Annotated in this window: 54 protein-coding genes (2 of these 54 running past the window's edge); 35 read left to right on the top strand and 19 right to left on the bottom strand. The window is 65.5% G+C overall.

Annotated features, from left to right (window positions below; all coding sequences use genetic code 11):
- The 4 genes from tilS to thiD form a co-directional block, all read left to right on the top strand.
- Positions 1-29, top strand: partial view of a tRNA lysidine(34) synthetase TilS gene (gene tilS / locus EDC31_RS01615; RefSeq protein ID WP_081797371.1) — the final stretch only. It extends 1,120 nt beyond the left edge of the window; 29 of the gene's 1,149 nt are visible here — the last part of the coding sequence; its start codon lies beyond the left edge, outside the window; it ends in the stop codon at positions 27-29.
- 131 nt (positions 30-160) lie between these two features.
- Complete coding sequence (ftsH, locus tag EDC31_RS01610; protein ID WP_042055462.1) at positions 161-2,080, top strand: ATP-dependent zinc metalloprotease FtsH; 1,920 nt, start codon at positions 161-163, stop codon at positions 2,078-2,080.
- Between the two features lie 99 nt (positions 2,081-2,179).
- On the top strand, positions 2,180-3,541 hold the full coding sequence (gene glmM, locus EDC31_RS01605; protein ID WP_042055460.1) for a phosphoglucosamine mutase: 1,362 nt from the start codon (positions 2,180-2,182) through the stop codon (positions 3,539-3,541).
- Positions 3,542-3,544: 3 nt separating this feature from the next.
- Positions 3,545-4,381, top strand: a complete 837-nt coding sequence (gene thiD, locus EDC31_RS01600; RefSeq protein WP_042055458.1) for a bifunctional hydroxymethylpyrimidine kinase/phosphomethylpyrimidine kinase — start codon at positions 3,545-3,547, stop codon at positions 4,379-4,381.
- Here the strand turns inward: thiD and EDC31_RS01595 are convergent.
- Complete coding sequence (locus EDC31_RS01595) at positions 4,373-5,095, bottom strand: response regulator transcription factor (protein WP_042055455.1); 723 nt, start codon at positions 5,093-5,095, stop codon at positions 4,373-4,375. The genes thiD and EDC31_RS01595 overlap by 9 nt on opposite strands.
- Before the next feature lie 182 nt (positions 5,096-5,277).
- Between EDC31_RS01595 and fliI the strand changes: the two genes are divergently transcribed.
- Positions 5,278-6,612 carry a flagellar protein export ATPase FliI gene (gene fliI / locus EDC31_RS01590; protein WP_042055453.1) on the top strand — a complete coding sequence of 445 codons (1,335 nt, stop codon included), beginning with the start codon at positions 5,278-5,280 and terminating at the stop codon, positions 6,610-6,612.
- On the top strand, positions 6,609-7,028 hold the full coding sequence (locus EDC31_RS01585; RefSeq protein ID WP_042055451.1) for a flagellar FliJ family protein: 420 nt from the start codon (positions 6,609-6,611) through the stop codon (positions 7,026-7,028). The genes fliI and EDC31_RS01585 overlap by 4 nt, the downstream gene beginning before the upstream one ends.
- 15 nt (positions 7,029-7,043) lie before the next feature.
- Here EDC31_RS01585 and EDC31_RS01580 read toward each other — a convergent pair whose 3' ends face one another.
- The 3 genes from EDC31_RS01580 to EDC31_RS01570 are packed head-to-tail and all read right to left on the bottom strand — an operon-like array spanning position 7,044 to position 9,290.
- On the bottom strand, positions 7,044-7,469 hold the full coding sequence (locus tag EDC31_RS01580) for a hypothetical protein (protein WP_042055449.1): 426 nt from the start codon (positions 7,467-7,469) through the stop codon (positions 7,044-7,046).
- A 6-nt stretch (positions 7,470-7,475) separates the two neighbouring features.
- Positions 7,476-7,997 carry a hypothetical protein gene (locus tag EDC31_RS01575; RefSeq protein WP_042055446.1) on the bottom strand — a complete coding sequence of 174 codons (522 nt, stop codon included), beginning with the start codon at positions 7,995-7,997 and terminating at the stop codon, positions 7,476-7,478.
- Positions 7,998-8,018: 21 nt separating this feature from the next.
- Entirely contained in the window at positions 8,019-9,290 is a 1,272-nt protein-coding gene (locus EDC31_RS01570; protein ID WP_042055443.1) for an aminopeptidase, read from the bottom strand.
- Positions 9,291-9,377: 87 nt separating this feature from the next.
- Between EDC31_RS01570 and EDC31_RS01565 the strand changes: the two genes are divergently transcribed.
- Complete coding sequence (locus EDC31_RS01565; protein ID WP_042055440.1) at positions 9,378-10,178, top strand: glycosyltransferase family protein; 801 nt, start codon at positions 9,378-9,380, stop codon at positions 10,176-10,178.
- A gap of 51 nt (positions 10,179-10,229) precedes the next feature.
- On the opposite strand, the gene EDC31_RS18025 is transcribed toward EDC31_RS01565, so the two are convergent.
- From EDC31_RS18025 to EDC31_RS01550, 3 genes are all read right to left on the bottom strand, one after another.
- Positions 10,230-10,517, bottom strand: coding sequence for a hypothetical protein (locus tag EDC31_RS18025; protein WP_042055438.1), 288 nt, complete (start codon positions 10,515-10,517; stop codon positions 10,230-10,232).
- 81 nt (positions 10,518-10,598) lie between these two features.
- Entirely contained in the window at positions 10,599-11,660 is a 1,062-nt protein-coding gene (locus EDC31_RS01555) for a pyridoxal phosphate-dependent aminotransferase (protein ID WP_042055436.1), read from the bottom strand.
- Positions 11,657-12,175 (bottom strand): ankyrin repeat domain-containing protein, encoded by a 519-nt coding sequence (locus tag EDC31_RS01550; RefSeq protein WP_042055433.1) that lies wholly within the window; start codon positions 12,173-12,175, stop codon positions 11,657-11,659. The genes EDC31_RS01555 and EDC31_RS01550 overlap by 4 nt, the downstream gene beginning before the upstream one ends.
- A 713-nt stretch (positions 12,176-12,888) precedes the next feature.
- On the opposite strand from EDC31_RS01550, the gene tkt reads away from it, so the two are divergent.
- The 8 genes from tkt (at position 12,889) to EDC31_RS01510 (ending at position 23,564) form a co-directional block, all read left to right on the top strand.
- Complete coding sequence (gene tkt, locus EDC31_RS01545) at positions 12,889-15,006, top strand: transketolase (protein ID WP_042055430.1); 2,118 nt, start codon at positions 12,889-12,891, stop codon at positions 15,004-15,006.
- A 138-nt stretch (positions 15,007-15,144) separates the two neighbouring features.
- Positions 15,145-18,003 (top strand): bifunctional transaldolase/phosoglucose isomerase, encoded by a 2,859-nt coding sequence (locus EDC31_RS01540; RefSeq protein WP_042055428.1) that lies wholly within the window; start codon positions 15,145-15,147, stop codon positions 18,001-18,003.
- Between the two features lie 114 nt (positions 18,004-18,117).
- On the top strand, positions 18,118-19,113 hold the full coding sequence (gnd, locus tag EDC31_RS01535; RefSeq protein WP_042055423.1) for a phosphogluconate dehydrogenase (NAD(+)-dependent, decarboxylating): 996 nt from the start codon (positions 18,118-18,120) through the stop codon (positions 19,111-19,113).
- Positions 19,114-19,197: 84 nt separating this feature from the next.
- Positions 19,198-20,748, top strand: a complete 1,551-nt coding sequence (zwf, locus tag EDC31_RS01530) for a glucose-6-phosphate dehydrogenase (protein ID WP_042055421.1) — start codon at positions 19,198-19,200, stop codon at positions 20,746-20,748.
- On the top strand, positions 20,745-21,584 hold the full coding sequence (locus EDC31_RS01525; protein ID WP_042055419.1) for a Cof-type HAD-IIB family hydrolase: 840 nt from the start codon (positions 20,745-20,747) through the stop codon (positions 21,582-21,584). The genes zwf and EDC31_RS01525 overlap by 4 nt, the downstream gene beginning before the upstream one ends.
- A 10-nt stretch (positions 21,585-21,594) precedes the next feature.
- Positions 21,595-22,368 (top strand): 6-phosphogluconolactonase, encoded by a 774-nt coding sequence (gene pgl, locus EDC31_RS01520; protein WP_239641515.1) that lies wholly within the window; start codon positions 21,595-21,597, stop codon positions 22,366-22,368.
- Positions 22,358-23,056 (top strand): ribose-5-phosphate isomerase RpiA, encoded by a 699-nt coding sequence (gene rpiA, locus EDC31_RS01515; RefSeq protein WP_042055416.1) that lies wholly within the window; start codon positions 22,358-22,360, stop codon positions 23,054-23,056. The genes pgl and rpiA overlap by 11 nt, the downstream gene beginning before the upstream one ends.
- Positions 23,057-23,063: 7 nt before the next feature.
- Positions 23,064-23,564, top strand: a complete 501-nt coding sequence (locus tag EDC31_RS01510; RefSeq protein ID WP_042055414.1) for a gluconokinase — start codon at positions 23,064-23,066, stop codon at positions 23,562-23,564.
- 142 nt (positions 23,565-23,706) lie between these two features.
- Here EDC31_RS01510 and EDC31_RS01505 read toward each other — a convergent pair whose 3' ends face one another.
- On the bottom strand, positions 23,707-24,312 hold the full coding sequence (locus tag EDC31_RS01505) for a nucleoside 2-deoxyribosyltransferase (protein WP_042055408.1): 606 nt from the start codon (positions 24,310-24,312) through the stop codon (positions 23,707-23,709).
- Between the two features lie 161 nt (positions 24,313-24,473).
- Here EDC31_RS01505 and guaB point away from each other — a divergent pair, with 161 nt between their 5' ends.
- The 3 genes from guaB (at position 24,474) to EDC31_RS01490 (ending at position 29,245) form a co-directional block, all read left to right on the top strand.
- Positions 24,474-25,967, top strand: a complete 1,494-nt coding sequence (guaB, locus tag EDC31_RS01500; RefSeq protein WP_042055574.1) for an IMP dehydrogenase — start codon at positions 24,474-24,476, stop codon at positions 25,965-25,967.
- Between the two features lie 69 nt (positions 25,968-26,036).
- On the top strand, positions 26,037-27,332 hold the full coding sequence (locus tag EDC31_RS01495) for an RsmB/NOP family class I SAM-dependent RNA methyltransferase (protein WP_042055406.1): 1,296 nt from the start codon (positions 26,037-26,039) through the stop codon (positions 27,330-27,332).
- 98 nt (positions 27,333-27,430) lie between these two features.
- A complete protein-coding gene (locus EDC31_RS01490) occupies positions 27,431-29,245 on the top strand; it encodes a cation:proton antiporter (RefSeq protein ID WP_042055404.1) in 1,815 nt (604 codons plus the stop codon).
- On the opposite strand, the gene EDC31_RS01485 is transcribed toward EDC31_RS01490, so the two are convergent.
- On the bottom strand, positions 29,242-29,748 hold the full coding sequence (locus EDC31_RS01485) for a L,D-transpeptidase family protein (protein WP_081797369.1): 507 nt from the start codon (positions 29,746-29,748) through the stop codon (positions 29,242-29,244). The two genes, EDC31_RS01490 and EDC31_RS01485, sit on opposite strands and share 4 nt — an antisense overlap.
- A gap of 142 nt (positions 29,749-29,890) precedes the next feature.
- On the opposite strand from EDC31_RS01485, the gene EDC31_RS01480 reads away from it, so the two are divergent.
- The gene (locus EDC31_RS01480; protein ID WP_042055400.1) at positions 29,891-30,616 is read left to right on the top strand and encodes a response regulator transcription factor; all 726 of its coding nucleotides are present in this window, start codon (positions 29,891-29,893) and stop codon (positions 30,614-30,616) included.
- An 81-nt stretch (positions 30,617-30,697) separates the two neighbouring features.
- Here EDC31_RS01480 and EDC31_RS01475 read toward each other — a convergent pair whose 3' ends face one another.
- On the bottom strand, positions 30,698-31,492 hold the full coding sequence (locus tag EDC31_RS01475) for an exodeoxyribonuclease III (protein WP_042055398.1): 795 nt from the start codon (positions 31,490-31,492) through the stop codon (positions 30,698-30,700).
- 84 nt (positions 31,493-31,576) lie between these two features.
- Here EDC31_RS01475 and EDC31_RS01470 point away from each other — a divergent pair, with 84 nt between their 5' ends.
- The 4 genes from EDC31_RS01470 (at position 31,577) to EDC31_RS01455 (ending at position 36,151) form a co-directional block, all read left to right on the top strand.
- Positions 31,577-32,584 (top strand): dipeptidase, encoded by a 1,008-nt coding sequence (locus EDC31_RS01470; protein WP_042055395.1) that lies wholly within the window; start codon positions 31,577-31,579, stop codon positions 32,582-32,584.
- A gap of 303 nt (positions 32,585-32,887) precedes the next feature.
- Positions 32,888-34,792: an excinuclease ABC subunit UvrC gene (gene uvrC, locus EDC31_RS01465; protein WP_042055392.1), complete on the top strand. Its 1,905-nt coding sequence runs from the start codon at positions 32,888-32,890 to the stop codon at positions 34,790-34,792.
- Positions 34,793-34,862: 70 nt separating this feature from the next.
- Positions 34,863-35,480 (top strand): CDP-diacylglycerol--glycerol-3-phosphate 3-phosphatidyltransferase, encoded by a 618-nt coding sequence (gene pgsA / locus EDC31_RS01460; protein ID WP_042055391.1) that lies wholly within the window; start codon positions 34,863-34,865, stop codon positions 35,478-35,480.
- 98 nt (positions 35,481-35,578) lie between these two features.
- Complete coding sequence (locus EDC31_RS01455) at positions 35,579-36,151, top strand: hypothetical protein (protein ID WP_042055390.1); 573 nt, start codon at positions 35,579-35,581, stop codon at positions 36,149-36,151.
- 18 nt (positions 36,152-36,169) lie between these two features.
- Here EDC31_RS01455 and lexA read toward each other — a convergent pair whose 3' ends face one another.
- A complete protein-coding gene (gene lexA, locus EDC31_RS01450; protein ID WP_042055389.1) occupies positions 36,170-36,853 on the bottom strand; it encodes a transcriptional repressor LexA in 684 nt (227 codons plus the stop codon).
- 262 nt (positions 36,854-37,115) lie between these two features.
- Here lexA and rpmG point away from each other — a divergent pair, with 262 nt between their 5' ends.
- Positions 37,116-37,283, top strand: coding sequence for a 50S ribosomal protein L33 (gene rpmG, locus EDC31_RS01445; protein ID WP_042055387.1), 168 nt, complete (start codon positions 37,116-37,118; stop codon positions 37,281-37,283).
- A gap of 58 nt (positions 37,284-37,341) precedes the next feature.
- On the opposite strand, the gene EDC31_RS01440 is transcribed toward rpmG, so the two are convergent.
- The gene (locus tag EDC31_RS01440) at positions 37,342-37,671 is read right to left on the bottom strand and encodes an FtsB family cell division protein (protein WP_042055571.1); all 330 of its coding nucleotides are present in this window, start codon (positions 37,669-37,671) and stop codon (positions 37,342-37,344) included.
- 215 nt (positions 37,672-37,886) lie between these two features.
- Here EDC31_RS01440 and EDC31_RS01435 point away from each other — a divergent pair, with 215 nt between their 5' ends.
- Positions 37,887-38,735 carry a dimethylarginine dimethylaminohydrolase family protein gene (locus tag EDC31_RS01435; RefSeq protein WP_042055569.1) on the top strand — a complete coding sequence of 283 codons (849 nt, stop codon included), beginning with the start codon at positions 37,887-37,889 and terminating at the stop codon, positions 38,733-38,735.
- An 18-nt stretch (positions 38,736-38,753) separates the two neighbouring features.
- On the opposite strand, the gene eno is transcribed toward EDC31_RS01435, so the two are convergent.
- Positions 38,754-40,034 carry a phosphopyruvate hydratase gene (eno, locus tag EDC31_RS01430; protein WP_042055384.1) on the bottom strand — a complete coding sequence of 427 codons (1,281 nt, stop codon included), beginning with the start codon at positions 40,032-40,034 and terminating at the stop codon, positions 38,754-38,756.
- A 175-nt stretch (positions 40,035-40,209) separates the two neighbouring features.
- Between eno and EDC31_RS01425 the strand changes: the two genes are divergently transcribed.
- Positions 40,210-40,698: a DUF3429 domain-containing protein gene (locus EDC31_RS01425; protein ID WP_042055567.1), complete on the top strand. Its 489-nt coding sequence runs from the start codon at positions 40,210-40,212 to the stop codon at positions 40,696-40,698.
- Positions 40,699-40,716: 18 nt separating this feature from the next.
- On the opposite strand, the gene kdsA is transcribed toward EDC31_RS01425, so the two are convergent.
- The 4 genes from kdsA to tpiA all read right to left on the bottom strand — a co-directional run bounded on the left by kdsA (position 40,717) and on the right by tpiA (position 44,462).
- Entirely contained in the window at positions 40,717-41,550 is an 834-nt protein-coding gene (gene kdsA / locus EDC31_RS01420; RefSeq protein ID WP_042055382.1) for a 3-deoxy-8-phosphooctulonate synthase, read from the bottom strand.
- Entirely contained in the window at positions 41,547-43,178 is a 1,632-nt protein-coding gene (locus tag EDC31_RS01415; protein WP_042055379.1) for a CTP synthase, read from the bottom strand. Before EDC31_RS01415 ends, kdsA begins: the two co-directional genes overlap by 4 nt.
- A gap of 101 nt (positions 43,179-43,279) precedes the next feature.
- Positions 43,280-43,621, bottom strand: coding sequence for a preprotein translocase subunit SecG (gene secG, locus EDC31_RS01410; protein ID WP_042055378.1), 342 nt, complete (start codon positions 43,619-43,621; stop codon positions 43,280-43,282).
- 64 nt (positions 43,622-43,685) lie between these two features.
- A complete protein-coding gene (gene tpiA, locus EDC31_RS01405; protein ID WP_042055376.1) occupies positions 43,686-44,462 on the bottom strand; it encodes a triose-phosphate isomerase in 777 nt (258 codons plus the stop codon).
- Positions 44,463-44,696: 234 nt separating this feature from the next.
- On the opposite strand from tpiA, the gene EDC31_RS01400 reads away from it, so the two are divergent.
- From EDC31_RS01400 to EDC31_RS01360, 9 genes are all read left to right on the top strand, one after another.
- Positions 44,697-46,622 (top strand): peptidylprolyl isomerase, encoded by a 1,926-nt coding sequence (locus EDC31_RS01400; RefSeq protein ID WP_042055374.1) that lies wholly within the window; start codon positions 44,697-44,699, stop codon positions 46,620-46,622.
- Entirely contained in the window at positions 46,622-48,094 is a 1,473-nt protein-coding gene (gene trpE, locus EDC31_RS01395; protein WP_042055371.1) for an anthranilate synthase component I, read from the top strand. The genes EDC31_RS01400 and trpE overlap by 1 nt, the downstream gene beginning before the upstream one ends.
- 58 nt (positions 48,095-48,152) lie before the next feature.
- On the top strand, positions 48,153-48,749 hold the full coding sequence (locus tag EDC31_RS01390; protein ID WP_042055565.1) for an anthranilate synthase component II: 597 nt from the start codon (positions 48,153-48,155) through the stop codon (positions 48,747-48,749).
- Between the two features lie 42 nt (positions 48,750-48,791).
- On the top strand, positions 48,792-49,895 hold the full coding sequence (gene trpD, locus EDC31_RS01385) for an anthranilate phosphoribosyltransferase (protein ID WP_408735049.1): 1,104 nt from the start codon (positions 48,792-48,794) through the stop codon (positions 49,893-49,895).
- A 23-nt stretch (positions 49,896-49,918) separates the two neighbouring features.
- The gene (gene trpC, locus EDC31_RS01380; protein WP_042055559.1) at positions 49,919-50,773 is read left to right on the top strand and encodes an indole-3-glycerol phosphate synthase TrpC; all 855 of its coding nucleotides are present in this window, start codon (positions 49,919-49,921) and stop codon (positions 50,771-50,773) included.
- A gap of 154 nt (positions 50,774-50,927) precedes the next feature.
- Positions 50,928-51,902, top strand: a complete 975-nt coding sequence (gene lipA, locus EDC31_RS01375; protein WP_081797366.1) for a lipoyl synthase — start codon at positions 50,928-50,930, stop codon at positions 51,900-51,902.
- Complete coding sequence (locus tag EDC31_RS01370; protein ID WP_042055370.1) at positions 51,902-52,387, top strand: type II toxin-antitoxin system RatA family toxin; 486 nt, start codon at positions 51,902-51,904, stop codon at positions 52,385-52,387. The genes lipA and EDC31_RS01370 overlap by 1 nt, the downstream gene beginning before the upstream one ends.
- A 130-nt stretch (positions 52,388-52,517) precedes the next feature.
- Positions 52,518-52,817 (top strand): hypothetical protein, encoded by a 300-nt coding sequence (locus EDC31_RS01365; RefSeq protein WP_042055368.1) that lies wholly within the window; start codon positions 52,518-52,520, stop codon positions 52,815-52,817.
- A gap of 189 nt (positions 52,818-53,006) precedes the next feature.
- A complete protein-coding gene (locus tag EDC31_RS01360) occupies positions 53,007-53,660 on the top strand; it encodes an epoxyqueuosine reductase QueH (protein WP_042055365.1) in 654 nt (217 codons plus the stop codon).
- Positions 53,661-53,899: 239 nt separating this feature from the next.
- On the opposite strand, the gene EDC31_RS01355 is transcribed toward EDC31_RS01360, so the two are convergent.
- Positions 53,900-54,385, bottom strand: a complete 486-nt coding sequence (locus EDC31_RS01355; RefSeq protein ID WP_042055360.1) for a CinA family protein — start codon at positions 54,383-54,385, stop codon at positions 53,900-53,902.
- A protein-coding gene (locus EDC31_RS01350) for a lytic transglycosylase domain-containing protein (protein WP_052511528.1) crosses the window boundary here: on the bottom strand, positions 54,378-55,514 show its 3' portion. 804 nt of this gene lie beyond the right edge of the window; only the last 1,137 of its 1,941 coding nucleotides appear in the window; its start codon lies off the right edge, out of view — the gene reads right to left on this strand; the stop codon is at positions 54,378-54,380. Before EDC31_RS01350 ends, EDC31_RS01355 begins: the two co-directional genes overlap by 8 nt.

Here is a 55,514-nt window from a genome sequence, read left to right as displayed (position 1 = left end):
CAGCGGCGCTGGACGGAGCTTTTTGGTGAAAGAGTGGAGTCGCGACATGAAATCGCGCGCAAGAGGGTGGGATCACGCGCCATTATGCTTATGTTAAGGAGTGTCGCGTTATCGTCCGGGGAAAGCCGGTCAGACCGCACGAGCAAAGATAGAGACTGTGATGAATAATTTTGGCCGTAATCTCGCGCTGTGGGTCGTCATCATCGTGCTGCTGATGCTGCTGTTCACGGCGTTTCAGCCAGGCGCCGGGCAGCATGCGTCCCAGCAACTCGCCTATTCCGACTTCGTCACCGATGTCGATAACGGGCGTGTCCGCTCGGTGGTGGTGCAGGATCAGAATCTTTCCGGGACGCTGACGGACGGTACCTCCTTCGAAACATATGCGCCGCAGGACCCCACGCTGATTTCGCGTTTGACCGATCACCATGTCGAGGTCGTCGCCAAGCCGCTGGAGGCGGAGGGCAGTCCATTCCTTCGTTACGTGCTGAATTATCTCCCCGTGCTGATGTTGCTGGGGATCGGCATTCTGTTTTTCCGTCAAATGCAGTCGGGAAGCGGGCGCGCGATGGGGTTCGGCAAGTCGCGGGCGCGGCTGCTGACAGAGAAGCAGGGTCGCGTCACCTTCGAGGATGTCGCGGGGATTGACGAGGCGAAGGCCGAATTGCAGGAAATCGTCGATTTTCTGAAAGATCCGCAGAAATTCACCCGGCTCGGCGGCAAGATTCCCAAGGGCGCGTTGCTCGTCGGACCGCCCGGCACAGGCAAGACCTTGCTTGCACGGGCGATCGCGGGTGAGGCCAACGTGCCCTTCTTCACGATTTCCGGTTCGGATTTTGTGGAGATGTTCGTCGGCGTGGGCGCGTCCCGCGTGCGGGACATGTTCGAACAGGGCAAGAAAGCCGCGCCATGCATCATCTTCATCGACGAGATCGACGCTGTGGGCCGTCATCGTGGCGCCGGGCTCGGCGGCGGAAACGACGAGCGTGAGCAGACGCTGAATCAGATGCTGGTCGAAATGGACGGGTTCGAGAGTAATGAGGGTGTCATCCTCATTGCGGCGACCAATCGACCTGACGTGCTGGACCCCGCGTTGCTGCGTCCGGGACGGTTCGATCGGCAGGTCGTGGTGCCGAATCCGGATGTGCTCGGGCGTGAGCGTATTCTCCGTGTGCATATGCGGAAGGTGCCGCTGGCCAGTGACGTCGATCCGAAGGTGATCGCGCGCGGCACGCCGGGCTTCTCCGGCGCGGACCTGGCTAATCTTGTGAACGAGGCGGCGCTTCTGGCCGCGCGGCTGGGCAAGCGCACCGTCGCCATGCAGGAGTTCGAGAACGCCAAGGACAAGGTTCTGATGGGAGCCGAGCGACGCTCTCTCGTCATGAGTGACGAGGAGAAGCGCATGACGGCCTATCACGAAGGCGGCCATGCGTTGTGCGCCATATTAACGCCGGGTTGCGATCCAGTTCACAAGGCGACGATCATTCCGCGTGGTCGCGCGCTGGGGCTGGTGATGAGTTTGCCGGAGGGCGATCGTTATTCGAAAAGCAAGGCCAAATGCATGGCCGAGCTTGTGCTCGCCATGGGAGGCCGGGCGGCGGAGGAGTTGATCTTCGGTGCCGACAATGTTTGCACGGGCGCATCCGGCGACATCAAGATGGCGACCGATCAGGCGCGGCGCATGATTACCGAATGGGGCATGAGCGAGACTCTGGGCATGATCGCCTATGGCGATAATGGGCAGGAGGTCTTCCTCGGTCATTCGGTGACGCAGAACAAGAACGTCTCCGAGCAGACGGCGCGTGAAATTGACCGTGAAATCAAGCAACTGATTGATGGGGCTTATAATACGGCACATTCGTTGCTGCTGGCGCACATTGATGACCTGCATCGTCTGGCCAAGGCTTTGCTGGAATTCGAGACGCTGACGGGCGAAGAGATCGGCAAGGTCATTCGTGGCGAGGTGATCGAGCGTGTGGTGGTGGACGATCCCGCACCGGAAAACCGCCGTGCTTCCGTCCCGACGACACGCCCCGGCGCCGCGGGAACCGGCGGCCTCGACGCCGCTCCGCAACTGGGTTGATCGGAATGGCTGCGGGAGATTTTCCCGCAGTCTGGTATTGACAGGAAGTGGGGCGGCGGCGACTGAACTGTCGCTTTTCGAGGGCGGAGTGTTTGTAGAATGAACGGGAGCAAACCCAGAAAGCTGTTCGGCACGGACGGTATCAGAGGGACGTCGAATCAGGCGCCGATGACTGTCGATGTCGCGCAACGTCTGGGGCAGGCTGTCGGCGTGCGGTTCCGGAAGGAAGGACATCGGCAACGGGTTATTCTTGGCAAGGATACGCGGCTTTCCGGCTATATGATCGAATCCGCGCTGATTTCCGGTTTTCTTTCGGCAGGCATGGATGTGACGCAGGTTGGGCCATTGCCGACCCCAGCGATTGCCATGTTGACCCGCTCGCTTCGCGCCGATCTTGGCGTAGTGATTTCGGCCTCGCATAATCCGTTTGAAGATAACGGCATCAAGATCTTCGGCCCGACCGGATTCAAGCTCTCCGACACGACGGAAAGTGAGATCGAGGCCTATATGCGCGAGGATCTCTCCGATCGCTTGGCCGCGCCATCGGAGGTGGGGCGTGCGTCCCGTCTGAATGATGCCGCAGGGCGTTACGTCGAGAATGCCAAGGCGTCGTTTCCGCGTGGGTTGCGCCTCGATGGCATAAAGATCGTGATCGACTGCGCCAACGGGTCCGCCTATCGCGTGGCGCCTACCGCGTTGTGGGAACTTGGGGCGGATGTGGTGAAGATCGGCTGCGAGCCGAATGGTATCAACATCAATCTCGACTGCGGTTCGACGGCTCCCGAGCGCCTATGTGCGGCGGTGGTGCAGCATGGTGCGCAGTTGGGCATTGCGCTGGACGGCGATGCGGATCGCGTCATCATCAGTGACGAACACGGTCGAATCATCGACGGGGACCAGATCCTTGCGTTGATCGGGAAGTCGTGGATTGCACGAGGGCAGTTGCGGACCAACGCCGTTGTTGCGACCGTTATGTCCAATCTCGGGTTGGAGCATTTTCTCGCCGAACATGGTGTGACATTGCTGCGCACGGCGGTGGGCGATCGTTATGTCGTCGAGAAGATGCGTGAAGTCGGGGCCAATCTCGGGGGCGAGCAGTCCGGCCACGTCGTGTTGTCCGATTACGCCACGACGGGAGACGGACTTGTCGCCGCGTTGCAGGTTCTTGCCGTTTTGGTGGAATCGGACCGGCCAGCCAGCGAGATTTGCCGGGTTTTCAACCCGTATCCGCAGATGTTGCGGAATATTCGCTACAGTGGAGCGAGTCCGCTCGGCACGTCCATGCTGGAAGAGGCACGACGGGAGATCGAGGCGCTGCTCGACGGGCATGGGCGTCTCGTGCTGCGGGCGAGTGGGACGGAGCCCTTGATTCGTGTGATGGTCGAAGCGGATGATCCCGCTCTCGTGGAGCAGAGCGTCTCCTATATGTGCGATGCGATTCGGGCGCTGACACCGGCCTGAACGATGAAGCCGGGTCGTGTTCTGATCGTTGCGGGCAGTGATTCCGGTGGAGGGGCCGGGATACAGGCTGATCTGAAGACAGTCGTGGCTTTTGGCGGCTTTGGCATGACGGCGATCACTGCCCTGACCGCGCAGAACACCCTGGGTGTTTCAGGTATCGTTCCGGTACCACCGGATTTTGTCGCCTTGCAGATGCAGTGCGTGCTGGACGATCTCGGTGCGGATGTGATCAAGATTGGCATGTTGCCAGATACGGCGGTCATGGGAGCGGTTGCGGAGATTATAACCGCTCACTCCGAGATTCCCTATGTCCTTGATCCGGTTATGGTGGCCAGCAGCGGCGCCAGCCTGATGAATCCCTCAGCCAGAGCACTTCTTCTGAATGCGCTTGTTCCCGGTGCCGCGCTGGTGACGCCGAATATTCCCGAGGCGGAGGCGTTGACCGGACTTACGATTCGCGATCCGGGCGGCATGAAGAAGGCTGCTGAGACTCTCCTTGAAGTCGGCGCACATGCGGTTTTGATCAAGGGCGGTCATCTCGACGGCCAGCTGCTGACTGATGTCCTGCTGACGCGCGAGGCGTGTTTTGCCTTCGAGAGCGAAAGGATCATTTCACGGGCGACCCATGGGACAGGGTGTACCCTGTCGAGCGGTATCGCGACGGCTTTGGCGGGAGGGTATACGCTGGTCGAGGCCGTGTCCCTTGCGCGGCGCTTTGTCCGCGGCGCTATCATGGCGGCTTCACCGCTCGGAGGCGGGGTGGCCGGCCCCATGGCGCATGAGGCGATCGTCATTGGTCCGCGTGACTGGATTGATCCGGCTGATTTTCCTTCAGGCTGAGAGAGATGACATCGCCTGATGAGGCGTGGCCTTTGTCATGACAGGCTCCTCGCGCAGGATGTAGCCTCGTCCCCATACGGTTGTGACCAGTGAGCCCGCTCCTTTCTGTTGCAGTTTGCGCCGGAGCTTGCAGATGAAGACGTCGATGATCTTCATTTCCGGCTCGTCGATGCCGCCATACAGATGGTTGAGAAAAGCGTCCTTCGTCAGAACCGAGCCGCGCCGAAGCGCGAGCAACTCCAGAATTGCGTATTCCTTGCCGGTGAGATGAACCGGATCGCCATTCACGAGGGCCTGTTTCGCATTGAGGTCGATCATTAACGGCCCCACCACGATCTGGGCTGCGCTCAGGCCGTGTGAGCGGCGCAGAATGGCCTGAAGTCGCGCGATGAGTTCTGCCGTGTCGAAGGGGCGTGTGAGGTAGTCATCCGCGCCCAGGGCGAAGGCCTTGATCTTGGCCTGGGGTCGGGAGAGGTTTGTCAGCACGAGGATCGGCGTCGAAATGCGCGCCAGACGTGCATCGCGGATGACGGTGTACCCCTCGATATCGTCGAGCGTAAGTTCGATGATCACGGCATCGTACTGATAATGCCTCATGATCTCCAGGGCCTCGCGGCCGGAAGCGGTGTGATCCACGGCGAGGCCGTTGGTCCGGAGGATCTGGATCAGGCTGGCGGAAGCGGTGTGATCGCTGTCGACGAGAAGGATACGCATGAATGCAACCTCTGATCTTGTTGACCAATGGTTACTACTCTTGGTTGTATAAGACAACCTAAAAAATCATCACTGCGAGATTATTTTTTTCCCTGCGGGTTCCGTTAGGCTTCTGGCAAGATTCATGGATTAGGCTGCATCCCATGGAACAGATGCGAAGCCTTCAGGATATTCAGGAGAGAATGACCCGCTTTCTCTCTATTTTTCAGGATTTTTCGCTCTATGAAGCGCGCGGCAAGGTGCGGGACGTGACGGGGTTGGCCGTGTCTGTCACCGGCGTGACCCCGCTGCTCAGCATTGGTGACAGGTTGACTCTTCATTGTCGCGATGAGGGAAAAGTGCTCGCGGAGGTTGTGGGATTTCGCGGACCTGAAACCCTCTTGATGACGTTCGGGCCGCTCGACGGCATAGGGCCGGGCAGTGCGGCGACGTATGATTTTCTGCCCGTCGGCCTGCCGGTCGACGATGGCTGGCTGGGGCGGGTCGTGGACCCGCTCGGGCGTCCGATGGACGGCAGGGAGCGTCTCGGCCTTGGACGAAGGCGACGTCCGGTACGGTGCGCTCCTCCCAATGCGACGGAGCGGGCGCGTCTTGGTCCGCGTCTCTCGCTCGGAGTGCGGGTGCTCGACGCGTTCACGACATGTCGGGAAGGGCAGCGCCTCGGGTTGTTCGCAGGGTCCGGCGTCGGTAAATCGACGCTGCTCTCCATGCTCGCGCGGCAGGCGTCCTGTGACGTCGCGGTTATCGCGCTGGTCGGCGAGCGGGGTCGCGAGGTGCGGGAGTTCATCGAGGACGATCTGGGAGAAGAGGGGCTCCGTCGCAGCGTCGTGGTGGTCGCAACGTCGGACACCCCGCCGCTCATGCGGCGGGAAGCGCCTTATGCCGCGATGGCGATCGCGGAATATTTTCGCGACCAGGGCAAATCCGTTCTTCTGCTGATGGACAGCGTCACCCGGTTCTGCCTTGCCCTGCGCGAAATCGGCCTCTCCATGGGAGAGCCGCCGGCGACGAGAGGCTATCCGCCGTCGGTCTTCGCCACGCTCCCCATGCTTCTTGAACGGGCAGGTCCTGGGGTTCCGGACGAGGGAGGAAAGGCCGGATCGATTACTGGATTGTTTACCGTTCTGGTCGAGGGGGACGATCAGAACGAGCCGGTCGCCGATGCGGTGCGCGGTATCCTTGACGGTCACGTCGTTCTGGATCGGCGGATCGCCGAGCAGGGTCGCTATCCTGCGGTCGACGTTCTGCGGTCGTTGTCCCGCAGCGTGCCCGGATGCAATACGCCCGAAGAAAATGCGCTGACCCGGCGCGCGAGGGGGATATTGGCGACGTATCAGGATATGGCGGACATGATTCGGCTCGGCGCCTATAAAATGGGCGGCGACCCTCTGGTTGACGAGGCGATCGAGAAAATGCCGCGTCTGGAGCGCTTCCTGAGTCAGGATCGTCACGACGTTTCGACATTGGCGGGCGCGTTTTCCGATCTGGCCTCGATCTTCGGGACGCCGGTTCCATGAAGCGAACGCCACTCGCCACATTGTTGCGTCTGCGGCAGCAGGATATGGCGGAGGCCCGAAAACGTCTCGCGCAGGCGGCCGCTCATGAGCGGGAGGCCGATGCGGCTGTCACGCAGGCCACGGCGGCGATGCAGCACGAGTATGATTATGCGCTGAAATGTGACGATGACGGCGCGGTGGAGGCGTTCGGCCGGTGGTTGCCGATCGGCCGCAAGGCGATCCTGGCCGCTCGCGATGTCGCCCGGCAGACCGCGCTGGACAGGACAGTGGCGCAGGTTGCGTTCATGGAGGCGCAGGCGGCGCTCGAGGTCGTGGAAACGCTGATGGCGCAGCAGCGGGAGGAGGCGCGCCGGGAAGAGGAACGCCGCGAGCAACAAAGACTGGACGATCTCTGGCGCAAGGGCGGAAAGGCTTGACCGTTCCGCCTGCGGTCAGTCGTCGCGGAAGGGGGTCTCCATCAGGTCGCGGATGTGGTCCTTCGTACCGATCAGGCTGCAGATGACCGGATGAGTGGTGTCACGAAGAAAAGCGATGTGCAGCGTGCCGTTATCCTCGAACAGGTCGCTCGGGCAGGAGAAACTGGCTGGCGCGGCCTGGCCGGCGCGGTGTTCCGCCGCATAGCTCTGCGCGGCGTGGGCGAGCAGACGGTGGACGGCTTTGCCGAGATGGGTGAGCAGGTCATGCGGATCGTCGCCGCCGTATCGCGCGCAGAGCATTCGCCATCCGGCGGCGGTCACGAAGGCCGGAATGCCGTCGGGCGGTGTGTCATGCTCGGCCCGGAGCAACGCACCCTCCTGGGCGAGGGCGACGATGTCGATCACGGGCAATGCGTCGGGATCGAGGCGGATATCTGTCATGACGCGTTACTGAGCCGTCTGTTCGCCGTTCCCGGGCGGCGTGCCCATGGCCTGCATGAGCGCGGTCACGTCCTGCGGATGGGATTTGAAGAGTGCGATATTGGCTGGATTGGGCGCGGGAAAGCCAGCGGGAAGCTTCTGTCCGTTGGTGGCGGCCAGAGTCATGCCGAAGGCCGTAATCCCCATGACGAAGGTCTCCGTGGTGAAGCCATGCATGGCGAGGATGTTTTGCAGGCCGGGGATCGAATCCATCGCGGTGATGGTCTGATTCAGGCTCATTCCGGTCGAGTCGGGAGGCTGGATGCCGGAGGCCTGGAGCGCTTGCAGCGTCGCGCGGGCGCGGGGAAAAAAATCGTCGGGCAGACGGTAGGCCATGCCTTGGGCGAGATCGGCGCGCATCTGCTCGGAAAGCTGCGGCGGTTGCTCCTGGGCCTGATTCGGGGCCTGATCCGGGATTTGGGCACGGGCGGAAACCGGCAGGATGGCGGCCAGCACGGCGAGACCGGCGGCGGGAAGAAGGCGGGGCATGTTGTCTCTCCTGCGCACGGATCAGCGGACCCACTCGCCGCCGCGCATCAGCGGGGTGGCGTTGCCGTTCATGTCGAGACCGTCCAGGTCGATCTCCGCCGAGCCGATCATCCAGTCGATATGGATGAGGCTTTCATTGGCGCCGCGCGCTCCGAGGGTGGCGGCGTCCTGGCCGTCCGTATCGAGCAGGCACTTTGTATAGGCCTGACCCAGTGCGATGTGGCTGGCGGCGTTCTCGTCGAAGAGCGTGTTGCGGAAGAGGATGCCGGTCCGGGAGATCGGCGAGGAATGGGGGACGAGCGCGACCTCGCCGAGGCGCGACGCGCCGTCATCCGTTTCGAGGATCCGCCGGAAGACATCCTCGCCGCGGGTGGCATGGGCTTCGACGATCCGTCCTTCGCTGAAGCGGACGCGGATTCCGTCGATCAGCGTGCCCTGATGGAAGAGCGGCTTGGTGCTGCACACATGGCCCTCGACGCGGCGGCAATGAGGAGTCGTGAACACCTCTTCCGTCGGGATATTGGGATTGCACTCGATGCCGTTCGTCGTGTGTTCCGAGCCGCCCGCCCAGGCATGGCCGTCCGCGAGCCCGACGGTGAGGTCGGTGCCGGGGCCGGTGAAGTGCAAGGCGTGGAAGCGCGCGTCATTGAGATAGGCGGCGCGGGCGTGCAGATCGCGATTATGGTCGCGCCAGGCGCTGATGGGATCGGCGGCGGTGACGCGGGAGGCGGCGAAGATGGCGTCCCAGAGCGTGGCCAGCGCGGCGGCGGGCGCGAGATCGGGGAAGACCTGGCTCGCCCAGGCCCGGCCGGCATAGGCGATGATGTTCCAGTTGGTGGCGAAGGCGGTGATGACCTCCATTGCCGGACGATTCGCCGCCGAGGCCGCGCGGCTGGCGCGGGCCACGCGGGCGGGGTCCTGGCTGCTCAGCAGGGTCGGATCGCCGCCGGTGATGGCCATGCGGGCCGCGCCGTTGCGATAGGCGTCGGCCATGCCATCCGCGAGCCAGCCGGAGGCGGCGTCGAAGGCGCTGTCCGGCGCGTGTTCGAAACGGGCGAGGGTGGCGACGTCGTCGGTATAAAGAGCCGTTACGAGGCTTGCCCCCTTGCGGTAGGCATGCTCCGTGACGCGCCGGACGAGCGGCACGGAGTCGAGCGGGGCGGTGATGATGAGTTGCTGGTTCTGCTGGAGGTTCAGCCCGACATGGACGGCCACTTCCGCAAGGCGGTCGAGGAGCACGGGGTCCGGGGTATCGTTGGGCTCGGACATGGGGGCGAAACTCTCTTCTGTCATGACGTCGTTCTCTTCTCATCACATGGAACGGGATGAGGGCGAGAGCAAGGCGTTTCGGCGGGGTGCGGGCGGTGCTATGGGAAGGAGATGCAGCCGGGCCTATTCACTTTCGGGGCGGAAGCGACCGCCACGCCGTATGACGTGGCGGTGGTGATGCCGAGCCTGTTGCGGCCGAGCCTGTTCCAGGCGCTCGTCTCGATCTTTCGTCAGGAAGGGGTCGGCCGGGTGCAGATTCTGATCGGTGTCGATCAGGCGCCCGCTGACGAGGGCGCGGCGCTCCGGACGGTCGCGGCGGCGTGCCGGATGTCTCCACCGGAATGGACGGTGCAGCTTCTGTGGCCGGGATATTCCACTTCCACGCGGCATGGCGGCGTGACGGCGGCTCGGGACGGCGGGGCGCTGCGGGCGATATTGAGCTTCATGGCGCATGCGCCGCTCGTGGCGTATCTAGACGATGACAACTGGTGGCGTCCCGATCATCTCGCCGGACTGGTGACGGCGATCGAGGGGCGGGAATGGGCGTGGGCGTGGCGGTGGTTCGTGCATCCGCGTACCCATCGGCCGGTCTGCGTCGATCGGTGGGAATCGGTCGGGCCGGGGCAGGGGGTGTTCGCCGACAGCCAGGGCGGTTTCGTCGATCCGAACTGTCTGATGATCGACAAGACGCGCGTGCCGGACGTCCTGGCGCGTTGGACGACGCCGATGCCCGGCGACCCGACCTTCATGACGGCGGATCGCATGGTCTTCGATTTCCTGCAGCATCGGCCCGGCGGGTGCAGCGGCCGGGACAGCGTGTTCTACGTGCTGCGTGAGAGCGACGGGCTCCACCCGCTCCGCCTGCGGATGATGGGCGAGGACTGGGGCCGGGCGGAGGCGCTGGCGGGGTAGGTATTCGGCCCCGCGGTCCGACGGGCGATACCGGAGTGCTGCCCGGTGACGTTATTCCGACCGGAAGGCCGGGCGACGCGGCCGGCGGGGTGTGGTCGGGGAAGAGGGCGCGGCTTGCGCGTTCCGCTCGGCGGCGCGTTCGGTTTTCTGGCGTTCGGCGGCGCGGAGTTCGCTCTCCAGTTCGCGGATGCGGCGCTGGACGCTTTCGCGCAGGGCCGGGGAGGTCTGGGGCTTCATCGCCGCCAGCGTTTCCTTGAGGTCACGCAACTGCTTCTCCTTTTCCGCATGATTGCGGCGGATCGGCTGATTGTCGGAAAACTGTCCGGTATAGGCGCGCATGATGTCCTTGAAAGATCTCTATTGTTGTGTCGTCGCGGCACGGCCTGAATCCCGCCGGGCGGCTTGCCGCCGGTCCGGCGGTCAGTTGACGCGGATGTCGTCGAGCGCCGCGAGAAGGCGGTCGCTGTCGCGATCCGTGCCGATGGTGAGGCGAAGCCAGTCCGCGATGCGGGGCATGCCCAGACGGCGCACGATGATATCCCGCTCGCGCAGGCGCAGCTGGAGGCTGGCTGCCGAATGCGTCGCATGACGCATGAGGATGAAATTGGCACAGGACGGCAGAACTTGGAAGCCGCGTTGCGCGAGCGCCCGGACGAGCGCCTCGCGCGTGGCGATCACGCGGCCGGTGGTTTCGGCGAGCCATGCCGAATCGGCGATGGCGGCGGCCGCGCCGATCTGCGCGAGACGGTCGAGCGGATAGGAGTTGAAGCTGTCCTTCACGCGGGTCAGCCCCTCGATCAGATCGGGATGGCCGATGGCGTAGCCGACGCGCAATCCGGCCAGCGCGCGGGATTTGGAGAGGGTCTGCACGACGAGGACGTTGTCATGGTCGCGGGTGAGGCGGATGGCGGAGTCGGCGCCGAAATCGACATAGGCCTCGTCCACGATCAGCGTCGAATCGGGCCGGGCGCGGGCGAGCCATGCCAGTTCCGCGACGGGCAGGGCGATTCCGGTATTGGCGTTGGGATTGGCAATGGCGATGCCGCCGCACGGGCGGTCGTACGCCCGTACGTCGATGCGGAAATCCTCACCGAGCGGGATCGTCTCGAAGGGCTGGTCGAAAAGGCCGCAATAGACGGGATAGAATCCATAGGTCACGTCGGCGAACAGGGCGGGGGCGTCGTCGCGGAACAGGCCGCGGAAGGCGTGGGCCAGCACCTCGTCCGATCCGTTGCCGACGAAGACGCGATCCGGCGTGACGTCATAGGCATGACCGATGGTCTCGCGCAGCGCGAGGGAGGTCGGGTCCGGATAGAGGCGCAACGTGTCGGTGCAACTCTCGCGCAGGGCCGCGAGCGCGCGCGGGCTGGGGCCGTAGGGAAGCTCGTTGGTGTTGAGCTTCAGCAGATCGCGGGCCTTGGGCTGCTCGCCTGGGACATAGGGTTCGAGCCCGGCGACGCGACGGTTCCAGAGACGGCTCATGGCGCGGTTCCCGATGCGGGGAAAAGATCGGCCCGGTCCTGGCTTTCCGCGATGCTGCGGGGCGACTGCCTCTCGGAATCCGGCCGGTCGGGGTTCGCGCCCGCCTCGACCAGCAGCTTCGCCATGTCGTAACGGCCGAACATGACGGCGAACATCAGGGGGGTGCGACCGGCATGGTTCGGGCGATCGATCTCCGCGCCGAAAGAGAGCAGCAGGCGCGCCATCTCCTCATTGCCCTTGAATGCGACGCCGGAAAGGGCGGTCGCGCCCTTGGCGTCGCCGAGATCGGGGTCGGCGCCGCGTTCGAGCAGCAGGCGGGCGGCTTCGGCCTCTCCATTATATGTGGCGACGATGAGCGGCGTGTAACCACGGCTGTCGGTGGCGTTGATGTCCATGCCCGCGTCGAGAAACTGGGCGAGCATATCGAGATCGCCATGGCGCGCGGCGTCCAGGAAGAGCGCGGTGATCTGTTCCAGCGTGAACTGGCCGGCGGGGGGGGAGGGCTGATCGGTCATGACATGTCTCCTCAGCCAGTTTCTCTGGCGCGATCTCGAAATCTGGCGCTGTCTCGCACTGTCCCGAGGCAGCGGCCGCCATTTTTCGAGGTGTCTTAACCCTTCGCGTGTCAGGACGATACCTGTCTTGTGACCTGTATCGTGCGGATGAGGTGCGACTCGCCGTCTCCGGACGCGCCGAAGCGGCCCTGCGGCGCGTTACGGTTTTTTTATCGTCCGGCTGGGGCGGTTTTCGGGAGGACGCGTCGAAACCGGAGCGGCGCGGAGGCGTTTGCCGTCAAGCCGCGCTGAGGGAGGGAACTCGGAGCGTGGATGGGCGCGTGGCGCGCCCCGGAACGGGTTCCCGGTCGATATGGATGTGATGCGGAAAGCGGCCATCCATACAAAAATATAAACGATTTCTCGTCGTTTTTGAGTTTACGGTCGTGGTTCCTGGCGGCGCTCCCCGGACGGGCGGGCGGCGCGGTCTCGCACACGTGAGAAATTCGACGCTTCCATAATGCGGGTAAAGCATTATCATCAGACTGGATATGTCCTTATATCAAAAATGTTAAGTAAATTTTGAGTTTATCGCTTGTCCCAATCATTTCATTCGCTGCTCCGCGGAAATTGCGGGAATCTGGCGGGCGACGGTGACGGACGGGTGCACCAGAATGACGAGCGTATCCGTGCCGCCCCTTAATGCGGCAGCTTTTTCGGAGGCCAGTAATCTCATGCGTTCCATCAACAGTTTTGCCGTTCATGGCGCCGATGTCGGCGGCTCATCCGGCGCGGCGACCGATATCGGACAGCTTGCCATCAACACGATCCGCACCCTGTCCATGGATGGCGTCCAGAAGGCCAATTCCGGCCATCCGGGCACGCCGATGGCGCTGGCCCCGGCCATGTATGCGCTTTGGCAGCGCGAGCTGAAATACGATCCCGCCAATCCGCTCTGGCCGGGGCGTGATCGTTTCGTGCTGTCTGTCGGCCATGCGTCGATGCTGCTTTACGCCGCGATCTATCTCGCCGGCGTGCGCGATGTGAGGGACGGGAAGGTGTTGCCCGCCCCCTCTCTGACCCTGGACGATCTCAAGCAGTTCCGACAGCTTGATTCGAAGACGCCGGGTCATCCGGAATACCGCCATACGGCGGGCGTGGAGACGACCACCGGGCCGCTCGGGCAGGGCTGCGGCAATTCGGTCGGCTTCGCGATGGGCGAGGAATGGCTGGCCGCGACGTACAACCGTCCCGGCTATGACCTCTTCGACTATCACACCTATACCTTCTGCGGTGACGGCGACATGATGGAAGGTGTGGCCTCCGAGGCCGCGTCCATCGCCGGTCATCTCGAACTCGGCAAGCTGATCTGGGTGTATGACAGCAACCGGATTTCCATCGAAGGGTCCACGGACATCGCCTTCACCGAGGATGTGGGCAAGCGCTTCGAAGGCTACAAATGGCATGTCCAGTCGGTGCTGGACGCGAATGATGTCGATGCGATCAGCAAGGCATTCGAGGCCGCGCGGGCCGTGAAGGACAAGCCGAGCCTCATCATCCTGCACTCGGTCATCGGTTATGGCGCGCCGAAGAAGGCGGGCACGGCGGCGGCGCATGGCGAGCCGCTCGGCGACGCCGAGATCAAGGGGGCGAAGGAGGCCTATGGCTGGCCGACGCTCGAACCGTTCTTCGTGCCCGACGGCGTGCAGGCGCATTTCCAGGAAGGGCTGGGCGCGCGCGGCGCTGCCGCCAGCAAGGCGTGGTATGAGAAATTCGCCGCTTACGAGAAGGAATATCCGAAGGAAGCCGCCGAGCTGAAGGATATCTTCGCCCATCGTCTGCCGCAGGGATGGGACAAGGATATTCCGACGTGGGATGCCGATCCCAAGGGCGTTGCGACGCGCGCCAGTTCCGGCAAGGTGCTGAACGCGGTCGCGAAGAACGTGCCGTGGCTGCTCGGCGGTGCCGCCGATCTCGCGCCCTCGACCAAAACCAATCTGACCTTCGAGGGGGTGAAGTCCTTCCAGCCGGCACACTGGAACGGTAGCTATGCGGGGCGCAACCTCCATTTCGGCGTGCGCGAGCATGCGATGGGGGCGATCAGCAACGGTCTCGCCCTTTCGGGGCTGCGCGCCTATTGCTCGGGTTTCTTCATCTTCTCCGACTATATGAAGAACCCCATCCGGCTTTCGGCCCTGATGGAAGTGCCGGTGATCTATATCTTCACCCACGACTCCATCGGCGTGGGTGAGGACGGTCCGACGCATCAGCCGATCGAGCAGCTCGCGCAGTTCCGTGCCATGCCGGGCATGACGACGATCCGTCCGGGGGATGCCAACGAGGTGTCGGCGGCGTGGCGCACGATCATGCCGGAGACCCATACCCCGGTTGCGCTGATCCTGAGCCGTCAGGATCTCCCGACGCTGGACCGGACGAAATATGCCTCCGCCGAGGGGCTGGCGAAGGGCGCCTATGTGCTGGCGAGCTGCGAGGGGACGCCGGACGTCATCCTGATGGCTTCGGGCTCCGAGGTGTCGCTGGTCGTGCAGGCCTATGAGAAGCTGACGGCGGAAGGCGTGAAGGCGCGCGTCGTCTCCTTCCCGTCCTTCGATCTCTTCGAGGCGCAGGACCAGTCCTACAGGGACAGCGTCCTGCCGCCCGAGGTGAAGGGCCGCGTCGCGGTCGAGCAGGCCTCGCCCTTCGGCTGGGACCGTTATGTCGGCTCCGGCGGCGCGATCATCGCCATGCGTACCTTCGGTGCTTCGGCGCCGCTCAAGGATCTGTTGACGAAGTTCGGCTTTACGCCGGAAAAAGTCTACGAAGCCGCGAAGGCGCAGGCGTCGCGGAAATAAGGAGAACCGGGCCGCGATATCGCGGCCCGGTTTCGTTTCTGGCGGGGCGGTCGTCCCGGTCCGGACAGGTTTTGCAGCCCGCAAGGGATCACTGTTGAGGCGGGCGTCTGCCCGCCTTCGCTCCGAGGAGAGAAGCACATGGACGCCGAACAGAACAAAGGTTCGACCAATCCGCTCAAGGCGCTTGAACGTTTCGGCCAGTCGCCTTGGCTCGATTTCATCCAGCGCTCCTACACGGCTGACGGCAGTCTGCGGAAACTGGTCGATGAAGACGGACTCAAGGGAGTGACCTCCAATCCCGCCATCTTCGAGAAGGCGATGGGATACGGGACGGATTACGACGCCCAGATGAAAGAACTGCTGGCCAGGGAGACCTTGTCGGCGGGCGAGCTTTACGAGAAGCTGGCCGTGACCGACATTCAGGACGCCACGAAGGTCCTGCATCCCGTCTACGTCGCCACCAAGGGGGTGGACGGCTATGTCAGCCTCGAGGTCTCGCCCTACCTCGCCTTCGACACCGAAGGCACGATCCATGAGGCGCTCCGCCTGTGGAAAGAGGTGGATCGCGAGAATCTCATGATCAAGATCCCCGGCACCCGGGAGGGCGCGCCGGCGGTCCAGGCCGCGATCGCCGAAGGGGTCAACGTCAACGTCACGCTGCTGTTCTCGCTCGACGCCTACAAGGCCGTGCTGGAAGCCTATATGGCCGGTCTGGAGACACGCCACGCCAAAGGCGAGGATATTTCGAAGATCGCCTCGGTGGCTTCGTTCTTCGTCAGCCGCATCGACGGGAAGATCGACGGCGAGATCGACGCGCGCGTGGCGGCCGGGGACAAGGACGCCGCGGCGCTGAAGGCGCTGCGCGGCAAGGTCGCCATCGCCAATGCCAAGCTGGCCTATCAACACTATCTCGACGTGATGAAGACCGAGCGCTGGGCGAAGCTCAAGGCGGCGGGGGCGCGGCCGCAGCGTCTGCTCTGGGCGTCGACGGGCACGAAGGACAAGGCTTTCTCCGACGTGCTTTATGTCGAGGAGTTGATCGGACCGGAGACGGTCAACACCATCCCGCCCGCGACCTTCGACGCGTTCCGCGATCACGGCACGCCGCGCGAGAGTCTGACCGAGGATGTCGCGGGCGCGCGTCACGTCATCGACGAGCAGGCGCGTCTGGGTCTCGATCTCGGCGCGGTGACGGAGAAGCTGGTCGTCGAAGGCTGCGCCGCCTTTGTGGACGCGTTCGACAAGCTGCTGGGCGCTGTGGCCGCCAAACAGAAAGCCATCCTTGGGGACAAGCTGATCGCGCAGGAGGCGCGCCTGCCGGGGGAGCTCAAAGCGGCCGTTGAGGCCGCGATCGAGGACTGGCGCAAGGAAGGCAAGCTCCGTCGGCTCTGGGCGCGCGACGCGTCCGTCTGGACCGGGAACGGCGAGGCGAAGTGGCTGGACTGGCTCGATGTGGTCGAGGACCGTCTGGCCCATATCGCCGAGCTGGAGAATTTTTCCCGCGAGGTGAAGGAGAGGGGTTTCACCGACGTGCTGCTGCTGGGCATGGGCGGTTCGAGCCTCGGTCCGGAAGTGCTCGCGGAAACATTCGGGCGCCAGCCCGGCTTTCCGCGTCTGCGTGTGCTTGACAGCACCGATCCGCAGGAGATCGCGACCTTCGAGAAGGCGATCAATCTCAAGACCACGCTCTTCGTCGTGTCGTCCAAATCAGGTGCGACGCTCGAGCCGAACATCCTCAAGGCCCATTTCCGTGTCGCCGCCGAGAAAGCGCTGGGTCATGCGCCGGACGGACATTTCGTCACGGTGACGGACCCGGGTTCCCAGATGGAGGAAGTGGCCAGGAAATGTTCCTTCTGGAAGATCTTCCATGGTCTGGGCGGGATTGGCGGACGGTTCTCCGTGCTGTCGAATTTCGGCATGGTGCCTGCGGCGGCGGCGGGGATCGACCTCCGCAAGCTGTTGGGCAGCGCGCTGTATGCCGTCAAGGAATCGGCGGCGAGCGTGCCGCCGGCGGAAAACGCCGCGCTTCAGCTCGGGGTGATTCTCGGCGTCGCGGCGAAGACGTTCGGGCGTGACAAGGTGACGTTCGTGACGTCTCCCGCGATCCGCGATCTCGGCGCATGGCTGGAGCAGCTTCTGGCGGAATCGACCGGCAAGCGCGGCAGGGGCCTCATTCCCATCGATGACGAGACGCTCGGCGGCCCGGGCGTCTATGGCAAGGATCGCGTCTTCGCCTATGTCCGCCTGAAAGGCGCCGAGGACGCGGCGCAGGAGGCGGCGATCGAGGCGCTGCGTGCGGCGGGCGAGCCCGTCGTGACGATCACGCTGACCGACACCTATCAGGTGGCGCAGGCGTTCTTCCACTGGGAATTCGCCACCGCCGTCGCGGGGTCGATCCTTGAGATCGATCCGTTCGACCAGCCGGATGTCGAGGCCAGCAAGGTCGAGACGCGCAAGCTGACCGCCGCGTTCAACGAGACCGGGTCGCTGCCGCCGGAAGCGCCTTTCGCGAAGGATGGCGTGTTCAGCTTCTATGCCGACGACGCGAACGCCAAGGCCGTGGGCGACGGGGATGCCGTCTCGATCCTGAAGGCGCATTTCCACCGCGCCAAGGCGGGGGATTATGTGGCGCTGCTCGCCTATATCGAGCGGGACAAGACGTCGCGTTCATGGATTCAGGCGCTGCGGCTGAAGCTGCGCGACGCGCTCCATGTCGCTACCGCCGCAGAGTTCGGGCCGCGCTTCCTGCATTCGACAGGGCAGGCCTACAAGGGCGGTCCGGCTTCGGGCGTATTCCTCCAGGTGACGGCGGACGACGCGGCCGATCTCCCGGTGCCGGACGAGAAATTCACCTTCGGCATCGTCAAGGCGGCGCAGGCGAGGGGCGATTTCGACGTGCTCTCCGAGCGGGGACGCCGGGCGTTGCGTGTGCATATTTCCGGCCCGCTGGAAGCCGGGCTGAAAGCGTTGTCCGAGGCGATCGGCAAGGCCGTCTGACGCAGCGGGCCTGAAAGAGTCTTGAAGCCTCGCGCCGGCAAACGGGTCCGGCGCGACGAGCTTCGATATGAAGATAATGGGGACGTTTCCGTCAGGGGATGTCGGGAGGAAAAGATGCAGATCGGGATTATCGGCCTCGGCCGCATGGGCGGAAACATCGCGGTGCGTCTCACGCGTCATGGTCATGACGTCGTTCTGTACGACCGCAGCGCGGAGGCGGTCGAGAAAACGCATGATCGTGCCGAGGCGGGCCACGCCGTCAAGGCGGACAGCGTGGCCGATCTCGTGAGCAAGATCACCGCCGCGCGCAAGATCGTGTGGGTGATGTTGCCGGCGGGCGAGATCACCGAGGCGGCGGTGCAGGAGTTGAACGGGCTGCTCGGCAGGGATGACATCGTGATCGACGGGGGCAACACCTATTACAAGGATGACATCCGTCGTGCGCATCAGCTCGCCGAGAAGGGCATTCACTACGTCGATGTCGGCACGTCGGGCGGTGTCTGGGGGCTCGAGCGCGGCTATTGCATGATGTATGGCGGCACGAAGGACGCGACCGACCATATCGATCCGATCCTCAAGGCGCTGGCGCCCGGCAAGGGCGATGTGGAGCGCACGTCGGGGCGGGATCGGGCGGGCCTCGATCCGCGCGCCGAGGAAGGCTATCTGCATTGCGGCCCCGCCGGGTCCGGCCATTTCGTGAAGATGGTGCATAACGGCATCGAATACGGAATGATGCAGGCCTTCGCGGAAGGGTTCGACGTCATGAAGTCGAAGAATTCCGAGGTGCTGCCCGCCGATCAGCGTTTCGACCTCAACATGGCGGATATCGCGGAGGTCTGGCGGCGCGGCTCGGTGGTCGCTTCCTGGCTGCTCGATCTGACGGCCGACGCCATGGCCAAGAGTGAATCGCTCGGCGAATTCTCGGGGCAGGTCGCCGATTCCGGCGAGGGGCGCTGGACGATCGAGGCGGCCATCGAGGAGAGCGTGCCGGTTCCCGTCATGACGGCGGCGCTGTTCACGCGGTTCCGGTCGCGCACGGGCAATAATTACGCCGAGAAGGTGCTTTCGGCGATGCGTTTCGGCTTCGGCGGTCACGTCGAGAAGAAATGAGTCCCCGGCGTCCCGGTCCGGCGGGCTGTCGGGCCCGCGATCGGGGCGCTGTTTCGGACGGTCAGTTACGGAAGGTTTGAGGTTATGGTCGATCTTCTCGCATCCGCGCTCTCCCCGTCGCCCGGTGCGCAGAGCAAGTCGAAGGACCTTGCCGCGGCCCCGCCGGGGGCGTTCGTGATCTTCGGCGGCGGCGGCGATCTCACCAAGCGGCTGCTGATGCCCGCCATCTATAATCTCGCCTGCAACGGTCTCATCAACGAGGATTTCCGAATCATCGTGGTGGACTGGGCGGAGATGACGGATGAGGGGCTGATCCAGCAGTTCCGTGATTTCATCGGCGACTTCGTCAGCAAGCGCGGGACCAATGCGACGGAACTGCGGCAGGATGTGTGGGACCGGCTGACGGCGAATATCAGCTATCTGCGTGGATCGTTCGAGGAAGATTCCACCTATGAGGCGCTGAAGGAAAAGGTGGAGGCCCGCAACGCGGTCTTCTATCTCGCCGTGGCGGCCAAGTTCTTCGGCACGATTGTCGATCATCTCGGCACGAGCGGACTCGCGAAGGAGGAGGACGGCGTCTATCGCCGGGTCATCATCGAGAAGCCGTTCGGCTCCGATCTCGAATCGGCGCGGGCGCTGAATGCGCGGCTGCTTCATTCACTCGACGAGTCGCAAATCTATCGTATCGATCATTATCTCGGGAAGGAGACGGTGCAGAACATCATGGCCCTGCGCTTCTCCAACGGCATTTTCGAGCCGCTGTGGAACCGGCAGAATATCGACCACGTGCAGATCACCGCGGCGGAAACGGTGGGCGTCGAAAAGCGCGGGCGGTTCTACGAGGGCACCGGCGCGATCCGCGACATGGTGCCCAATCATCTCATGCAGCTTCTGACCATGACGGCGATGGAGGCTCCGGCCTCCTTCGACGCGGATGCGGTGCGTGACGAGAAGGCCAAGGTGCTGAGCGTGATCCAGCCCGTGAAGCTGTCGAACATGGTGCGTGGACAATATGTCAGCGGCTCCTTCGGCGTGGGCGAGGAAGCCGAGGCTCTGCGCGGTTATCGCGAGGAAAAGGACATCGCGCTGGGCAGCCAGACCGAGACCTATGTCGCGATGAAGCTTGCCGTCGATAACTGGCGCTGGGCGGGCGTGCCGTTCTATCTGCGGACGGGCAAGCGGCTGCGGACGCGGCGCACGGAGATCGCGATCCACTTCAAGCAGGCGCCGTTCGCGCTGTTCCGCGATACGCCGGTGGAGAAGCTGACTCCCAATATCCTGGTGTTGCATATCCAGCCGACCGAAGGCGTGACGCTGCAATTCTCGGCGAAGGTGCCGGGGCCGTCGGTGAAGCTGGGCGGCGTGCGGATGAAGTTCGACTACGCCGAGTGGTTCAATGACGGGCCGACCACCGGCTATGAAACGCTGATCTATGATTGCCTGATCGGCGACCAGACGCTGTTCCAGCGCGCGGATACGATCGAGGGGGGCTGGCGCGTGGTGCAGCCCGCGCTGGATGCGGAGGCGAGTGATACGGCGCCGCTTTGCTTCTATCCCGCCGGGCTGGACGGGCCGCGCGAGGCCGATGAATTGCTGGCGCGGTCCGGGCGGCGCTGGCTGGCGCTGGAACGATGACGGGCCGGGAAAATCCCGCCGCCACGGTGCGGTTGGTGGTGTCCGATGTGGACGGGACTCTGATCGGCAAGGACAAGGCGCTGACGCCTGCGGTTCTCGCGGCGGCGAAGGCGTTGCATGAGGCGGGGATCGCGCTGTGTCTCGTCAGTTCGCGCGCCGTCGAGGGCATGACGCAGTATTTGCGGGGGCTCGGACTGGAGACGCCGTCGGCCGCGCTGAATGGCGGGCTGATCGTCGCGCCGGACGGAACGATCCTGAGCAGTCTCGTTCTGCCCCCGGATGCGACGTCGGCGGCGTTCGACGTGCTGCATGTGCATGGCGTCGATACCTGGCTGTTTCGCGGGCATGAATGGCTGGTGCTGGATCGTGCCGCGCCCTACGTCATCCATGAAGAGCATTCCGTGCGTGTGGCGGCCAAGGAAGTGCCGGATTTCCGTCCCTATTTCGAAGGGGTAGGGAAGATCACCGGGGCGAGCGCGGATTATCCGCTGATCGTCCGGCTGGAAAGCGAGCTGGGCGCGCTCTTGCAGGGGGTGGCGAGCGTGCATCGCTCCTCTGATTACTATCTCGATATCACGCAGAAGGACGCGAACAAGGGTTACGCGGCGAAGGCGCTGGCGGCGCGACTGGGCGTTGACCTGTCGGAAGTCGCCTGCATCGGAGACATGAGCAATGACGTGCCGATGCTGCGCGAGGCCGGGCTGGCCATCGCCATGGGGCAGTCAAAAGAGGACGTTCGGCAACACGCGCATTTCGTGACGGCGCCGAATGATGACGACGGCTGGGCGAAGGCGATGCGGGATTTCGTCCTGCCACGCGCGCCCGGAAGGGAATGAGGCCGGGGGTATGATGACCATCGACGAGGGGGTGGGGCATGACGTGACCACCGCCGGGATTATCGTTCTGGAAGATGACGATGCGGTCGCGCACGCCATGGCGGCATGGCTGATGCAGTCGGCGCTCGACAAGGAAGACGGACCTCTCGTTCTGGCCCTTTCCGGCGGCACGACGCCGAAGAGGCTGCTTGAGGTCATGGCCGGGCCGGAGTATGTCGCGCGCTTTCCCTGGAAGAAGTGCCAGTTTTTCTATGGCGACGAGCGCCATGTCCCGCCGGATGATCCGGACAGCAATTATCACATGAGCTGCGAGGCGCTTTTTTCGCATGTGCCGGTTCCGCCGGAAAATCTGCATCCCGTGCCTACGGGCGGGTCGCCGGAGGCGGACGCCGCCGCCTATGAGGCGGAATTGAAGAAGCTGTACGGGGCGGAGACATTCGAGTCTGGACGGCCGCTTTTCGATGTCGTGATGCTGGGCATCGGGCCGGACGGCCATACGGCGTCGCTTTTCCCGCGCCAGCCGGTGCTCGAGGAGACGCGGCGCTGGGTTTCGACCTGTGTGCCGGATGACGCGCCGCATGTGCGGATCACGCTGACCTATCCGGCTATTCACTCGAGCCGACATGTGGTTTTTTTGCTGACGGGTTCCGAGAAGGCCGCCATGCTCAAGCGGGTTCGACGCGGGGATGACGCGTCCCTTCCTTCCAGCCGCGTCACGACGGAGGGGACCATGACATTCGTAATCGACAGGGCGGCGGCGGAGGATCTTTCCGATGAGCGATGAAAAGGACGTGGCGCGGCTCAAGGAGGAGGCGGCTCGCCGGGCCGTCACCTATGTCGAGGACGGCATGATCGTCGGCCTCGGCACGGGCAGCACGGCGCGGTTCATGATCGCGGCGCTGGGTGAGCGCGTGAAGAACGAGGGGCTGAGGATCGAGGCGATCGCCACCTCCGAGGCGAGCGACGTGCAGGCGCGCGAACTCGGCATTCCGATGACCGATTTCGCCGCCCATTCGGTGTTCGATATCGGGATCGACGGGGCCGATGAGGTGGAGCGCGGGACGCTCGAACTGGTCAAGGGGCTGGGCGGCGCCTTGCTGCGCGAGAAGATCGTGGCTTCGGCCTGCCGCCGTTTCGTTGTCATCGTCGATGAGTCCAAACTCGTGGACAGGCTGGGCACGCACGCGCCGCTGCCTGTGGAGGTCGTGCCCTGGGGGTGGGAGCGCGCGGCGCGGCTTCTCGCCGAGACCGGCGCGCAGGCGGCGAAGCCGCGCATGGTGCGGGACAAGCTGTTCGTCACCGATAACAGCAACCTCATTCTCGATTGTCATTATCCCGGCATCGACGATCCCGCGGCCCTGAGTCGCGCGATCCTTGCCATTACCGGCGTGGTGGATCACGGGCTCTTTCTCGGCATGACGTCGGAAGTGCTGGTGGCGGGCACGGGCGGCGTGCAGAGACTGGTGCCCTGATCCGAAAATGACACCGCATCTTCTTGTGGTCATGGGAGTCTCCGGCAGTGGCAAAAGCACTGTCGCCATGCGGCTCGCCGAAACGTGCGGCTGGCCCTTCCAGGAGGGGGACTCCCTGCATCCGCCTGAGAACGTCGAAAAAATGCACAACGGGATACCGCTCAATGACGCGGATCGGGCGCCCTGGCTGCGGCGATGCCATCAATGGCTGGCCGATCATGCGGGGAGCGGAGGCGTGCTGTCCTGTTCGGCGCTCAAGCGGGTCTATCGCGAAACGCTCCGCGAGGGGCTCGACGTCACATTCGTCTACCTCCATGCCGACCCGGGCTTGATTCACGAGCGCATGGAACATCGCCCCGGCCATTTCATGCCCGCGACCCTGTTGTCCAGCCAGTTGGCGACGCTGGAAGTGCCGGGACCGGACGAGAACGTGATCTCGCTGGACAGCACATTGACGCCGGACGAGATTTCGGCGGCGGTGGAGCGTCGGTTGGAGGCGGAAGCCTGAAGGGACGGGCGTCCGGCGACGGTCGTCAAAAAAATTCACGGAAGGGGTTGCGTGGATGAACGTCCGATTCGTTCCCGCGATTTCCGATTTGCCCACAGGCTCATCCCCAGTCTTGTTCCATGAATCTGGGGATAACAGTGTCTTATCCCGCTCCGAGCCGTCGAGCCAGCCGTGTGGCCGCCTTGCGGAACGCGGTCTCGCAGGCGGGAGCGGTGGACACGACGCCGCCGCCGAAACTGATGAACCCCTCCACCATGCCGTTCTGGAGCATCCCGTCCGAATGGACGAGCATGCCGTCAGGGTCCTCCAGCGCGCCGGAGGCCGGGGCGTCGCGTATCGGCGGGCGCGGGGCAAGCGGGAGCGCCCAGGCCGCGCGCCAGTAATGGTCCACCTTCTCGGCATAGGGGCGGGGATCGGTGGTCCAGGCTTCGAGCGGTTTGCCGAGAGCGAGCATGTAGCCGATCTCCACGGCGGTGCCGGGGTCCATTTCCGGGCTGCGGCGGAAAGGGTCGATGCAGAACAGCCCGGCGTCGCATCCATCCATGAGGGCGCGATCGGCGGCGACGATCTTCAGGATCGTCTCGCGGCCCGGCGGCAGGCCCATGGCCTCCTTCTGCCCGTCGAACGGGGCGAGTCCCTCCAGCCCGCATGCGGCGCAGATGGCCTTCAGCCGCGCGAAGAGGGCGAGGGCGTCCCGGCGGAACACGAGATCGCCGGCGAGATAGATTTTCGGACGGGTGTGATTCATCCGGTCGTTTTAACATGGACGACGGGATGCGCGTGAAAGATCGGCGAAAGAGCGAATCTTCTGTTCCCTTGGAGGCGCAGGATGGTCTAAGGGGACGCGCCAACGGTTGGAACGCCGTCGGCCTTCCGATCCTGACGATGGTGAGCGGGGAGGGGGGTGCGATGAGCAATTCCGGCATTCTGGGTTCTGGTGGCAACGGACGGATTCGCGAGGCGCTGGCCTTCGACGATGTGTTGGTCGAGCCCGCCGCATCGTCCGTCCTTCCCGCCCAGACCTCGACGCGCACGCGGCTGACCCGCAGCATCGAGCTGAATATCCCGCTTCTCTCCGCCGCCATGGACACGGTGACGGAGCATGCCATGGCGATCGCGATGGCGCAGCAGGGCGGCATGGGCGTCATCCACAAGAATCTCCGCATCGAGGAACAGGCCGAGCATGTGCGGCGTGTGAAGCGCTTCGAATCCGGCATGGTGGTCAATCCGGTGACGGTCGGGCCGGAGCAGACGCTGGGCGAGGTTCATGCGCTGATGAAGCTGCATGGCGTGAGCGGCCTGCCGGTGGTCGAGGCGGATGGCCGTCTGGTCGGCATTCTCACGAATCGCGACATGCGCTTCGCCACGGACCCCGCGACACGGGTGCGCGAGATGATGACCAGCGAGGGGCTCGTGACGGTCACGAACGGCGCCGATCCGGAGACGGCGCGGCATCTGTTGCACAAACATCGCATCGAGAAGCTGCTGGTGGTCGATGAGGCGCGGCGGTGCGTCGGGCTGATCACCGTCAAGGACATGGACAAGGCCGAGACCTACCCGCTGGCGATCAAGGACGACATGGGCCGCCTGCGCTGCGCCGCGGCGGTGGGCGTCGGCGATGACGGGCTCCAGCGCGGCGCAGCGCTGGTCGAGGCGGGGGTGGACGTGGTCGTGGTCGATACGGCGCACGGCCATTCGAGCGGCGTGCTGACCACGGTTTCGGCGTTGAAGTCGCGCCATCCCGGCATTCAGGTAATCGCGGGCAATGTCGCCACCCCGGCGGCGGCGCGAGCACTTGCCGAGGCGGGCGCGGATTGTGTCAAGATCGGCATCGGGCCTGGATCGATCTGCACCACGCGGGTGGTGGCGGGAGTGGGCGTGCCGCAGTTCTCGGCGGTGCTGGAGACCGCCGAGGCGTGTCATGAACTCGGTATTTCGGCCATCGCCGATGGCGGGGTGCGGATTTCTGGCGATATCGTCAAGGCGCTCGGGGCCGGGGCGGATGTGGTGATGATCGGCTCCCTGCTGGCCGGGACGGATGAGAGTCCGGGCGAGGTGTTTCTCTATCAGGGCCGTTCCTACAAGGCGTATCGCGGCATGGGATCGCTCGGCGCGATGGCCCGTGGCTCGGCGGACCGGTACTTCCAGCAGGATGTGAAGGACCAGCTCAAGCTCGTGCCGGAAGGCATCGAGGGGCAGGTCGCCTACAAGGGCGGGATGGCGGCCGTCGTGCATCAGCTCGTCGGCGGCCTGCGCGCCGGGATGGGCTATACCGGCTCGGCGACGGTGGCGGATCTTCAGACGCGCGCGACGTTCCGCCGCATCACCAATGCCGGGCTGCGCGAGAGCCACGTGCATGACGTGACGATCACGCGCGAGGCGCCGAATTACCGTCAGGACTGAAGGCGGGGCTTTCCGGCGGGTGGCGGCCAGCCTCTTGCCGCACGCGGCGGCAGGCTTTAGGCGGGGGGCATGACTCCCGCTGCCCGCCTTGCCGCCGCCATCGACCTGCTCGTCGCCATCGAGAACGCCCCGCGCCGCCCGGCGGATGCGGCGGCCAATGCATTCTTCCGCGAACGCCGTTATATCGGCGGCGGAGACAGACGGGCGATTTCCACGCTGATCTGGGATGTGCTGCGCCGCTGGCGGCGGTTGCACTGGCATCTGCGCGATGTGCCCGGCGGCGGGTCGCCGCGCCTGCTCTGCGGGGCGTCGATGATTCTGGGCGGCGAGAGCGTCGAGGCGGTGCGGGCGCTGTTCGGCGGCGCGCGCTACGCCCCGGATGCGCTGACGGCGCGGGAGGACGCGGCTCTGGCGGGGCTGGCGGGCCATCTGCTGACCGAGGCCGCCATGCCGCGTCCGGTGCGGCTGGAATATCCGGACTGGCTCGGTCCGGCGTTGGAGGAAAGTTTCGGAGAGGGGCTCGAAGCGGAAATGGCGGCGATGGAAGCCGCCGCGCCGCTCGATCTGCGCGTCAACCTGCTCAAGGGCTCCCGCGAGGAGGCGCGCGCGGCGTTGGCGCGCGAGGGGCTGATGGCCGCGCCCACCCCGCTGTCGCCCTGGGGACTGCGGCTGGACGGGCGGCAGCCGGTGACGGCGGCGGCGTGTTTCCGTGACGGGCTGGTCGAAATTCAGGACGAGGGGAGCCAGATCGTCGTGGCCGCGCTGGGGGCGAGGCCGGGCGAGCGGGTGCTGGATTTCTGCGCCGGAGCGGGGGGCAAGACGCTGGCGATTGCGATGACGATGGAAAATCGCGGGCAGATCGCGGCGTGTGACGTCTCCGCGCCGCGTCTGGAGGGGGCGGTGAAGCGCCTGCGCCGGGCGGGGGTGCATAATGTCGAGCGGCATCTGCTGGAAGCGGGCGACAAATGGGTGAAGCGCCGGGCCGGGAGCTTCGACCGTGTGCTGGTGGATGCGCCCTGTTCCGGAACCGGGACGTGGCGGCGCAATCCCGATGCGCGCATCCGGTTGACGGAACAGGATCTCGCGGAGCTGCGCATCAAGCAGGCGGAGATCCTGGATCGCGCCGCCGGGCTGGTGAAGCCGGGCGGTCGGCTGGTCTATGCGACCTGTTCCGTGCTGGAGGCGGAGAATGGTGCGCAGGTCGCCGCGTTCCTGGAGCGGCGGCCGGATTTCGCGGCCGAGGCCGCCGGGGCCGAGGCGGTGCCGGAATGTCAACGGGACCACGCGCGTATCGCGCTGACTCCCCTGCGCCACGGGACGGACGGGTTCTTCGCCGCGATCTTGCGCCGGAGCGACCGACCTTGAAATCTCGTTTCGGCATTGGGAGGCGCGACTCGGAGCGTCTATGCTCAATTCCGTGACACGCTCACTCCGTTCATCATAGCAGGACACAGCCTGAACAGATGGCCTTCGACATCCTGATCGGCATTCTCTCGACCCTGGGCGCGGGCATCGCCGCGCAATGGGTGGCATGGCGCTTCCGCCTGCCGGCCATCGTGCTGCTGTTCGCGCTCGGGCTGATCCTGGGGCCGGGGCTGAACATCCTGCATCCTTCCGCGTCGCTGGGCTGGCTCTTCCGGCCCGTGGTGTCGCTGGTGGTGGCGATCGTGGTGTTCGAGGGCGGGTTGCTGCTGGATTTCCGGCAGTTGCGCGAGGCGGGCGAGGGAGTCGTGCGGCTGACCCTGCTGGCGCTGCCGATCAACTGGGCGCTCGGCACGCTGGCGGCGCATTATGTGGCGCATCTGGAATGGGGCGTGGCGGCGCTGTTCGGCGCGATCATCACCGTGACCGGGCCGACCGTCGTGCTGCCGCTGCTGCGTCACAACAAGTTGAAGCCGCGCGTGGCCGCCTTCCTGCGCTGGGAGGCGATCATCAACGATCCGATCGGCGCGATTCTCGCGGCGGTGGTTTTGCAGTTCGTCACCGTGCGCGCGGCGGAGGGGCCGGGGACGCTGGTGACGGAGATCCTGCCGGACATGGTGTCCTCGACGGTGGTGTCCGTCGCCGCCGGAATCCTGCCAGCTTACTGCGTCAACCAGCTCTTCCGGCGCGACCTGATGCCGGAAAGCCTCAAGACGCCGCTGCTCCTGACGCTGGCGCTGGTGATTTTCAGCCTGTGCAATCTCACCATGGAGGGCGCCGGGCTCGTCGGGGCGACCGTCTTCGGCATGGCGCTGACCAATCTGCATGTGCCCGGCCTGTCCGAATTGCGGCGGATGAAGGAATCGCTGGTCGTCCTGTTCGTTTCGGTGCTGTTCATCCTGCTGACGGCGGATCTGCACCGGGGCGTGCTGGCCCGTCTGTCCTTTCCCATTCTGGGGCTGACGGTGCTGGTGCTCTGCGTGGTGCGGCCGCTGGCGATCTTCTTTTCCACGCTGGGGACGAAGCTGACCTGGCAGGAGCGGGTCTTCGTCGGCTGGATCGCGCCGCGCGGCATCGTGGCGGCGGCTGTCGCCGGCGCGGCGGGGCTCAGGTTGGCGGATGCGGGGTTCGCGAGTTCCGACCTCATCATGCCGGCGGTGTTCTGTGTGATTGCCGTTACCATGATCGTGCATGGATTCTCGTTGCGTCCTCTCGCGCGGCGGCTGGGACTGACGCTCTCGAATGAACCCGCCCTGGCGATCATCGGGGCGAATCCCTGGTCCGTCGAACTGGCGGCCTGTCTGCATCGCGAGGGGGTGCCGGTGCTTCTGGTGGACAACCGCTCCAGCGCGCTGATGGCCGCCGCGCGGCGCGGGCTGCCGCTGCTGCGGGCCGAACTGCTGTCACAATACGGCGAGGAGGCACTGGAGGAGCGTCCGGTCGATTACCTGATCGCGGCCACGCCGGACGGGATCTATAACGGGCTGGTCTGCGCGCATATGGCGCCCCATTTCGGCCGGGAGCGCGTCTTCCAGATCAGCCCCGGCGTGGCGCGGCTGGATCTCTATCACGGCGTCTCGCGGGACGCGCGCGGAAAGGTGATGGGCGAGCCGTCATGGAATTACGGGCTGCTAGATTCGCTCGTCGAGAAAGGGTGGCGCTGCGTGGCGCGGCCGGCGACCGAATCGGACGGAGCCGATTTCGGCAAGATCGCGAACCGGCTCGATCTGCTGTCGATTCGACGCGGGGTCGCGATCTTCATCCGCTCCGCCGAGGACGAGACCTCCGTGACGCCGCAGCCGGGCGATCTGCTCGTTTCGATGGTCGCGCCGGAGGCGGCCGTCGCGGCTGCCTAGAACGCGCGCGCGTCGATCGCCGTCACGCCGGCTTCGATCAGGGCGCGCCAGTGCGGCGGTTCGACGGCGATACAGCCTTCGGTGACGCCGGACGCGGTGGGCAGATGAAGGAAGATCGCCGAGCCGCGTCCGGGCCGGGGCGGATCGTCGTTCCAGCCCAGCACGGCGATGAGGTCATAGGCGTGATCGTCGCGCCAGAGGGTTTCGTGCCGCCCCGGATGGGGCAGGGTGATGAAACGGTTGTAGTCGGGATGACCGGGGTCGTCGCACCAGCCGTCGGCGCGGGACAGCGGCTCGCAGGGCAGCGTCGTGCGGGGACGGGCGACGCGGTCGGCCCGGTAGAAGATCCGGCGGAGCGGCAGCAGGGCAGCGGGCGTGGCGTGATCGCCCTCGCTCTTGTCGCCGCGCAGCCCGGCCGCGCCGAGCATTGCCGGGCAGTTCCCGCCATGCCAATGCAGGAGGGCGCGGCTGCGCTCGACAGGGGTCAGAACGGCGTGTGACATGATGGATCAATTCCCGAGGATCGCGCATTTGTGACTCGTTGGTTTAGAGTTTAATATTCACCGGATGGTATCGATCCCCGCAATCCGCTATGTGCGACAAACCTGTGGTGACGCGGGTTGCAAATCAAAAGAAGAGTAATCCATGGCTGGTCCGCGCCCCGTCCTGATTGTCGATGACGATGATACGCTTCGGCGTCTCCTGGCGGAGCAGCTACAGATTGAAGGGGAGTTCGAGCCGGTCGAGGCGGTTTCCGTCGTCGACGCGCGCGCCAAGCTCTCCGGTCCCGGGCCGCGCGTGGATGCGATCCTGCTCGATGTGACGTTGCCTGACGGCGACGGGCGTGATTTCTGCGTCGAACTGCGGCGGCAGGGGGTCAGGCTCCCGATCGTGATCCTGACGGGCTCGGATGACGAGGCCGACGTGGTGCGCGGGCTGGATGCCGGGGCGAACGATTATGTCGCGAAGCCGTTTCGCATCGCCGAATTGCTGGCGCGTCTGCGTGCGCAGTTGCGGATTTTCGAGAACAGCGAGGATGCGGTCTTCACCATCGGGCCCTATCTGTTCCGTCCCTCCTCCAAGCTGTTGCAGGAGCCGGCGCGCAATCGCCGCATCCGGCTGACGGAAAAAGAGGCGGCGATCCTGAAATATCTCTATCGCGCCGGGCATCGGCCCGTGCCGCGTCAGGTGCTGTTGAACGAGGTGTGGGGCTACAACGCCGCCGTCACCACGCATACGCTGGAGACGCATATCTATCGTCTGCGGCAGAAGATCGAGCCCGATCCGACCAATGCGCGGATGCTGCTGACCGAAGGGGGCGGGTATCGACTCGATCCCGAAGGGGCGCACCCGCCTGCCGATCAGGCGTGAGGCCAGAGGCTACCGAGTCTTCAGAAGTTGCGTGTGATCGGGTGAAACGCCCGATCACGTGAAGGCGCCCGCGAGGCGCCCCTAAAAGGCGAGATCGGCGATGACCGGGACGTGGTCGGACGGCCCGTCCCAGTCGCGGGCGTCCTTCAGCACGCGCATACTCCGAAAGGCGGGCACGAGGTCGGGCGTCATCCAGATATGGTCGAGGCGGCGTCCGCGATCGGAGGCGCGCCAGTCGCGGTTGCGGTAGGACCACCACGTATAGAGCTTCTCGTCCGGCGGGACGGCGCGCCGCATGACATCGACGAAGCCGGTTTTCATCCAGGCGTTCAGCCGCTCGACCTCGGGCGGGGTGTGGCTGACGACGTTCAGGAGCTGCCTGTGGCTCCAGACGTCCTGCTCCAGCGGCGCGATGTTGAGATCCCCCACCAGAATGCTCCGCGCGGGCGGGGTGGCGGTGAACCAGCGCGTGGCTTCGTCGAGGAAATCGAGCTTATGGGCGAATTTGTCGTTCAGCTCGCGGTCGGGGATGTCGCCGCCCGCCGGGACGTAGAAATCATGCAGGGTGACGGGACCGTCCGGAAGGGTGAAAACCACGCCGATATGGCGGCAGTCCTTGCGCGCGCACCAGTCCGGAAAATCGGCCAGAGGGGTGAAGGGCAGGCGCGAGAGGATCGCGACGCCGTTATACCCCTTCATCCCGGCGAAATGGACGTGCGGGAAGCCCAGTTTCCGCACGGCGTCCAGCGGAAAGAGCGGGTCGGGCACCTTCGTTTCCTGAAGGCACACGACATCGGGATGTTCCTCATCCACGAGTCGTGCGAGGAGCGGGAGACGCAGGCGGAGCGAATTGATGTTCCAGGTGAGCAGGCGCATGGGGGTATTGGATCGGCGACAATGAAAGAGAAGGCAAGCCCGGGCTTGCCGAATCGACGCCGACGCGCCATCTGCGGAGGGACGATGACCGACATATCTCCCGCCTCCCTGCACGACTCACTTCTGACCCTCGATACGCATATCGACATCCCGTGGCCCGACAGGGGCGATTTCCGCTCCGGCGCGGCGGACCGGCAGGTCGATCTGCCCAAGCTGCGCCGTGGCGGGCTCAAGGCCGTGTGTCTGGCGGCCTATATTCCCCAAGGCCGGCGCACCGCGGCGGGGCACGATCAGGCCTGGGAGCGGGTTCAGGCCATGCTGGGTGTCATCGGCGGCCTGGAAGGCGACTCGGTGCGCGTCTGCGGCACGGCGGCGCGGACGCGCGAGGCTGTGGCAGCGGGGCATGTGGCGATCCTGCCGGCGATCGAGAACGGTTATGCCGTGGGCGAGGACCCGGCGCGGGTGCGCTCCCTGCATGCGCTGGGCGCGCGCTACATGACGCTCACCCATAACGGCCACAACGCGCTCGCGGATGCGGCCATTCCGCGCGCCGATCTGGACGATCCGCAGGAGCTGCATGGCGGTCTTTCGGCGCTGGGGCGGCAGGTCATCGCGGAAATGAACGCCTGCGGCATGCTGGTGGACGTGTCCCACACCTCGCGCAAGACGATGCTTCAGGCGGTCGAACTGTCGCGTGCGCCGGTCGTGGCGTCTCATTCCTGCGCGCGGGCGCTGTGCGATCATCCGCGCAATCTCGATGACGCTCAGTTGGACTGTCTCGCGGAGAGCGGGGGAGTGGTGCAGGTCACGGCGATGTCCAGCTTCCTCAAGCCGTCCGCTCGGGGCGTTGCGACGGTGGACGATCTTGCGGCGCATGTCGCGTATATCGCGCGTCGCATCGGCGTGGCTCATGTCGGCATCTCCTCGGATTTCGATGGCGGCGGGCGGATCGAGGGTTGGGGGGATGCGGCGGAGACGCCGAACGTGACGTCCGCGCTCCAGCGGCAGGGCTTTTCCGCCGAGGAGATCGCCGCGATCTGGGGCGGTAATTTCCTGCGTCTGCTGGAAAAGGTGGAGCGGGAGGCCGCGTAAACGGGACGTGGACGTGTCGCTGGAAGAAAATTGTCCACTCCGCCGCCGGGCCGGCATTGACTCCCAGTCTTTACAAGGTTTTGGCCGACGCGCGCCGGATCACAAAGATTGGCAATTCATTAATTTTAATAATTTCAATGGGTTGCTTGTTTTGCCTAAAATTTGGGCAAAACGAGGCAAACTGAGGCATGTCGGGCTTTTCATGGATCTGTCATCTCTTCTCCCACAGAGTTATCCACATGTTCGGTGGATGACTGGGAGAGGCGCGAGGAACGGAATGGAGGCCCGAACGGTGAGGCCGGAATGAGCGACGGAACGGAGGTCGAGGCGGAGCCGGCGGCGGCCGATCTGCGCGGGGTCGAGGCGATCCGCGAGGCGCTCCGGACGATGCCGCTATCGCCCGGGGTGTACCGGATGCTCGGCGCCAGGGGCGAGGTGCTCTACGTCGGCAAGGCGCGGAGCCTGAGAAAGCGCGTCACCGCCTATACGCGCCCGCAGCAACTGCCGGAGCGGCTGCGGCTGATGGTGGCGAACACCTCCGCCATGGAGATCGTGACGACGCGGACGGAAGCCGAGGCGCTGCTCCTGGAAGCGAATTTCATCAAGCGGATGAAGCCGCGCTTCAACATCCTGCTGCGTGACGACAAGACCTTCCCCTGGCTGATGCTGACGGAGAACCATCCCTTCCCGCAGATCACCAAGCAACGCGGCCAGCCGGTGAAGGGCGCCACCTATTGGGGGCCCTTCGCCTCCGCATGGTCGGTCAACCAGACGCTCAACCTGATCGAGCGGGCCTTCCTTCTGCGGTCGTGTAACGACTCCGTATTCAACAACCGGACGCGCCCCTGTCTCCTGCATCAGATCAAGCGGTGCTGCGCGCCATGTGTGGGGCGCATCCCGGAGGCGGAATATGCCGGGCTGGTCGAACAGGCGAAACTGTTCCTTTCGGGCCGGAACAGCGACTTGCAGCGCGCCTTGGCCGAGGAGATGGAGCGCGCGTCCGAGGCGCTGGAATTCGAGCGGGCGGCGGTGATCCGCGACCGGATTCGCGGTTTCTCCGGTCTTCAGGAGTCGGGGGTGGTCAATCCCGCCTCGGTCGAGGACGCGGATGTTCTGGCGGTCTGGGCTGAGGCGGGGCAGGTCTGCATTCAGGTCTTCTTTGTCCGTGGCGGGCGGAATAACGGCAATCGGCCGTTCTTTCCGGCGCAGGTGCAGGGCGAGGAGCCCGTGGAGGTGCTGGCCGCCTTTCTCCTGCAATTCTACGACGACAAGCCGCCGCCCCCGCTGGTGCTGGTGAATGAGGAGGTGCCGGAGCAGGCGCTGATCGAGGAGGCGTTGAGCCTCAAGCGGGGCCGGAAGGTCGAGATCCTGCGGCCGCGGCGCGGGGAGAAGCGGCAGGTGATCGACCATGCGGCGCTCAATGCGCGTGAGGCGCTGGAGCGGCGTCTGGCGGAGAGCGCCGGGCAGAGGAAGCTTCTGGAGGGCGTGGCGGCGCTGTTCGATCTGTCGGCGCCGCCGGAGCGGATCGAGGTGTACGACAACTCGCACATCATGGGGACGAACGCCTATGGCGTGATGATCGTCGCCGGGCCGGAGGGCTTCATCAAGCGGGCCTATCGGAAATACGGCATCAGGGGCGATATCGCGCCGGGCGACGATTTCGCGATGATGCGTGAGGTGATGGAGCGGCGCTTCGGCAAGGGGGCCCAGAAGGACATGCGTGAGGAGACGCGCGAGGATTGGCCGGACCTGCTGCTGATCGACGGCGGGGCGGGGCAGTTCGGCGCGGTGCGGGGGGTGCTGGACGAACTCGGCGTGACGGATGTGGCGCTCGTAGCCATCGCCAAGGGGCCGGATCGCGACGCGGGGCGGGAGTGGCTGCACATCGAAGGGCGCGCGCCCTTTCAGCTTCCGCCGCGCGATCCGGTTCTGTACTACCTCCAGCGCCTGCGGGACGAGGCGCATCGCTTCGCGATCACCACGCATCGCGCGGGACGCTCCAAGGGACTGAGACGGTCGGAGCTGGACGAGATTCCGGGGGTGGGGCCGTCGCGGAAGCGGGCGCTTCTCAATCATTTCGGATCTGCGCGGGGCGTGCGGGACGCGGGCATGCAGGAGCTGGAAGCCGTCGCCGGGATCAGCTCGGAGACCGCCCGGCTGATTTACGGGCATTTCCATCCCGAATGGGTGCGTGACACGGAAAGTTAATGCATTCCCACGTGTGGAAACGGGCGTTCGGAGGTATGTTCCTTTCTTTCAACTGCGGTAGGCTGGCGCCATGTTGACGGATTTGCCGAATGTCCTGACCCTGTTACGCATCGCCTCGATTCCCGTGCTCGTTGCCTTGGTAGCGATGCGCGCGCCGATGAGCGATCTGCTGGCCTGTCTCGTCTATATCGCCGCCTGCATCACGGATTATCTCGACGGGATGCTCGCGCGGCGCTGGAAGCAGAACTCCGATCTCGGCCGTATGATGGACCCGATCGCCGACAAGCTGCTGGTGGGCTCCCTGTTGCTGACCCTGGCGGGGTATGGACGGCTGCCCTACGGGGCGCTCTTCGCCGCGATCATCATTCTCCTGCGCGAAATTCTCGTCAGCGGGTTGCGGGAATACATGGCCACGCAGCGCGCCAATCTGCCGTCCACCCGGCTGGCCAAATGGAAGACGGCGATCCAGATGGTGGCGATCGGCTTCCTTCTGGCGGGCGATTCGACCGGAGCGCTGCTGGGGTTGACGAAGGTTCCGGTCGCGTTGATCGGCGCGGTGCTTCTCTGGATCTCGGTGGGGCCGACGGTCATCAGCGGCTGGGGGTATCTGATGGCGGGACTCGCGCGCATGACCGGGCGCGGCGGGTCGGTGGCCGGCGCATCCGCCGCCCCCGGCCGGATGCGCTGAAACGGAAGGAAAAACCGTTACGAATGGCGGGCCGCGCCTCTGGCGTTGTGGCCGTGCTGCCGATAGATTGGCGCCCAGATGAAAATCTGGAGCGATGAATGCGGAAGACCGCCCTGTTGGCGCTGACGATCCTGTTGAGCGGATGTTCGGGGCTGGGGAAAATCGTCAGTGACACGGTGAGTTTGCCGGGCGAGAATCCGAACGCTCCCAAAGGTGATTCCGAAACGTTTCGCAAGGTAAGAGGGGAAAACTCCCAGATCCTGCCGCTGCTCGCCGAGCCCGGGAATATCTGGCCGGGCGCGCCGCCGCCGATGCCGAGCCTTCGCGACGTGATGAAAGGGACATTGGAGGAGAGCGCGCAGGGGTCGTCCGACTATTATCAGGCCCTGAGCGGTCATGGCGCGACCGGCGCCGGGGAACCTCTGCCGGAAGGGAGCGCGCTGTCCGTCGGGGAAACGGCGCGGATTCATCACGGTGTCGAGGTGCCGCGCGTCGCGCCTGCTCCTTCGTCGTCCACCGATGCGCCCGTCCCCGGTGTCTCAGTGTCGGGCCGGGCGCCTCGTGCCGGTGGGGACAAAGCGGATATCGTCATTCCCAACGGAGACGGCACCAGCACCGTGATCGGGACTGACGGCTCCGTCTCGACCCGGCAGGACGGAACGAAGCCGTAGAGCATCCCTCGACGCTACCTACTCGTAGCGGCGGTACAGCCCGGCGAGTGTGCCCTGGATACGGACCCGGTCGGCCGGAACGATGCGCGTCTCATAGGTGACGTTGGCGGGTTCGAGGGCGACAGCGTTGCCGCGGCGGCGCAGGCGCTTGAGGGTGACTTCCCCGTCATCGATGAGCGCGACGACGATCTGGCCGTTTTCCGCCACATCGCCACGTCGGATGATGACGGTGTCGCCGTCCAGGATGCCCGCCTCGATCATCGAATCGCCCGCGACTTCCAGCGCATAGTAATCGCCCGAGCCGAGCAGGCTGGCGGGCATGTCGATCTGCGCGTTGTAATCGCGCAGCGCCTCGATTGGCAGTCCGGCGGCGATGCGGCCGTAAAGCGGCAGGGCGACGACGGCGTGGTCGTTATCGGCGGTGATACTGGTCACGCGGGTGGAGAAATCGCCCCTGATGACGTTCGGCGCGAAGGGCGTCGACTCTATGTGGGGCAGGCGGATGACTTCCAGCGCCCGGGCGCGATGATGATGGCGGCGGAGGAATCCCCGCTCTTCAAGCGCGGAAATCAGCCGGTGGATGCCGGATTTGGAACGCAGTTCCAGCGCGTCCTTCATTTCGTCGAAGGAAGGGGAAAACCCGGTACGGCGCAGATGCTCGTCGATGAACAGCAAGAGCTGGTGTTGCTTGCGCGTCAGCATGGGGCCTCCTGCGGCGAGTGCGAGTCGGCCGCCATGACGGGACCGCTTTGTTCTTCATAAGTTCATGTTTCGGTCCGGGCAAGGGAATTTCAAGCGGGTTTGTGCAGTTTTATGATCGCGGGGGCGACGGAAAGACTTGACCTGAGGGGCCGGGATGAGCATTTTGCGCCCCTAGTTTCGCGAGAACGCTGCCGTTCCTGTCGCGCAGCCTTGTTTCAGTTCTGTCGCGCGCAGCGACCATTATGCAGCTTTTGAGGGTGTTATGGCCAAGACCAACGTGATCCAGATTCGTCTCGTTTCGACGGCGGATACCGGATATTTCTACGTCACGAAGAAGAATGCGCGCTCGGCCACGGGCAAGATGGAAGTGCGCAAATACGATCCGGTCGTCCGCAAGCATGTTCCCTTCCGCGAGGCGAAGATCAAGTAAAGGGCAGCGTTCGTCGGTGCTTGAATGAAAGGCGGCCTCCGGGCCGCTTTTTTATTGCCTACCAGAGCTTGTCGTTCGGCGCGTAGGGAATCACGATGTCGCCCTCGCGGGCGAGGTTGAGCATGGCGCGGGACCGTTCGTCGAGCATGTCCGCATCCAGCGCCCGCTCGTCCAGGCTGATGATGCGCTGTTTCCAGACGCCCTGTTCGGCATTGGCGTCGCGCTGGGCCTGAAGCGCGTCCTCGCGCAGCTTGAGCTGCTGATGATAGGCGCGCATGCCGTGCGCGCCCTGCAGGGCGTTCCAGCCGAAATAGGCGGTGAGACCCAGAAAGAGCGCCGGGGGCAGGATCGCACGGACGGCGCGCCTGATGAAGCGGGTGACGGACACGGTGCGGGCATTCCCCGAAAGACGGTGCTCGTCCGTATCAAGCCCTGTTTGAACCGGGAAGGCAAGCATTCATCCTCGGGCGGCGCCGCTCATTGTGAAATTTCCGAGACCCTGGATGAAGCGAGGCCATGGATTTGGTCCCGGCCGCCATTTATCTGATAGCCTCCGGCCTGTCGCTTCCGGCGCAGAATAAGATTTTTGAAACGGAACTCCGCATGACTCCACATTTTCTTCTGGTTGATCCCAGTCATTACGTCGTCTCATATGCCATCAATCCGTGGATGGAGCCGGGGGTCTGGTCGGCCGATGCCGCAGGCAATCGCGAACGGGCCTGGGCGGGATTCGAGGCGCTGGCGAGCGGGCTGGCGCGCGCCGGAGCGAAAGTGACGATCGAGCCGGGGCGTCCCGGCGTGCCGGACATGGTGTTTACCGCCAATGCGGGCATCGTCTTCGACGGGCGCGTGCTGCCTGCGCGGTTCCTGTTCGACGAGCGCAAGGACGAGGAGCCGTTCTTCCGCGCCATCTTCGAGCGACTGGTCGGTGAAGGCGTGCTGCGGGAGATCGTCGATCTGCCGGAGGGGATGCATCAGGAAGGGGCGGGCGACTGCCTGTGGGACCGCACGCGCCGTCTCGCCTGGGTGGGGTTCGGGCAGCGTTCGGACGAAGCGAGCGTGCGGGTGATCGCCGAGACCTTCGGCATCGATGTCGAGCCGCTGCGCCTGGCAACGCCCCGCTTCTATCATCTGGACACCTGTTTCCACGTGTTGCCGCGTGGCGAGGTGCTCTTCTACCCTCCCGCTTTCGCGCCGGAAACGGTAGCGCGGATCGAGGCCATCGTTCCGCCCGACAAACGGATCGTCGCGACGGAGCGGGATGCGCGGCATTTCAGCGTCAATGCGATCGCGTTCGAGGATCAGGTCGTCATGGCGCATCCGCCGCAGGAACTGGCGGCGCGGCTGTCCGAGCGCGGCTATCATGTGACCGGCGTGCCGCTGGAACCGTTCATTCTCTCCGGCGGCGGGGCGTATTGCATGACCTTGCGGCTGGACAATACGACCCGCTGAACAGAACGGCGGATGCCCTTACGCGCCGGGAAGGATGGAGCGGCCCGCGTATTTCGCCGCGGTGGCCAGTTCGTTCTCGATGCGGAGGAGCTGGTTGTATTTCGCCGTGCGGTCGGCGCGAGACAGCGAGCCGGTCTTGATCTGGCCGCAATTCGTGGCGACCGCGAGATCGGCGATGGTCGCGTCCTCGGTTTCGCCCGAACGGTGGCTCATGACGCAGCGATAGCCCGCGCGATGGGCGGTCTCGACCGCTTCCAGCGTCTCGGTCAGCGTGCCGATCTGGTTGACCTTCACCAGCAGCGCGTTGCCGACGCCGTGTTCGATGCCGCGACGCAGGCGCGCGGGGTTGGTGACGAAGATATCGTCGCCCACGAGCTGGACCTTCTTGCCGAGGGCGCGGGTGAGTTCGGCCCAGCCGTCCCAGTCGTCCTCCGCCAGCCCGTCCTCGATCGACACGATCGGGTAACGGGCGCAGAGATCGGAGAGATACTGGATCATGCCGGCGGAATCGAAATCCTTGCCTTCGCCGGACATGACGTAACGGCCATGCTTGAAGAATTCCGTCGAGGCGCAGTCCAGCGCGAAGGTCACGTCCTCGCCGGGGCGGTAGCCCGCGCCCTCGACCGATCGGGTGATGAAGCCGAGCGCCTCGTCGGCGGATTTCAGGTTCGGGGCGAAGCCGCCTTCGTCACCGACATTGGTGTTATGACCCGCGTCGTGCAGGTCCTTCTTCAACCGCGCGAAGATTTCCGACCCCATGCGGATCGCGTCCATCTCGGTGGGCGCGCCGACCGGCTGGATCATGAATTCCTGGATGTCGATGGGGTTGTCCGCATGCTGGCCGCCATTGACGATATTCATCATCGGCACGGGCAGGACATGGGCGAAGACGCCGCCGACATAGCGGTAGAGCGGCAGTTCCAGCTCGTCGGCCGACGCCTTGGCGATGGCGAGGGAGACCGCGAGGATGGAGTTCGCGCCGAGGCGGCTCTTGTTGGGCGTACCGTCGAGATCGATCATCGCATTGTCGATGGCGATCTGGTCCGAGGATTCCGCCCCCTGAAGCGTCTCGAGGATCTCGCCCTCGGCGAAGGCGGCGGCTTTCAGCACGCCCTTGCCATTATAGCGTGACTTGTCGCCGTCGCGCAGCTCCACGGCTTCATGCGCTCCGGTGGAGGCGCCTGACGGGACGGCGGCGCGGCCCTTGGCGCCGGAGGCGAGTTCGACCTCGACCTCGACTGTCGGGTTGCCGCGGCTATCGAGGATTTCCCTTGCGACGATGTCGATGATGGCGCTCATTCTAGCCCTCTCCTGACGTGTGGTCTCATTCTGGCCCTGTTCGGGTGACAAGCGGGACAGCTCTGCCTGATTCGACAGGCGGAGTGATTTCCGTATCAGCGCCACAAGGCGTCGGGGCGTCGGTTCTGTCAACCGGCGCGCTGCTGGAATTCCGTTGTATCAGGATCATGAGCTCGTGAAAAAACTTCCGTTTCTGGCCTTTCTGCTGGGGCTTGCCAGCCTCGTGCCGTTCTTCGTGCTGGCGTCGGCGATTCTGTTTTTCGGCACGCTGGGGCCGGTGCCGCGCCTCGCTCTCGCTTTGCTCAGCTATGGGGCCGTGGCGCTGGCCTTCAGCGGCGCCGTGCATTGGGGGATGGCGCTCGAAACGCCGGGACTGGTGCCGGCGGCGGGGATCGCGGCATGGGACCGGCCGCGCCTGTTTCTCGGCGTGCTGGCAGCGCTCTGGGCGTGGGGGGCGCTGTTTTGCGGGTTGGCCTGGGGCGTTCCGAGCGGAATCGGCTTGCTGATCCTCGGATTTATCGTCGTGCTGTTGTGCGAACGGCGCGCATGGCGGGCGGGGGCGATCCCGCAGGGCTACATGTTGGTTCGGCTGATCGTGACCATCGGCGCCGTGCTGTGCCTGGCCACAGGGCTCGGGGCGGGGGAGGTTCCGCTTTCCGTTTAGGGAGGGTCCGGCGGGAGTTCAGCTCTTGGCCAGATCGTCGAACGCCTTCAGTCGGTGCAGCAGGGCGGGCATCTGTTGCAGCGGCACCATGGTCGGGCCGTCGCTCGGCGCGGCGTCCGGATTCTCGTGCGTTTCGATGAACAGCGCGGCCACGCCGATCGCCAGCGCCGCGCGGGCGAGGGGAGCGACGAATTCCCGCTGGCCGCCGGATGCGCCGCCGAGGCCCCCCGGCTGCTGCACCGAATGGGTGGCGTCATACACCACCGGATAGCCCGTGGCGGCCATGACGGGCAGGCCGCGCATGTCGTTCACCAGCGTGTTGTAGCCGAAGCTGGTGCCGCGTTCGCAGAGCATGATCCGCTCATTGCCGGTGGATGCGATTTTCGCGGCGACATTGGCCATGTCCCACGGGGCGAGGAACTGCCCCTTCTTGACGTTGATCGCGGCCCCGGTCTCGCCCGCCGCCAGAAGCAGATCGGTCTGGCGGCTGAGGAAGGCCGGGATTTGCAGGACGTCCACCGCCTCGGCGGCGGGGCGGCACTGTTCGGGCGCATGGACATCCGTCAGGACCGGGCAGCCGAACCGTTCGCGCACGCGGGCGAGGATGTCGAGTCCCCTGGACATGCCGACGCCGCGCCTGCCGGACAGCGAGGTGCGGTTCGCCTTGTCGTAGGAGCTTTTGTAGATCAGCCCGATATCGAGCCCGGCGCAGAGTTCCGCCAGGGCGGCGGCGATGTCCATGGCATGGCCCTCGGACTCGATCTGGCAGGGGCCGGCGATCAGCGTGAAGGGCCGGTCGTTGCCGATGGTGAGATCGCCGATGCGGAAGGTTTTCGGGGGTGTGTCGGTCATACGAGTCGGGCCTTGCGCACGGCGGCGTCGATGAAGCTCGCGAAGAGCGGATGTGGGTCGAAAGGTTTCGACAGATATTCCGGATGATACTGGACGGCGACGAACCAGGGATGGTCCGGATATTCCACCACTTCCGGCAGGATGTTGTCCGGCGACATGCCGGAGAAGCGCAGTCCGGTGGCTTCCAGACGGTCGCGATAATGGACGTTCACCTCATAGCGATGGCGATGACGTTCGCGCACATTCGTCGTGCCGTAGATGGCGGCCGCGCGGGTTCCATCGCCGAGGGTGGCCGGATAGGCGCCGAGGCGCATCGTGCCGCCCATTTCGCCGTTCTCGCGGCGGCGGAGCAACTCGTTGCCGCGCGCCCATTCCGTCATGAGGCCGACCACCGGTTCCTCCGTCGGGCCGAATTCGGTGGAGGAGGCCTTGCTGATCCCGGCGAGATTGCGGGCGCATTCGATGACGGCCATCTGCATGCCGAAGCAGATGCCGAAGAACGGAATATCATGCTCGCGGGCGAAGCGGACGGCCTCGATCTTGCCCTCGGACCCGCGCTCGCCGAAGCCGCCGGGCACGAGGATGCCGTGGACGTCGGCAAGCTGATGGATCGCGGTCTCGGATTTCTCGAAAATCTCCGATTCGACCCAGTCGATCCTGACCTTCACCCTGTTGGCGATGCCGCCGTGCAGCAGCGCCTCGATCAGGGATTTGTAGCTGTCCAGCAGGGCCGTGTATTTGCCGACCACCGCGATACGGACTTCGCCCTCCGGGTTGCGGATCGCTTCGACGATGTGCTCCCATTTGGACAGATCCGGCGCGTCCTCCGTGGGCAGGTTGAAGTAGCGCAGGACTTCCCGGTCCATCCCCTCCTTGTGATAGGAGATCGGGCAGGCGTAGATCGTGTCTATGTCCAGCGCCGCGATGACGGCTTCCTGCCGGACGTTGCAGAAGCTGGCGATCTTGCGGCGCTCGTTCTCCGGGATCGGGCGGTCGCAGCGGCAGAGCAGCATCTGCGGCTGGATGCCGACATTCTGCAATTCCTTGACCGAATGCTGCGTCGGCTTGGTCTTCAGCTCGCCCGCCGCCGGAATATAGGGCAGCAGCGTGAGATGGACGCACATCGTCCGGTCATGGCCGAGATCGTTGCGCAACTGGCGGATGGATTCGAGGAAGGGCAGGCTCTCGATGTCGCCGACCGTGCCGCCGATTTCGACGAGGACGAAATCGTACCTGTCCGTATCGACGATCACGGCTTCCTTGATGGCGTCGGTGATGTGGGGAATGACCTGGACCGTCGCGCCGAGATAGTCGCCCCGGCGCTCGCGGGCGATGACGTCCGAATAGATCCGACCCGTCGTGGCATTGTCGGTCTTGCGGGCATGGACGCCGGTGAAACGCTCGTAATGGCCGAGATCGAGGTCGGTTTCCGCGCCGTCATCGGTCACGAAGACCTCGCCGTGCTGATACGGGCTCATCGTGCCCGGATCGACGTTCAGATAGGGGTCCAGCTTGCGCATGCGGACTGTATAGCCGCGCGCCTGAAGGAGGGAGGCCAGCGCCGCCGAGGCGATGCCTTTGCCGAGTGAGGAGACCACACCGCCGGTGATGAATACGAACCGCGTCATGGACCGCCCTTCTACACAGGATGGCTTGGGCAGGGGAAGGGCGATTCTGTGACGCGGGAAAATCCTCCCGCGTCAGTCGGCCGAGTCAGCCGGACGAGACCTCAGTGAGCGGGTGAGGCGGGCGGCGGAGGCGTGGTCGTTTTTGCCGGAGCCGGAGCCGTCGTCCCGGGCGCGGGGGGCTGGGCGAGGATGTCATGCCCGTCAGTGCCGGTGGATGCGCCGCGATTGAGAACGGCGAGCAGCAGGCACAGCAGCATGAACACCGCGGCCAGCACCGAGGTCGTGCGGGTGAGCAATGTGGCGGTGCCGCGCCCGGTCATGAAGGAGCCCATGCCCTGGCTGGAGCCGATGCCGAATCCGCCGCCCTCGCTGCGCTGGACCAGCACGACGGCGATCAGGGCGATGGTGACGAACAGGTTGAGGATCAGCAGGACGGTGGTCATGGACTTCTTCGTTCATAAGCGGGCGGGTGACGGAAACATGCGGAGCGTGCCCGGCGCGCCTCCTTCAGGACGGCGATCCGGCGGCGCCGGCCGCGATGCCGAGGAAGGAGTCGGCGCTCAGGCTCGCACCCCCGACCAGTACGCCGTTCACCGTTCCGATCGACAGGATGGAGGCGGCGTCACGGGCCGTGACCGAACCGCCATAAAGGATTTGCGGCAGATTGTCATCCGTGCCGAGATGAGCCGCAAGCGCCTGGCGAATATGGGCTGTCGTCGATTCGATATCCTCGCGCGAGGCGGTGCGCCCCGTGCCGATGGCCCAGACGGGTTCGTAGGCGATCACGCCGCCCGCCGAGTCCGCCCCGAATCCCGCGGGAACCGCCCCGGCGATCTGCGCGCTCAACCGCAGGAAGGCGTCGCCCGCGTCGCGTTCCTCCGCCGTTTCGCCGATGCAGATGATCGGTGTCAGCCCGCAGGCGAGGGCGGCTTCCGCCTTGGCGCGAATCTGCGCGTCCGTCTCGAAATGGTCGCGGCGGCGTTCCGAATGGCCGAGAATGACATAGTGGACGCCCAGATCGGCGAGCATCGGCGCGGCGACATCGCCCGTATAGGCGCCTTTGGGTTCGGCCCGGCAATCCTGCGCCCCGAGACGCACGACGCTGCCTTCGATCATCCGTCCCACACGGTCGAGCAGCGTGAAGGGCGGGCAGATCACGAGTGCGACAGAAGGCGGCAGCGCGGCGGCTCCGTCGAGGATCTCCCCGATCAGCGTCGCGGCGCTGGCGGAGGTGCCGTTCATTTTCCAGTTGCCGACGATGAGGCTGGAGGCGGTGTGTGTCATGATCGACGTGGAGACTCCATTCTGGCCGAAGGCCGGGCAGGTTCGCTTGAGGAATGAGAATGCACACGGACTCTCATGGTTCAAGTCCTCGCGGCGCTCACGTCTTTCGCGGGCGTTCACGTCTGCGCGCCGGGCGGCGTTTTGGCGGAAGTCGGGTTCTGGCCAAGCGGCGCGCGGCTATCTATGGTGCGCGGCTTGCATCTTGCCTGACTCACCTTCCGGAATACAGACTTCATGATTACCGCCCTGCGTCGCGTCTTTGTCGATTCCTGGCTCGGCCGCGCCATCGCGCTGATATTTTTCGCCGCCTTCGTGGTCTGGGGCATGGGCGGGATCGCCACGAACATGGGCGGATCATCGACGGCGGTGGTGAAGATCGGGCCGCGCAGCATCACGCCCGAAGCGCTGGAGCGCGCGCTCAGCAGCCAGTTGCCACAGATCGCCCGCCAGATGGGCGTGAGCGATCCGTCCCAGTTGCCGCAGTCCGAGCGGGCGCAGGTGGCGCGCGAGGTGCTCCAGCGCATGATCACGCAGCAGGAGCTGCTGGTGCAGGCGACGCGCAACGGGATGAATGCGCCCGATTCGCTGGTGCGGCGGGACGTGTTCGACATGCCGTATTTCAAGGGCAAGGACGGGCGGTTCGACCGGGCGGTCTTCAACCAGCGCATCGCCCAGATCGGCATGAACGAGGCCGCGTTTCTCGACATGGTGCGGGAAGACATCGTCGTGCGCGGTCTGGGCGGGGGATTGGGGGATGCGGCGACGGCGCCGGAGGCGCTGGTGCGGCGGATCGTCGATTTCAACGCCCGGCGCACGGTGCTGGACCTCGTGGCCGTGGACGCCGCGAAGATGCCTGCCCCTCCCGCGCCGGACGAGGCGGAACTGCATCGGTATTATGACAACCACCCGTGGGAGTTCAGCACGCCGGAATTCCGCCATGCGAAGATGGTCGTGCTGACGGCCGACACGGTCGCCCGGCAATTCGAGGTGTCGGACGCCGATCTCAAGCGCCTCTACGACTTCCAGTCCCAGCGGTTTCATGCGCCGGAGACGCGCCATCTCGAAGTGCTGACGTTTCAGGATCAGGCGGCGGCCGCGCGCGCGGCGACGGCCTGGAAGGCCGGGGCGAGCTGGGAGGCGATGCGGACGCAGTTTCCCGATGCGGCGGCGGTGGACATGCCCGACACGCGCAAGGCCGACCTGCCCAGCCCGGAACTCGCCGCGGCCAGCTTCGCAGCGCCGCAGGGCGACATTCAGGGGCCGGTGAAGAGCGAGACGGGGTGGGTGATCTTCCGCGTCATCGACATCAAGGCCCCGCATGACACCAGCTTCGCGGATGCGCGCGAGGATCTGCGAAAGGAAATCGCCAAGGCGCAGGCGCCGCAACTGTTGCCCGCGCGCGTGCAGCAGTTGCAGGACGCCGTCGCGGGGAGCACGGATCTGGAACGTATTCCCGCCAACGTCGGCGCGGCGCCGGCTTCCGGCTTCCTCAATGCCCAGGGGCTGACCAAGGACGGCGAGCCCGCGCCGATTCCGGGCGATGCGGATCTGCGCAAGCAGATCGTCGCGCGTATCTTCGCGCAGGGGACGAAGGACCATCCCACCGTCGTCGAGGGGCCGAAGGGAAGCGCCTTCGCCGTTCTGGTGGACGTGATCGAACCGGGACACGTGAAGCCGTTCGACACGGTGCGCGCGGAAGTGGAGGCGAACTGGACGGCGGACGCGCGGCGTCATGCGGCGGATCGGCGCGCGGCGGCCCTGCTGGTCAAGGCGCGGGCCGGAACCGGCGTGGCGGCGGCGGTCGCGGAGACGCCGGAGGCGGCGGATCTGAAAAAGGACATCGCCTTCTCCCGCGCCCAGCCGCCTCAGTTGCCGCGCGTCGTGGCGATGCGCGCCTTCGAGACGCCGGTCGGGAAGAGCTTCATGGTCAATGACGGCGACCTTTATTTCGTCGCCACCGTGACGGGGCTGCGCGATCCGGACACGGCGCTGGCGAAGGAAATAGAGGGCCGTGTCGAGACGCAGATGACCGACACGCTGCGAGAGGACGTGTCCATGGCCTATGTCCGGCAATTGGAGGATCGCCTCAAGCCGCAGCCCAACATGGCGCTGCTGCGGAAGGTGATCGATTCCACGGGCGTCGCGGCGGGCGGGCATTGATGGACGATGTGCTGCATGTGGTCGAGGCCGCCGATCTTCTGACGCCGGTCGGGGCCTATATCCGCCTCTCCGCGATGGCGGCGGCCGAGAGCGGTGGCCGGGCTCCTTCGCTCCTGCTGGAAAGTGTGGAGGGCGGCGCGACGCGCGGGCGGTATTCCGTCATCGCGCTCCTGCCCGATCTCGTCTGGATCTGTCGCGACGGCGCGGCGGCGATCGACCGCGCGCCGGGAACGGCGGAGTCGCGTTTCGTGGCGGAGACGGCGCCGCCGCTCGAGTCCCTGCGCCGGGTGCATCGGGAGAGCCAGATGGCGTTGCCGCCCGGTTTGCCGCCGATGATCGCGGGGCTGTTCGGCTATCTCGGCTATGACATGGTGCGGCAGATGGAGCATCTGCCGGATGCGCCGCCCGATGACGCCGGATTGCCGGACGGGGTGATGGTGCGACCGCGCCTCTTCGCCGTGTTCGATTCGGTGCGCGACGAACTGGTGCTGGCCGTGCCGCTGCGGCGCGGCGGTGCGGCGGATCAGGCGGAGGCCGCAAGGCTGATCGAGACGGCGCGCGCGGCGTTGCGCGAACCCGTCAGGGAGCCGCGCATCGAGCTGGAGCCAGGTTTCGCTCTGGGCGAGCCGGTCTCCAATTTCGCGCCGGGCGCGTTCGAGGCGGCGGTGCGGCGGGCGCAGGACTATATCGCGGCGGGCGACGCCTTCCAGATCGTGCCGAGCCAGCGATTCCGCGTGGCGTTTCCGTTGCCGCCGCTTGCGCTGTATCGCGCCCTGCGCCGGATCAATCCGGCGCCGTTCCTTTTCTTGATCGAACTGGATGGTTTCGCTCTGGTCGGCTCCTCGCCGGAAATCCTCGTGCGTCTGCGCGACGGAGTGGTGACGGTGCGTCCGCTGGCGGGGACTCGCCCGCGCGGGGAAACCGACGAGGAGGACCGGATTCTGGAGGCGGAACTTCTGGCCGACGCCAAGGAGCGGGCCGAGCATCTCATGCTGATCGATCTGGGGCGCAACGATGTGGGCCGCGTCGCGGAACTCGGTTCCGTCACCGTGCCCGCGCGCTTCGTGATCGAGCGCTACAGCCATGTCATGCATATTTCATCGACGGTGGAGGGGCGTATCCGTTCGGACGCCGATGCGGTGGACGCGCTGGCGGCGGCCTTTCCGGCGGGGACGCTGAGCGGCGCGCCGAAGATTCGCGCCATGGAGATCATCGACGAGCTGGAGCCGACGCGGCGCGGTCCTTATGCCGGGTGTGTCGGGTATTTCACGGCGAATGGCGAGATGGACACCTGCATCGGGCTGCGCATGGCGGTGCTGCGCGACGGGGAGATGTACGTGCAGGCGGGGTGCGGCGTCGTGGCGGACAGCGTGCCCGCGCTGGAGGAGGCCGAGACCCGTCACAAGGCGCGGGCGCTGTTCCGGGCCGCCGAGATGGCGGTGGCGGGAGCGGTCGAAGCCGGGGCGGCATAAATGCGCCCCTTGTGTAACGGGGTTTGATTTTGTGACGCGGCGGCGTCATCATGCCGCCATGATTTTGCTGATCGACAATTACGACAGTTTCACCTTCAATCTGGTGCATCATTTCGGCTCGCTCGGCGTTCGCTGCGATGTCCGCCGGAACGATTCGCTGGAGGTGGAGGAGGCGCTGGCGCTGGCGCCGGAGGCGATCGTGATTTCGCCGGGTCCGTGCTCGCCGAACGAGGCGGGCATCTGCTGCGATCTGATCGCCCGCGCCGCGCCGATTGTGCCGGTGTTGGGGGTCTGTCTCGGCCATCAGGCGATCGGTCAGGTTTTTGGCGCGAAGGTCGTGCGTGCGCCGGTGCCGATGCATGGGAAGGTCGATCTGATGCATCATGACGGGACCGGCCTGTTCCGGGGGCTGCCCGATCCGGTGGAGGCGACGCGCTATCATAGTCTCACCCTCGCGCCGGAGACGGTGCCGGAGGTGCTGCTGGTCAATGCGCGGAGCGGCGACGGGGTGATTCAGGGCGTCCGGCATCGCGACTATCCGACGCATGGGGTGCAGTTCCATCCGGAGAGCATCGCCTCGCGGAACGGGCGCGACATGCTGGCGAATTTTCTCGTGATCGCGCGCACGTTTCACAGCACGAAACTGGCGGCCTGACCTATGGACGGGCATGAGACGGGACGGGGAGACCTCCGGACGGTGCTGCCCCGGACGGATCAGCCCCAGAGGGTACTCGCCCAGGGGATTCTCCCCCAAAAGGTGCTCCATCGGCTCGTGGCCGGGGAAAGGCTGGACGAGGACGAGGCGGAGGCGCTGTTTTCCCGCATCATGCGAGGCGAGGTCGAGCCGGTCGAACTGGCGGCCATCCTCACGGCGTTGCGGATGCGCGGCGAGACGGAGGCGGAATTGCGCGGCGCGGTGCGGGCGGTGCGCGCCTGCATGACCGCGCTGGAGGACGTCCCCGAAGGCGCGATCGACGTGTGCGGCACGGGCGGGGACGGTCTGGGAACGCTGAACGTTTCGACGGCGGTGGCCTTCGTGCTGGCGGGGCTGGGCGTGCCGGTGGCCAAGCATGGGAATCGGGCGCTGTCTTCGCGGTCCGGGGCGACGGACGTTCTGCAAATGCTCGGGATCGAGCCGGAGGGGGATGCCGCTCTCCAGTCGGAGCGTTTGCGGCGCGACGGGGTGGCGTTTCTGGCCGCGCCGCTACATCATCCGGCGATGCGCCACGCGGCGGGGGTGCGGAAGGCGCTCGGATTCCGCACCGTGTTCAATCTGCTGGGGCCGCTCTGCAATCCGGCGCGCGTGCGGCGGCAGATGGTCGGCGTGTTCGATGCCGGCTGGCTGGACACGGTCGCGCGGACGCTGGGGGCCTTGGGCGGCACATGTATCTGGGCCGTGCATGGCGAGACGGACCGGGGCGGCGCGGATGAATTGACGCTGGCCGGGCCGGGGCGGGTCAGCGCCTGGGACGAGGGCGATCTGCGTCATTTCCATCTGGAGCCCGAGATGGCGGGGTTCCCGCGCCGTCCGATCGCCGAACTCGCGGGCGGCGCGCCCGGGGAGAATGCAATGGCCCTGCGGGCGCTGCTCGATGGTGCGCGGGGGGTCTATCGCGACACGGTCCTGCTGAACGCCGCCGTCGCGCTGCATGTCGCGGGGCGAGGACCGATCGTCGCGCAGGGCCGGGTGTGCCCGGCGGCGTTGAAGGAGAACGTGGCGCGGGCGGCGTCGTCCCTCGACTGTGGGGCGGCCGCGGCTGCGCTGAAAGCGGCCGCGCATGTCGCCGCGCCGGTGGAATGAATAAGAAGCTGAAGGTCGGGATGATGAACGAAACGACAGCGCGACACGCGGAAGGCGATGTGCTCACCGCTCTTCAGGAGAGCCCCGACGTGTTGGCGCGCATCTGCGCGCGGACGCGCGTGGACGTGGAGCAGCGGGCGCAGATCATGCCGCTCAAGGAGATCACCTCCCGCGCGCGGGAGGTCAGCACGCCGACACGCGGATTCGCCGACGCGCTCAAGCAGGTGACGGCGGACCGGCAGGTGGGGCTCATCGCGGAGATCAAGAAGGCGTCGCCCTCGGCGGGCGTGCTGCGGCCGGACTACGATCCTGTCGGCATCGCCCAGTCCTATCAGGCGGCGGGTGCGTGCTGTCTTTCGGTCCTCACGGAAGGGTCGTGTTTTCACGGCAGTGCGGACGACGTGACGCTGGTGCGGCAGCATTGCTCTCTGCCGATCTTGCGGAAGGATTTCATCCTCTCGCCCTGGCAGGTGCATGAAAGCCGGCTGATCGGGGCGGATGCGATTCTGATCATCCTTGCAGTGCTGAATGATGTGGATGCAGCGGAGCTGATCTCTCTGGCGCGCGGACTGGATCTCGACGTGCTGTGCGAGGTGCATGACGAGGCGGAGCTGAACCGGGCATTGGGCCTCGATGTCCTGCTGATCGGCATCAACAACCGCAATCTGCGGACTCTCAAGACCGATCTGCAAACCACGCTCGATCTCGCGCCGCTGGTCCCGCCGGACCGCATCGTGATCTCGGAGAGCGGCATTCGTACCCAGGACGATGTGCATCGGGTCGGAGCCGCGGGTGCGTCGGGCGTTCTCGTCGGCGAGAGCCTGCTGCGCGAGCCCGATCCCGGGATTGCGGCGCGGCGTCTGCTGGGCTTTCTCTGAGAGAGGCATGGAGCGCGCCGCCTGATGGCGCTATGTCTTCCGTGAAGGACATTGACAGCGTTCCCGGGCCCCGCGCCAATGGGGGCAAGGGCCTGGCCGGGCGGGACATATAGATCGTCCGTGCGTTCGGGGCCGCTAGGTGAAACGGAAGATCATGCAGCGTATCTCGATTGATCATCGCGTCCGTTCGGAGCTTCGGCATCCGGAAAAGGCGCATCGTCCGGACAATCCCGTTCAGCGCAAGCCGGACTGGATTCGGGTCCGCGCGCCGTCCAGTCCGGTCTATGCGGAGACGCGCGGGCTGATGCGGGATCACAAACTCGTGACGGTCTGTGAGGAAGCCGCCTGCCCCAATATCGGCGAATGCTGGTCCCAGCGTCATGCGACCATGATGATCATGGGCGAGATCTGCACGCGCGCCTGTTCCTTCTGCAATGTCGCGACCGGCCTGCCCCATGCGCTCGACGCGGGTGAGCCGGAGCGTGTGGCCGATGCTGTGGCGAAGCTGGGGCTGCGGCATGTGGTCGTGACCTCCGTCGATCGCGACGATCTGGCCGATGGCGGTGCCGGGCATTTCGCGCGGACCATCGCCGCCATCCGCGCGGCCTCGCCGGGGACGACCATCGAGATTCTCACGCCGGATTTCCTGCGCAAGCCGGGCGCGCTGGAGATCGTCGTGGCGGCGCGACCGGATGTGTTCAACCACAATATCGAGACTGTGCCGCGGCTCTATCCGGGCATCAGGCCGGGCGCGCGCTATTATCAGTCCGTGCGTCTTCTGGACGACGTGAAGCGGCTCGATCCGTCGATCTTCACCAAATCGGGCATGATGCTCGGGCTGGGCGAGGAGAGGATGGAAGTCTTGCAGGTGATGGACGATTTCCGCATCGCGGATGTCGATTTCCTCACGCTGGGCCAGTATCTTCAGCCGACGCCCAAACATGCCGCGGTGGCGCGCTTCGTGTCTCCTGCGGAGTTCGACGATTATGCCGCCGCCGCGCGGGCGAAAGGGTTCCTGCAAGTGAGTGCGACGCCGCTGACCCGCTCCTCCTATCATGCCGATGCCGATTTCGCCGCGTTGCGGGATGCGCGGGAGCGGAAGCTCGCGGCGCAAGGGATTCGCGTCTGATGCCCACCCATGCCGAACAGCGCCTGATCGGGTACACGCCGGAGCAGCTCTTCGATCTCGTGGCGGATGTGGCGAAATATCCGCAATTCCTGCCTTGGTGCGCGAAGGCCGTGGTGCGCTCGCGGACGGAGACGGAGCTGGTGGCGGATCTGACCGTCGGGTTCGGGCCGTTCCGCGAGACGTTCACGAGCCGCGTGGCGCTGCAATATCCCACGCGAATCCGCGTGTGCTACGAGCGTGGTCCGTTCCGATATCTCAATAATGTCTGGAATTTCACGCCGGACGCCTCGGGATGCCTCGTCGATTTCTTCGTCGATTTCGAATTCCGCTCCCGGCTGTTGCAGAACGCCATCGGGGTCGTGTTCAACGAAGGAGTCCGGCTGATGGTGTCCGCATTCATCAAGCGCGCCAGGGAATGCTACGGGCCGCCGATCCTCCCCGGCATGCGGCGGGGCGGGGAAACGCTCCGTCATTCCGAATCCTGAATCCCACGATTCATTTGGTTTGGACCGACAATGAACGAACTTTTCCCGTGACGGCGCGTTGCCCGAGCGTCTGACAATCATTGCCGGAAGGCGTCGCGTGCGCTGCTGGCCAGAAGAAGGGACAAGAGCCATGAAGAAGTTCACGATCGGGGCCGCCGCGCTTGCCGGTATTCTCGTCGCGTCCAGCCCGGTGCTCGCCGCGCATCACCATCACAAGAAGGCGACGCAGTCGCATCAGAGCACGGCGCCGGAAATGACGACCGAGCAGTTGAACGCGCAGAGCCTGCAGAAGGCGGAAACGCCTGTCGCCACGTCGATGCCGCCCGCGCCGCCGCCGGCCAGCGCGACAGTGCCGATGCCGGGCAATATGCCGCCGGCCGCGATGCCGGCCGGCACGATGCCGGCGAACGCGCCGACCCCGCCGCAATAAGGCGTTTCGACTCGCGGGAAGAAGCGGCCCCTGTTCGGGGCCGCTTTTTTTGTCGGGAATGTCCGAAAAATGAGCCTTTCGGGGTGCCCAGCCTGGCCTCGGAACACCTGCTCGGGGCCGGGGGCTGGAGCATGTTGTCCTGCCTCCCTGCTTTCGGGTAGGGAGATGGCTGCCTGAGAGGATAACGGTATGACGGATTTCGAACGCCCCGTTCTGGTCCCCCCGGATGGCCGGAAGAAAGTGCTGCTCCATTCCTGTTGCGCGCCCTGTTCCGGGGAGGTCATGGAGGCGATGTCGGCTTCGGGCATCGAGTACACGATCTTCTTCTACAACCCGAACATCCATCCCGAGCGGGAATATCTCCTGCGCAAGGAGGAGAATATCCGTTTCGCCGAGAAGCACGGCGTGCCGTTCGTGGATGCGGATTATGATCGCGACAACTGGTTCGCCCGTGCGAAAGGCATGGAATGGGAGCCGGAGCGCGGCATCCGATGCACCATGTGTTTCGACATGCGCTTCGAGCGCACGGCCCTGTATGCGCATGAGCACGGGTTTCCGGTCATCACCAGTTCCCTCGGCATTTCGCGCTGGAAGAACATGGCCCAGATCAATGAGTGCGGAACGCGCGCCGCGGCGCCCTATGACGGTCTGACCTATTGGGAGTTCAACTGGCGCAAGGGGGGCGGGGCCGCGCGCATGATCGAGATCAGCAAGCGGGAAGAGTTCTACCAGCAGGAATATTGCGGCTGCGCCTATTCCCTGCGCGACACGAACATCCATCGCCGCGCTCAGGGACGTCCCGCCATCGAGATCGGAAAGCTGTACTATGGCCGGGACGAGTGATCGGACGGACGCCGCCGCCCGATCTTCTATGCTTCAGGCGGGGGTCTCGAATGACGGGCCCGGACCTTTTGCGACGGGAAGAAGCGGGACGGCGCTGACCTGTCAGTCGGGCGAGGCGCCCGCCGCTCCCCTGGCCGAAGCGGATGACGAGTGGCTCGACGATGACGATTTCGGATGCCGCTGCTGTTGGGGACGATAGGCCGCCGCGCGCTCCGTCCGGCTATCTCCTGTCTGTCGACTCAGGACTGGATGAGCAGTTCCAGCGCTCTGCGGACGGCGGCTTGCCGGATCGCCGCGCGGTCGCCGGGGAAATGGCACGTCTCGACATGCGGGGCGTTTGTGCCGCTCAGGCATGCGATGCAGACGGTGCCGACCGGCTTGGCGTCCGTGCCGCCGGCCGGACCGGCGATTCCCGTGAGCGATACGGCGATCGTGGCGTTCGGGGCGGCCTGAAGCGCGCCGAAGACCATTTCCACCGCCGTTTCCTCGCTGACCGCGCCTTTCCGGGCGAGGGTGGTGCCGCCCACAATGAGGATCGTCTCCTTGAGCGCATTGGAATAGGTGACGAACCCGCCTTCCACGACGTCAGAGGAGCCGGGCTGGGCGGTGAGAGCCGCGGCGACGAGACCGCCCGTGCAGCTTTCGGCCGTGACGACGCGGTGTTTGCGCGCGCGCAGCGTGTCGAGGGCGCGGGCGGCGAGGGCGAGGGTGTCGTCATCAAGCATGGCCGGCCTCCATCAGGCGGTAAATCGCGCGGTTTTCCTCGACATGCTGGATATAGGCGCGCGTCTCCTCGTAAGGCAGTTTCTCGATCCAGTCGATGAGGGCGTCCTGGGTGAGCGGGACCGGAAGCGGATCGCTTTCGAGCCATTGGGCGGTGCGGTGCGGGCCGGCATTGTAGGCCGCGAGCGCCTCCGGGACGACATTGTCGAAACGTGAAAGCAGATAGGCGAGATAGGCGCGGCCGAGGATCATGCTCGTGCGCGGATCGCGCAGCCCGGCGGGGCTGATGTCGAGGCCCGAGAGACCGGCGCGGCGGACGACGTCGCGCGCCGTGCCGGTCTGGAACTGCATCAGCCCGATGGCGCGGGCCGGGCTCTCAGCATCGGGGTCGAAGCTGCTCTCCTGACGCGCGACGCCGAGCGCGAGACCGGGCGGAGTCGCGCCCTCCTCCGTGTCGATGTCCGGCGGGAGGGGCCAGCCGAGCGGATAGAGCGTCACGCCCTGACGGCCGGTGGAGCGGGCGGCGAATACGGCGGGCTCGTAGAGGCCCAGCGTCCAGCCGAGCCGCGCGAGCTGCGCCTGGTCCGCCGGGTCTGTCGTCTCGCTCTGGAGCAGCATCAGGAAGAGGCGGGCATGGGCGCTGTCGCCCTGCCGCACCAGCCATGTGGCCGCTTCGGCGAGGTCGGGCCTGCCGATCCGGCCCTGCGGAGCGGGCGGCAGCCGGGCGAGCGCCGCATCCAGCCCGGGCACGGGCGGCGCGTCCGGCAGGAGGGTCGGCACGTTGCCGTTGAGCGCTGCGAGGGCAAGCTGGCCGTAGAAGGTCGTGGGATATTGCGCCGCGCGCGTCCAGGCCTGACGCGCCGTCGCCTCATGGCCGAGGTCCCGATGGGCGCGGCCGAGCCAGTAGGCGCCTTTCGCGCGGGTGATGATGCTCCGGTCTTGCAGAAGGTCGGTGAAGAGCGGGATGGCGGCGGAGGGATCGTGCAGGGCGCGCAGTTCGATCCAGCCGGTCAGGAATTGCGCCTCCAGCCGCTGGGGGGAGCCGACGGGCGCCGTGACGTCGCGGGCAAGCAGCAGCGCGTCCGGCGGCGAACCGGCGGAGAGCAGGGCGCGGGAGAGGGCGGCGCGCTC

The organism is Acidomonas methanolica (assembly GCF_004346035.1).
Classification (GTDB): domain Bacteria; phylum Pseudomonadota; class Alphaproteobacteria; order Acetobacterales; family Acetobacteraceae; genus Acidomonas; species Acidomonas methanolica.
Note: the sequence above shows the minus strand (reverse complement) of the source record. Positions and strands in the feature narration are given on the sequence as shown.

What these genes read in the sequence shown, in the direction of transcription:
- ftsH (WP_042055462.1), top strand. Translation starts at nt 161, where the DNA reads ATGAATAATTTTGGCCGTAATCTCGCGCTGTGGGTCGTCATCATCGTG.
- glmM (WP_042055460.1), top strand. Translation starts at nt 2,180, where the DNA reads ATGAACGGGAGCAAACCCAGAAAGCTGTTCGGCACGGACGGTATCAGA.
- thiD (WP_042055458.1), top strand. Translation starts at nt 3,545, where the DNA reads ATGAAGCCGGGTCGTGTTCTGATCGTTGCGGGCAGTGATTCCGGTGGA.
- EDC31_RS01595 (WP_042055455.1), bottom strand. Translation starts at nt 5,095, where the DNA reads ATGCGTATCCTTCTCGTCGACAGCGATCACACCGCTTCCGCCAGCCTG.
- fliI (WP_042055453.1), top strand. Translation starts at nt 5,278, where the DNA reads ATGACCCGCTTTCTCTCTATTTTTCAGGATTTTTCGCTCTATGAAGCG.
- EDC31_RS01585 (WP_042055451.1), top strand. Translation starts at nt 6,609, where the DNA reads ATGAAGCGAACGCCACTCGCCACATTGTTGCGTCTGCGGCAGCAGGAT.
- EDC31_RS01580 (WP_042055449.1), bottom strand. Translation starts at nt 7,469, where the DNA reads ATGACAGATATCCGCCTCGATCCCGACGCATTGCCCGTGATCGACATC.
- EDC31_RS01575 (WP_042055446.1), bottom strand. Translation starts at nt 7,997, where the DNA reads ATGCCCCGCCTTCTTCCCGCCGCCGGTCTCGCCGTGCTGGCCGCCATC.
- EDC31_RS01570 (WP_042055443.1), bottom strand. Translation starts at nt 9,290, where the DNA reads ATGACAGAAGAGAGTTTCGCCCCCATGTCCGAGCCCAACGATACCCCG.
- EDC31_RS01565 (WP_042055440.1), top strand. Translation starts at nt 9,378, where the DNA reads ATGCAGCCGGGCCTATTCACTTTCGGGGCGGAAGCGACCGCCACGCCG.
- EDC31_RS18025 (WP_042055438.1), bottom strand. Translation starts at nt 10,517, where the DNA reads ATGCGCGCCTATACCGGACAGTTTTCCGACAATCAGCCGATCCGCCGC.
- EDC31_RS01555 (WP_042055436.1), bottom strand. Translation starts at nt 11,660, where the DNA reads ATGAGCCGTCTCTGGAACCGTCGCGTCGCCGGGCTCGAACCCTATGTC.
- EDC31_RS01550 (WP_042055433.1), bottom strand. Translation starts at nt 12,175, where the DNA reads ATGACCGATCAGCCCTCCCCCCCCGCCGGCCAGTTCACGCTGGAACAG.
- tkt (WP_042055430.1), top strand. Translation starts at nt 12,889, where the DNA reads ATGCGTTCCATCAACAGTTTTGCCGTTCATGGCGCCGATGTCGGCGGC.
- EDC31_RS01540 (WP_042055428.1), top strand. Translation starts at nt 15,145, where the DNA reads ATGGACGCCGAACAGAACAAAGGTTCGACCAATCCGCTCAAGGCGCTT.
- gnd (WP_042055423.1), top strand. Translation starts at nt 18,118, where the DNA reads ATGCAGATCGGGATTATCGGCCTCGGCCGCATGGGCGGAAACATCGCG.
- zwf (WP_042055421.1), top strand. Translation starts at nt 19,198, where the DNA reads ATGGTCGATCTTCTCGCATCCGCGCTCTCCCCGTCGCCCGGTGCGCAG.
- EDC31_RS01525 (WP_042055419.1), top strand. Translation starts at nt 20,745, where the DNA reads ATGACGGGCCGGGAAAATCCCGCCGCCACGGTGCGGTTGGTGGTGTCC.
- pgl (WP_239641515.1), top strand. Translation starts at nt 21,595, where the DNA reads ATGATGACCATCGACGAGGGGGTGGGGCATGACGTGACCACCGCCGGG.
- rpiA (WP_042055416.1), top strand. Translation starts at nt 22,358, where the DNA reads ATGAGCGATGAAAAGGACGTGGCGCGGCTCAAGGAGGAGGCGGCTCGC.
- EDC31_RS01510 (WP_042055414.1), top strand. Translation starts at nt 23,064, where the DNA reads ATGACACCGCATCTTCTTGTGGTCATGGGAGTCTCCGGCAGTGGCAAA.
- EDC31_RS01505 (WP_042055408.1), bottom strand. Translation starts at nt 24,312, where the DNA reads ATGAATCACACCCGTCCGAAAATCTATCTCGCCGGCGATCTCGTGTTC.
- guaB (WP_042055574.1), top strand. Translation starts at nt 24,474, where the DNA reads ATGAGCAATTCCGGCATTCTGGGTTCTGGTGGCAACGGACGGATTCGC.
- EDC31_RS01495 (WP_042055406.1), top strand. Translation starts at nt 26,037, where the DNA reads ATGACTCCCGCTGCCCGCCTTGCCGCCGCCATCGACCTGCTCGTCGCC.
- EDC31_RS01490 (WP_042055404.1), top strand. Translation starts at nt 27,431, where the DNA reads ATGGCCTTCGACATCCTGATCGGCATTCTCTCGACCCTGGGCGCGGGC.
- EDC31_RS01485 (WP_081797369.1), bottom strand. Translation starts at nt 29,748, where the DNA reads ATGTCACACGCCGTTCTGACCCCTGTCGAGCGCAGCCGCGCCCTCCTG.
- EDC31_RS01480 (WP_042055400.1), top strand. Translation starts at nt 29,891, where the DNA reads ATGGCTGGTCCGCGCCCCGTCCTGATTGTCGATGACGATGATACGCTT.
- EDC31_RS01475 (WP_042055398.1), bottom strand. Translation starts at nt 31,492, where the DNA reads ATGCGCCTGCTCACCTGGAACATCAATTCGCTCCGCCTGCGTCTCCCG.
- EDC31_RS01470 (WP_042055395.1), top strand. Translation starts at nt 31,577, where the DNA reads ATGACCGACATATCTCCCGCCTCCCTGCACGACTCACTTCTGACCCTC.
- uvrC (WP_042055392.1), top strand. Translation starts at nt 32,888, where the DNA reads ATGAGCGACGGAACGGAGGTCGAGGCGGAGCCGGCGGCGGCCGATCTG.
- pgsA (WP_042055391.1), top strand. Translation starts at nt 34,863, where the DNA reads ATGTTGACGGATTTGCCGAATGTCCTGACCCTGTTACGCATCGCCTCG.
- EDC31_RS01455 (WP_042055390.1), top strand. Translation starts at nt 35,579, where the DNA reads ATGCGGAAGACCGCCCTGTTGGCGCTGACGATCCTGTTGAGCGGATGT.
- lexA (WP_042055389.1), bottom strand. Translation starts at nt 36,853, where the DNA reads ATGCTGACGCGCAAGCAACACCAGCTCTTGCTGTTCATCGACGAGCAT.
- rpmG (WP_042055387.1), top strand. Translation starts at nt 37,116, where the DNA reads ATGGCCAAGACCAACGTGATCCAGATTCGTCTCGTTTCGACGGCGGAT.
- EDC31_RS01435 (WP_042055569.1), top strand. Translation starts at nt 37,887, where the DNA reads ATGACTCCACATTTTCTTCTGGTTGATCCCAGTCATTACGTCGTCTCA.
- eno (WP_042055384.1), bottom strand. Translation starts at nt 40,034, where the DNA reads ATGAGCGCCATCATCGACATCGTCGCAAGGGAAATCCTCGATAGCCGC.
- kdsA (WP_042055382.1), bottom strand. Translation starts at nt 41,550, where the DNA reads ATGACCGACACACCCCCGAAAACCTTCCGCATCGGCGATCTCACCATC.
- EDC31_RS01415 (WP_042055379.1), bottom strand. Translation starts at nt 43,178, where the DNA reads ATGACGCGGTTCGTATTCATCACCGGCGGTGTGGTCTCCTCACTCGGC.
- secG (WP_042055378.1), bottom strand. Translation starts at nt 43,621, where the DNA reads ATGACCACCGTCCTGCTGATCCTCAACCTGTTCGTCACCATCGCCCTG.
- tpiA (WP_042055376.1), bottom strand. Translation starts at nt 44,462, where the DNA reads ATGACACACACCGCCTCCAGCCTCATCGTCGGCAACTGGAAAATGAAC.
- EDC31_RS01400 (WP_042055374.1), top strand. Translation starts at nt 44,697, where the DNA reads ATGATTACCGCCCTGCGTCGCGTCTTTGTCGATTCCTGGCTCGGCCGC.
- trpE (WP_042055371.1), top strand. Translation starts at nt 46,622, where the DNA reads ATGGACGATGTGCTGCATGTGGTCGAGGCCGCCGATCTTCTGACGCCG.
- EDC31_RS01390 (WP_042055565.1), top strand. Translation starts at nt 48,153, where the DNA reads ATGATTTTGCTGATCGACAATTACGACAGTTTCACCTTCAATCTGGTG.
- trpC (WP_042055559.1), top strand. Translation starts at nt 49,919, where the DNA reads ATGAACGAAACGACAGCGCGACACGCGGAAGGCGATGTGCTCACCGCT.
- lipA (WP_081797366.1), top strand. Translation starts at nt 50,928, where the DNA reads ATGCAGCGTATCTCGATTGATCATCGCGTCCGTTCGGAGCTTCGGCAT.
- EDC31_RS01370 (WP_042055370.1), top strand. Translation starts at nt 51,902, where the DNA reads ATGCCCACCCATGCCGAACAGCGCCTGATCGGGTACACGCCGGAGCAG.
- EDC31_RS01365 (WP_042055368.1), top strand. Translation starts at nt 52,518, where the DNA reads ATGAAGAAGTTCACGATCGGGGCCGCCGCGCTTGCCGGTATTCTCGTC.
- EDC31_RS01360 (WP_042055365.1), top strand. Translation starts at nt 53,007, where the DNA reads ATGACGGATTTCGAACGCCCCGTTCTGGTCCCCCCGGATGGCCGGAAG.
- EDC31_RS01355 (WP_042055360.1), bottom strand. Translation starts at nt 54,385, where the DNA reads ATGCTTGATGACGACACCCTCGCCCTCGCCGCCCGCGCCCTCGACACG.